The sequence below is a fragment of the Streptomyces sp. NPDC046759 genome (genome assembly GCF_040645475.1).
Lineage (GTDB): Bacteria > Actinomycetota > Actinomycetes > Streptomycetales > Streptomycetaceae > Streptomyces.
Window position 1 is genome coordinate 1 of record NZ_JBEYYJ010000027.1, and the last position, 56632, is coordinate 56632.

Below are 56632 nucleotides of genomic sequence, written 5' to 3' on the forward strand. Positions count from 1 at the left end.
CTTCCTCACCACCCAGTACCTGGAGGAGGCCGACGAGCTCGCCGACCGCATCGCCGTGCTCAACGACGGCCGGATCGCCGCCGAGGGCACCGCCGAGGAGCTCAAACGGCTCATCCCCGGCGGACACGTCCGGCTCCGCTTCACCGACCCGGCCGCGTACCAGAACGCCGCCTCGGCCCTGAGCGAGGCCTCCCGGGACGACGAGGCCCTCGCACTGCAGCTCCCCAGCGACGGAAGCCAGCGCGAGCTGCGCTCCATCCTCGACTGGCTTGACTCGGTCGGCATCGAGGCCGACGAGCTGACCGTGCACACCCCCGACCTGGACGACGTGTTCTTCGCCCTGACCGGCGGCGCCGGCGTCCCCCACCAGCCCGGCCCGCCCAAGGAGACCGTCCGATGAGCTCCCTCTCCCTCGCTGTACGCGACTCGTCGACGATGCTGCGCCGCAATCTGCTGCACGCCCGGCGCTACCCGTCGCTCACGCTGAACCTGCTGCTCACCCCGATCATGCTGCTGCTGCTGTTCGTCTACGTCTTCGGCGACACCATGAGCGCGGGCATCGGCGGCGGCCACGCCGACCGCGCCAAGTACATCGCCTACATCGTGCCGGGCCTGCTGCTGATGACCATCGGCAGCACGGTGGTCGGCACCGCGGTCTCCGTCTCCAACGACATGACCGAGGGCATCATCGCCCGCTTCCGCACGATGGCGATCCACCGCGGCTCGGTGATCGTCGGGCACGTCATCAGCAGCGTGCTGCAGTCGGTCATCAGCGTGGTCCTCGTCGGCGCCGTCGGCGTGGCCATCGGCTTCCGCACCACCGACGCCACCCCCCTCGAGTGGCTCGCGGCCTTCGGACTGCTCGTGCTCTTCGCCACGGCGTTCACCTGGATCGCGGTCGGCATGGGCCTGGTCAGCCCCAACGCCGAGGCCGCCAGCAACAACGCGATGCCCCTGATCCTGCTGCCGCTCCTGTCCAGCGCCTTCGTACCCCTCCACTCGATGCCGGGCTGGTTCCAGCCGATCGCCAGGTACCAGCCGTTCACGCCCGCCATCGAGACCCTGCGCGGCCTGCTGCTCGGCACCGGGATCGGCAACAACGGATGGCTCGCCGTCGGCTGGTGCGTGGGCCTCGCGGTGCTCGGGTACTTCTGGTCGGCCTCGAAGTTCAACGCCGACCCGAAATAACCGCCGTGACAGCGGGCCGCCTCCCGCGACTCCTGCCACCCGAGGGCGGCGTACACCGGCATCCCGTCGGTGTACGCCGCCCGTTCGTGTGCGGGGAGGACGGAGCCGGTGCGGGCCTCAGCCCCCGAACCGCCACACCGTGAAGTCCGCCACCGGCCGGTATCCGATCCGCCGGTAGAGCCCGTTGCTCGTCGGGTTGGCGAGGTCGGTGAAGAGAAGGATCTCGGACACCCCGCTCTCGCGCGCGGCCCGGCTCACCTCCACCGTGGCCGCTCCCGCAAAGCCGCGTCCGCGCAGCTCCGCAGGGGTGTAGACCGGGGCGACGCGGACCTGGCCGGCGGTCTGCGGGGTGACTCCGGCCATGGCGAGCGGGGTGCCGTCGCCGGATTCCCACAGGGTGATGCCGCCGTAGGAGATACGGGCGTCGGCCCACCTTCCCGCCTCCTGCGCGACGCCCCCGGTGACCTCCTCGAACTCCTCGAACCAGCGGATCAGCAGATCCCGGTCCGCCGGGCCGGCGATCCGCGCCCGCCCCTGCGGCCGGGGCGCCGGCTCGGTCAACTCACTCAGCCGGTAGAGCCGTTGCCGCTGGTCCACGGCGACCGCCGCGCCGGTGCGCCGCTGCCAGGCCACCGCGAAGGCCTCCGTCGCCTCCTGCGCCCCAAAGACCCCGGACACCGTGCGGCCCAGCTCCGCGAACCGGACCGTCAGGGCGTCGGCCTCCTGGGAGGTGAGCGGGGTGACGTTGACGGGGAAGGGAGGGGTGTGGACCAGGGCGGCCCGTATCGTGCCGTCGTCCGCTTCCAGCAGGCCGAAGAGGGGAGCCTCGTCGCCGTACAGGTGCAGCCCGCGGCGGCGCAGCGCGTCCGTCACCGTCAGCGGCACGGTGTGCAGGGCCGGCCGGGAGCGCAGGAAGTCACCCCCTCGGGAGAGCAACTCGTCCAGGTCGTCGGTGAGATACCAGTTGTCAGGGCGCATACGCCCATGATCGGCACGTGACTCGGGGAGGAACACCGGTTTTCCCCGGGCTCAGCTGCGCGGGCGGAACACCGGCTTCCCCTCCTCGAACATCACCCGAAGTGGCATCCCGGCCCGCAGGTCCGCCGCCGCGCACTCCACCACCTGCGTCATCATCCGCGGGCCCTCCGCCAGGTCGACCACCGCGGCCACGTACGGCGTGCGCTCGCCGAAGGGCGGCAGGTCGTTGCGGTGGACCGTGGACCAGGTGTAGAGCACGGCCCGGCCGCTCGCCTCCTCCCAGGTCACCTCCTCGCTCCAGCAGTGCGGGCAGAACTCGCGGGGATAGTGGTGGGCCCGGCCGCACGCCCCGCAGCGGCGGATCAGCAGCCGGCCCTCTGCGGCGGCCTCCCAGTAGGGACGGGTGAAGGCGTCGGGCTCCGGAAGGTCGTGACGCACCCCGCCCATCAGGACCACCCGCCCAAAAGGGCCGCCGCCCTCATCCGAACCACCCCAGCCACGCGTCGATCGACCAGCTCTGCCAGGCCATCCCGAAGAAGGCGACGCACGAGACCAGCGCCATCATCGAGTTCTGGCCCTGCTCGGCCCAGTCGTGGATCATCAGGACGAAGTAGATCGCGTTCAGCAGCAGTCCGCCGAGCAGCGCGATCGGGGTCAGGAAGCCGAGGACCAGGCCGAGGCCGAGGGAGAGTTCGGCGTAGGCGACGACGTACGCCATCACCTTCGGACGGGGTTCGACCAGCGTCTCGAATCCGGTCCGCACCGGTGTCCAGCGGTGTTTCGCCGCGATGTCCGCCGCCCACGCGATGCCGCTGCCCCGCTCGAACCAGGCCTTCTTGTCCTTGTGCCGCCAGCTCTCCAGCCACCACAGCCCGAGGCCGATCCGCAGCACCGCCAGCCACTGAGCGCCGTCCAGCCATATGGAGTCCATGGATCTGACGGTACGTCAGATCACGGGGGAAGCCCACCGGTGCCGCCCTGGCTTTTCTTCACCGGCCGTTCCCCGTTTCCGTACACCCGTGATCAATCCGCAACCAATTCCGGTCTTGACCGAGACCCATCAACCGGGCGCGTGATTACGCTCGCGGACATGGCCGACTCCCGTTCCGCTTCCGCGCCGCTCTCCGCGACCCCCGCCGACCGCCCGGTGTACGTCATCGGCGCCGGTCCGGGCGGCCTGGCCGCCGCGTACGCACTGCGGGCGAGGGGCATCCGGGCGGTGGTGCTGGAGAAGGCGGACCGGGTGGGCGCCTCCTGGCACGGCCACTACGACCGCCTGCACCTGCACACCACCCGGCGGCTGTCCGCCCTGCCGGGCCTGAAGATCCCCCGGAAGTTCGGGCGCTGGGTGTCCCGGGACAACGTGGTGCGCTACCTGGAGAAGTACGCCGAGCACCACGAGCTGGAGATCGTCACCGGCGTGGAGGTCTTCCGCGTCGAGCAGGCCGGGGACGGCACCGGCTGGGTGCTGCACGCCTCCGGCGGACGCGAGCTGACCGGCAGCGCGGTGGTCGTCGCCACCGGCTACAACCACACTCCGCGCGTCCCCGACTGGCCGGGCCGCAAGGAGTACGGCGGGGAGTTCCTGCACGCCGGCTCCTACCGCAACGCCGAACCGTACGCCGGCCGGGACGTCCTGGTCGTCGGCGCCGGCAACACCGGCGCCGAGATCGCCGTGGACCTGGTGGAGGGCGGGGCCGCACGGGTGCGGCTGGCCGTCCGCACCGTCCCGCACATCGTGCGCCGCTCCACCCTCGGCTGGCCCGCCCAGTACTCGGGCGTGCTGGTACGACGGCTGCCGGTACCGCTCGTGGACCGGCTGTGCCGGGTGCAGGCGAGGATCGGCCTGCCGGATCTGTCCGCCCATGGCCTGCCCCGCCCGGACACGGGGCTGTACACCAGGGTCGGGCAGGGCGCCATCCCGGTCCAGGACGTCGGCCTGATCGACGCCGTGCGCCGGGGGAAGCTGGAGATCGTGGCCGCCGTCGAGTCCTTCGAGGACGGGAACCCCGGGAAGGTCGTCCTCGCCGACGGCAGCCGGATCTCGCCGGACGCCGTGATCGCGGCGACCGGGTACACGCGGGCGCTGGAGGATCTGGTCGGGCACCTCGGGGTGCTGGACGGGCGCGGCAGACCGGTCGTGCGCGGCGGCCGCGCGCCCGCCCAGGCGCCGGGTCTGTACTTCACCGGGTACACCAACCCGATCAGCGGGATGTTCCGGGAGATGGCGCTCGACGCCAAGAAGATCGCGAAGGCGGTGACCGGGCACCTGCGCACCCGGCGGTAACTTTGCGGCTCCGACCCGTTCCTGACAAAGCGTCAGTTCAGTAATCTGACAGCACGTCAGTTTACTTGTGCTGTCTCACAGGAGCGGGCGGACCGATGCTTGGATCAACCCACGGTACCCTCACCACCGACTCCCGCCGGGCCCGGATCATCGCCTGCGGCGAGCAGCGGCCCGGACCCGTCGTCCACGACCGGATCGACGACCTGGACGTCAGCGGCCGGCCGCTGTACGCGGACGTACCGGACCTGACCCGCTTCTTCCGGCCCGAGTCGGTCGCCGTGATCGGCGCTTCGGACGCGGAAGGGCGGCCGAACACCGGGATCACCCGGCAGCTGCTGGCGTGGGCCGACCGGGTGGGGGCCCAGGTGTATCCGGTGCATCCGACCCGCCCCTCCGTCTTCGGCGTGCCCTGCGCCGCCTCGGTCGCCGCACTTCCCGAACAGGTCGACCTGGCGGTGCTGCTGGTGGCCGATCCACTGCCGGTGATCGAGGAACTGGCCGAGGCCAAGGTGAAGTTCGCGGTCGCCTTCGCCTCCGGGTTCGCCGAGACCGGCGAGGCGGGCGCCGAGGCCCAGCGGCGGCTCACGGACGCCGTACGCCGCTCGGGCCTGCGCCTGCTCGGCCCGAACACCAACCTCAACGCCTTCGAGCAGTTCCGGGAGGACCTGACCGGACCCGCGATCGCCCTGATCACCCAGTCCGGCCACCAGGGCCGCCCCGTGTTCTCGCTCCAGGAACTGGGCATCCGGCTCTCCCACTGGGCGCCCACCGGCAACGAGGCCGACCTGGAGACCGCCGACTTCCTCTCCTGGTTCGCCGAGCGGCCCGAGGTCGGCGCCATCGCCTGTTACCTGGAGGGCCTGAAGGACGGCCGCGCCTTCCTGCTGGCCGCCGACCGGGCCGCCCGTCGCAAGGTGCCGGTGGTCGCGGTGAAGGTGGGCCGCACCGAGACCGGCGCGCGCACCGCCGCCTCGCACACCGGCAAGCTCACGGGCGCCGACGACGTGGTCGACGCGGCGATGCGCCAGTTCGGGGTGGTTCGCGTCGACGGCCTCGACGAACTCCAGGACACCGCGGCGCTGCTCGCGCGGGCGCGGGCGCCGCTGGCCGACGGGGTCGCGGTGTACTCGATCTCCGGCGGCACCGGCGCGCACGCCGCCGACCTGGCCACGGCGGCCGGACTCCGCCTCCCGCGCCTGTCCGAGGCCAAGCAGGCCGAGCTGCACCAGTGGATACCCGAGTACTTGAGCGTGGCCAACCCGGTGGACAACGGCGGCCACCCGGTGGGCGACCGGCGCGGCCGGAAGATCATCGACGCGATCCTGGCCGACCCGTCGATCGGCGTCCTGATCTGTCCGGTCACCGGCCCCTTCCCGCCCCTCAGCGACAAGCTCGTACGGGACCTGGCCGATGCGGCCGAGGAGACGGACAAGCTGGTGTGCGTGGTGTGGGGCTCGCCGGTCGGCACGGAGGCGGCGTACCGCGAGGTCCTGCTCGGCTCCTCGCGCGTGGCCACCTTCCGCACGGTGGGCAACTGCCTCAGGGCCGTCCGCGCCTGGCTGGACCACCACGCCTTCGTGAGCGAGTACCGCTCACCCTTCGACGACGCCCCGCGCACCCCCTCGCCCTCCTTCCGCAAGGCCGAGGCCCTGATGCACCCCGGCCGGCAGCTCAGCGAGCACGCCGCCAAGCAGCTGCTGCGCGCCTACGGCATCCGGGTGCCGCGCGAGCAGCTGGTGACCAGCGCGGCAGCGGCCGTACGCGCCGCCGCGCAGGTCGGCTACCCGGTGGTGATGAAGGCCTCCGGCGCCCGGATCGCCCACAAGACCGAACTCGGCCTGGTGAAGGTCGGTCTGACCTCGGCGAGCCAGGTCCGGGACGCCTACCGCGAGCTGACCGACATCGCCCGCTACGAGGGTGTCGCGCTGGACGGGATCCTGGTGTGCCAGATGGTCGAGCAGGGCGTGGAGACGGTCGTCGGGATGACGCACGACGACCTGTTCGGACCGACGGTGACGGTGGGCCTCGGCGGCATCCTGGTGGAGGTGCTGCGCGACACCGCCGTACGGGTCCCCCCGTTCGGCGAGGACCAGGCCCGCGCGATGCTCGACGAACTCCGCGGCCGGGCCCTGCTGGACGGCGTACGCGGCCGCCCGCCGGCCGACCGGGACGCGCTGGTGGAGGTGGTCCTGCGGGTCCAGCGCATGGCGCTCGAACTGGGCGAGTTCGTCTCCGAGCTGGACATCAACCCGCTGCTGGTGCTCCCGCGCGGACAGGGCGCGGTCGCGCTGGACGCGCTGGTGGTGTGCCGATGAGCGAGCTGGAGACCGAGCGGAGCGACCAGGTCGCCCACTTCACCCTCAACCGCCCCGAATCCCTCAACGCCCTCACTCCGGCCCTGAGGGACCGGCTGATCGGCCTGCTCACCGAGGCCTCGGCCGACCCGGACGTCCGGGCGGTGGTGCTGACCGGCACGGGGCGGGGCTTCTGCGCGGGAGCGGACCTGCGGGGCGGAGCGGCCTCCGGCGCCCGGCTCCCCGGCGACGTGGCCCGGATGCTGCGCCAGGGCGCCCAACGCCTGATCGCGGCCGTCCTGGACTGCGAGAAGCCGGTGATCGCCGCCGTGAACGGCACGGCGGCCGGGCTGGGCGCGCATCTGGCCCTGGCCTGCGACCTGGTCCTGGCCGCCGAGTCGGCCCGTTTCGTCGAGGTCTTCGTACGGCGGGGGCTGGTCCCGGACGGCGGCGGCGCCTACCTGCTCCCCCGGCTGCTCGGCCCGCACCGGGCGAAGGAGCTGATGTTCCTCGGCGACGCCCTCCCGGCACCGGACGCGGAACGCCTGGGCCTGGTCAACAGGGTCGTCCCCGACGCGGACCTGCCGAAGACGGCACGCGCGTGGGCGATCCGCCTGGCGTCCGGCCCCACCCGTGCCCTGGCCCTCACCAAGCACCTGGTGAACGCCTCCCTGGAGTCGGACAGACCCACCGCCTTCGCGGCGGAGGCCTGGGCCCAGGAGCTGAACATGACGACGGAGGACGCTCAGGAGGGCCTGCGGGCGTTCACGGAGCGGCGGGGGGCGCAGTTCCGGGGGCGGTGAGGGGCGGCCCCCGGCACGGTCCTGGGTGCGCAGGGCGCCCGCGTGCAGGACGCTGCCGGAGCGTACGGCGACGGACTTCAGGCACGGCCCGGGGGGGGCTCGCACCAGAGGAGCAGGCCGGTCGCGGAGACTGCGAACCCCACGCCGAAGGCCAGGGCGAAGAGACCGGCGCAGGCGAGTACCGAGCGCCACCACAGGCCCCACCGCGACCAGGAACGCGTGCGGACGCAGGCGATGCCGAGCACGGGCAGCAGGCCGAGGACCGTGAGGACCGAGGCCGTGCCGACGAACGGCCGGTGCAGGAACGCCGCCGTCACCGCGGCCCAGCAGGACGGCCGTGGCCGCCGCCGCGACCGTGCGGCAGGCCCACTCCGGCGCGCCGGACCGCCGGAGCACCGGGCGGGCCGGCAGGATCGCGGGCAGCGTCAGCGCGGCGCAGACGAGCAGGCCCAGCAACGGCAGCGGCAGCGGCAGCGCCGGCGGCGCGAGGACCGGCAGACAGGCGATCCCGGGGGCGCCGGTGCAGCCGGTCCCGTACCGGGCCTGGCCGGTCGTCCGGATCCACCACAGCAGCCAGGCCGCCGGCAGCTGCGCCGCGTCGACGGGGAGCGCCCGGGCCTTCCCCCGGGACTTCCCATCTGACGAACCGTCAGCTTCAATGGACGGTGTGATGGGACACGCAGGGGCGGCGGCCGCCGCCGTCCGGTATCTGGGGCCGGGGCCCGTGGAGCCTTTGCCACGCCCTGAGTTGCGGTGCGTGCGCGCGGACGAGCGGGCGCCGGTGGAGCCGCAGGAGTTCCGGCGGGTGCTGGGAAGCTTCGCCAGCGGCGTGACGGTGATCACGGCACCGGCCACCGCCGGCGAGCAGGGCCCGGCCGGCTTCGCCTGCCAGTCCTTCGCCTCCCTCTCCCTCGAACCACCGCTGGTCTGCTTCATGGTGGGCCGTACGTCGACCACCTGGCCGCGCATCGCCCGCGCGGGCGTCTTCTGCGTCAATGTGCTCAGCGCCGGTCAGGGCGAACTGTGCCGGGCCTTCGCGGTCAGCGGCGCGGACAAGTTCGCCGGGGTGGCCCACGACCCGGCTCCCGTGTCCGCCTCCCCCCGCCTGACCGGCGCCGCCGCCTGGATCGACTGCACCGTCCACGCCGTGCACACCGGGGGCGACCACCTCATCGTCGTCGGCCGGGTGGACGCCCTCGGCACCGCGGAGGAGCCGGGCGATCCGCTGCTCTTCCACCGGGGGCGGTTCGGGCGGCTCGCCTAGTGCTGTGACCGGAAAGGTCTGCCGGAAGGCTCGCGGCGTCCGGTGCTGGGGGCACCTCCCACGCCCTTCAGGCAGTGGGGGAGCATCGCAAGGCGGAGCATCGCCCGCGTACGGGATGTACTCGGGTGATGCGACAACGCGGCGAGGTGCCGTGCCGGGCGTCGCGAGCCGGTGAACCCTTCCGGTCGCAGCACTAGGCCGGCAGGCCCGCGGGCGCCGGGGCGCGGCGGATCACCAGCGCCATCAGCGCGGCCGCCGCGCACAGCGTGCCGGAGGCGTACCAGACGAGGTCGTAGGAGCCGAAGACGTCGCGGACGACGCCGCCGAGGTAGGCGACGAGGGCCGCGCCGACCTGGTGGGAGGCGAGCACCCAGCCGAAGACGATGGCGCTGTCCTCGCCGAACCGCTCCCGGCACAGGGCCAGGGTCGGCGGGACGGTGGCCACCCAGTCGAGGCCGTAGAAGACGATGAAGAAGAGCATCGGGGGGTGCACGGCGGGCCCCAGCAGCATGGGCAGGAAGACGAGGGAGATGCCGCGCAGGGCGTAGTACACCGCCAGCAGGCGACGCGGCTCGAAGCGGTCGGTGAACCAGCCGGAGGCGATCGTGCCGGCCACGTCGAACACACCGATGACCGCGAGCAGTGAGGCCGCCGTCGTGACGGGCATGCCGTGGTCGTGCTCGGCGGGCACGAAGTGGGTCTGGACCAGGCCGTTGGTGGAGGCACCGCAGATCGCGAAGGTCCCGGCGAGCAGCCAGAAGGTGCCCGAGCGGACGGAGGCCGACAGGACGTTCACCGTGCGGCGGGCGGCCCCCGTCACCGGCGGCGGCTTGGGCACGAACTCCCGGGCGCCGTACGGCTTCTGGCCGACGTCCGCGGGGTGGTCGCGCAGCAGGACCCAGACGAGGGGGACCACGGCCAGGGCGGCCAGGGCGACCGTCACGGCGGCCGGGCGCCAGCCGTGGTGCTCGGCCAGCCAGGACAGCACCGGCAGGAAGATCAGCTGGCCGGAGGCGGAGGCGGCGGTGAGGATGCCGCTGACCAGTCCGCGCCGCTCGGTGAACCACCGGTTGGTGACCGTCGCGGCGAAGGCCAGGGCCATGGAGCCGGTGCCCAGGCCGACCAGCAGGCCCCAGCACAGCCACAGTTGCCAGGCCGCCGTCATCCACACGGTCAACCCGGAGCCCAGCGCGATCACCGTCAGCGCGACGGCGACCACCCGGCGGATGCCGAAGCGGTCCATCAGCGCGGCGGCGAAGGGGGCGGTGAGGCCGTAGAGCGCGAGGTTGAGGGAGACGGCCGCGCCGATCGTGCCGCGCGACCAGCCGAACTCCGCGTGCAGCGGGTCGATGAGCAGGCCGGGCAGGGAACGGAAGGCGGCCGCGCCGATGATCGTGACGAAGGTGACGGCTGCGACGGACCAGGCCCGGTGCACTCGGCGGTGCCGGGCGGGCGGGGCCTGGACGGGGGCGGCGGCTGGGCTTGTCTGAGTCACGTCATCGAGGGTCCTCTTTTCTTTCCCGCGCATCGAGTGGCCCGGTGGACAGCATTCGATAGGATCGGGCCATGAGTGGTTCCGAGGAGTTCCGTCCGCACCGGGTCGTCGTCCTCGCCCTCGACGGCCTGCTCCCCTTCGAACTGGGCATCCCGCACCGCATCTTCGGCCGCCCCACGGACGCACACGGCCGGCACCTGTACGAGGTCGTGACCTGCTCGGTACGGCCGCCCGGCCCGGTCGAGACCGACGCCGACTTCGCCGTGCACGTCCCGAACGGCCCGGAGGCCCTGGCCGGCGCCGACACCGTGATCGTCCCGGCGTCCTACGAGCTCGGCCCGGTCTTCGAGGAGGGCCGGCTGACCGGCGAACTGGCGGCCGCCCTCGCCCTGATCCGCCCCGGCACCCGGCTCGCCTCCATCTGCACCGGCGGTTACGTCCTCGCCGCCGCCGGATACCTCGACGGCCGCCCGGCGACCACGCACTGGGCCGACGCCCAGCACTTCCAGCAGCTGTTCCCCCAGGTCGAGGTGGACGCGGACGTGCTGTTCGTCGACGACGGCGACGTGCTGACCTCGGCCGGTGTGGCCGCCGGGATCGACCTGTGCCTGCACATGGTGCGCCGCGACTTCGGCACGGCGGTCGCCAACGACGTCGCCCGGCGCACGGTCGTACCGCCGCACCGCGACGGCGGCCAGGCCCAGTACATCCACCGCCCCGTCCCGGACCCGCAGCTGGCCACGACGACCGCCGCGCGCGCCTGGGCGCTGGGCCGCCTCCACGAACCGATCCAGCTGCGGGACATGGCCGAGCAGGAGGCCATGTCGGTCCGCACCTTCACCCGCCGGTTCCGTGAGGAGGTCGGCGTCAGCCCCGGGCAGTGGCTCGCCCAGCAGCGCGTCCAACGCGCCCGCCACCTGCTGGAGACCACCGACCTGTCCGTCGACCAGGTGGCCCGCGAGGCGGGCTTCGGCACGGCCCAGTCGATGCGCCAGCATCTGCAGCAGGCGCTCGGAGTGACTCCGACCGCCTATCGCCGGACCTTCCGGACCGCCGTCAGAACGTGAGCACCGCCCGCGCCACCCGGCCCGCCTCGGCGTCCGCGCGGGCCTTGGCGAAGTCCTCCACCGGGTACACCGCCGTCACCAGCTCGTCGAGCAACAGGCGGCCCCGGCGGTACAGGTCGGCGTACAGGGCGATGTCCCGCTGGGGGCGCGAGGAGCCGTAGCGGCAGCCCAGGACGGACTTGTCCAGGTAGAGGGAGGAGACGAGGAAGGAGGCCTCGGCGGCGGCAGGGGGCACGCCGAGCAGGACGGCCTGTCCATGGCGGTCGAGGAGGTCGATCGCCTGCCGGATCAGCTCCACCCGGCCGACGCACTCGAAGGCGTGGTCGGCGCCCGTGGGCAGGATGTCCCGCACGCCCTCCGTCGCGGTCAGGAAGTCGGTCGCGCCGAACCGCCGGGCCGCCTCCTCCTTGGCCGGGTTGGCGTCCACGGCGACGATCGTGAGCGCCCCCGCGAGCCGCGCCCCCTGCAGCACGTTCAGCCCGATCCCGCCGGTCCCGATGACGACGACGCTGTCCCCGCGGTCCACCCGGGCCCGGTTCAGCACGGCGCCCACGCCCGTGAGCACCCCGCACCCGATCAGCGCGGCCGACTCCAGGGGGATGTCCTTCGGGATCCGGACGGCCTGCACGGCCCTGACGACCGTGCGCTCCGCGAACGCCGAGTTGGAGGCGAACTGGTGGAGCAGTCCCGTGCCCCGGGTGAAGGGCTTTTCGGGGCGCCCGATCGCCTGCCGGCACATCGTCGGCCGGCCCCGGTCGCACTCCGCGCAGGTGCCGCAGCTGGCGAGCGTGGACAGCGCCACGTGGTCGCCGGGCGCGACATGGGTGACGCCCGCGCCGACCGCTTCCACGACCCCCGCGCCCTCGTGGCCCAGCACCACCGGCACCGGGAACGGAATGGTGCCGTCCACCACGGAGAGGTCGCTGTGGCACAGTCCCGCCGCCGCGACGGCGACCAGCACCTCGCCGGGGCCCGGCTCCCTGACCGCCAGGTCGTCCACGACCTCGACCCGCTTGCCGTCGAACACCACACCACGCATCACACGGCCCCCTTGGGCTCTCTGGGCAGACCGAGCACGCGCTCGGCGATGATCGTGCGCTGGACCTGGTCCGAGCCGCCGTAGATCGTGTCGGCCCGCGAGAAGAGGAACAGGTGCTGGTCCGCGCCGAGTTCGTACGGTGCCGAGGGTGACCAGTCCGCCGGCCCCGCGGTCGCCGCCGCGCCCCGGACCTCCATCGCCAGCTCGCCCAGGCGCTGGTGCCAGCCGGCCCAGAGCAGCTTGGCCACACTGGGCGCGCCGGGGTCCGCGGAGCCGCCGAGGGTCCGCAGGGCGTGCCGGCGCATGGTCCGCAGCTCGGCCCACTGCCGCACGAGCCGCTCCCGGACGACCGGATCCCGCACGGCCCCCGTCTCCACGGCGGCCCGCACGACCCCGGCCAGCTCCCCGGCGAACCCGATCTGCTGGGCGAGGGTCGACACCCCGCGCTCGAAGCCGAGCAGGCTCATCGCCACCCGCCACCCCTGCCCCTCGCCGCCCACGAGGTGCTCGGCCCGCGCGTACGCGCCGTCGAAGAAGACCTCGTTGAAGTCGCTGGTGCCGGTCATCTGCCGGATGGGGCGGACCTCGATGCGGCCGGGCTGGTCCATGGGGACGAGCAGGAAGCCGAGCCCGTGATGGCGGCGGGAGTCCGGGTCGGTGCGGGCGAGTACGAAGCACCAGTCGGCCTCGTGGGCGAGCGAGGTCCAGATCTTCTGCCCGCTGATCCGGTACCCGTCCCCTTCCCGGACCGCCGCCATCCGCACTCCCGCCAGGTCCGAACCCGCGCCGGGCTCGCTGTAGCCCTGGCACCACAGTTCCTCGCCGGCCGCGATCGGGGGCAGGAAACGGGACTTCTGCTCCTCGGTGCCGTGCGAGACGAGGGTGGGGGCGAGCAGGTTCTCACCGATGTGCCCCGAGCGCGGCGGTGCCGGTGAGCGGGCGTACTCCTCGGCCCAGGCGACCTGCTGGGTGAGCGTGGCCGTCCGGTTCCCGTACCCCGCCTCCGGCCACCCGAGCCCTATCCAGCCCGCCGCGCCGAGGGTTCGTTCCCAGGCGCGGCGGTCTGTCCCCGGCTTGGCGTTGGCGGCCAGCCAGGCGCGCACCTCGGTGCGGAAGTTCTCGTCCTCTTGACTGAACCCGAAATCCATGGAGCACCGCCTTACTCGACGCGCCCCGAAGGGACGCGGGCAACTGCGCCGTCAACCACGACAAGCCGGCAGCCGCCGGACCACAACGCAATCCGAGCGCTCAGGCGTTCGGCCGGGAGCCAGACCGTGCCGCGGACTCCATCGCCGAGAGCCGGGACAGCATCGGCATCGGATCCACCCCCACCGACCCCGGCAGAAGCTCCGCGATCCGCTCCGGCGTCCAGGCCCCCTCCCCGTACATGGAACGGAGTTCACGCGGCTGCGCCCACACCGCGATCTTCGGCCCCGCGACCGTGTAGACCTGTCCGGTGACGCCCAGTGCAGCGGCCCGGTCGGAGAGCAGGTACACCACCAGCGCGGCCACGTCCTCCGGCTCGCCGATCTCGGCCAGCTCCATGGGGACGTTCGCCGACATCCGCGTACGGGCCACCGGCGCCACCGCGTTGGCGGTCACCCCGTACTTGTGCAGGCCGAGAGCCGCGCTGCGGACGAGGGAGATGATCCCGCCCTTGGCCGCGCTGTAGTTGGCCTGGGACACCGACCCCTGGTGATTGCCGCTGGTGAAGCCGATCAGAGTGCCGGAGCGCTGTCCGCGCATCACCGCGGACGCCGCCCGGAACACGGTGAACGTGCCCTTGAGGTGGGTGGCGAGCACGGGATCCCACTCCTCCTCGGTCATGTTGAACAGCATCCGCTCGCGCAGGATCCCGGCCACGCACACGACCCCGTCGAGGCGGCCGTACGACGACAGGGCCGTGTCGACGACCCGTTGGCCGCCCGCCATGGTGGAGATGTCGTCGGCCACCGCGACCGCCTCGCCTCCGGCCGCCTCGATCTCCTTGACGACCGCCTCGGCGACCTCACTCGTGGGCGAGGCACCGTCCATGGAGACGCCGTAGTCGTTGACGACGACCTTCGCCCCCTCGGCGGCGGCCGCCCGCGCGACCGCCCGGCCGATGCCCCGCCCGGCGCCCGTCACGGCGACGGCCTTTCCTGCCAAGAAGCTCCCCACGCCCGGCCCCTTCCCGTAGTTTCTGACGATCCGTTAGATTCTATGGCGTGCCGGACGCACGGACACAAGCCCCGGGGAGGCACCGGATGGCACTGCCGGAGGAATTCCACGAGATCGCCAAGCGCGTGAACAACTGGGGCCGTTGGGGCGCAGCCGACGAGATCGGCACCCTGAACCTGATCACCGGCGAGGTCGTCCGCGGGGCCGCCGCCTGCGTCCGCACCGGCCGGCGCGTCCCCCTCGCGCTGCCGCTGCGGCAGGACGGCGTGCAGACCGGCGTGATCCCGGGGCGGGTCAATCCGCTGCACGCGATGGTGCAGATCAACCAGGAGCTGTTCGGGCCGGGCACGGTGGCGTGCAGCGACGACGCGGTGACCATGGGGCTGCAGGCGGGCACCCACTGGGACGCGCTCCCGCATGTCTCGCACTCCGGGAAGCTGTACAACGGGCGCCCGGCGGACACGGTCACCGCACACGGGGGTGCCGGGTTCGGCGGGATCGACAAGGCGCGCCACATCGTCTCGCGCGGGGTGCTGCTGGACGTGGCACGCGCGCGTGGCGTGGAGCGGCTGGCAGGGGGCCACGCGGTCACACCGGAGGATCTGGAGCGGGCCGAGGATTTCGGCTCGGTCAGGGTCCGGGCAGGTGACGTCGTGCTGGTCCGGACCGGGCAGGTGCAGGTGTATCTCGCCGGAGACAGGCACGGGTACGGCTATCCGTCGCCGGGGCTGTCCATCCGTACACCGGAGTGGTTCCACACGCGCGACGTGGCGGCGGTCGCCAACGACACGCTCACATTTGAGATATTTCCGCCCGAGTCGGAGAACCTCTGGCTGCCCGTGCACGCCCTCGACCTGGTGGAGATGGGGATGCTGCAGGGCCAGAACTGGAATCTCGAAGAGTTGTCCACAGCCTGTGGACAAGAGGGGCGGTACGCGTTCCTGCTGTCGGCGACGCCCGAGCCGTTCGTCGGCGCGACCGGGGCACCCGTGGCACCCGTGGCCGTTCTCTGAGGAGCTGCGCCGGACCGGCCGGCGGCGCGCCTCCCCCACCGTCGCGCGCACGCGCCGCCCACCGGGTGCGACCCACACTCGACGAGGGCCGCCGGCACCCGGGCCCTCGCCGTCCCCTCGCGGCGAATCGTCGCCCACAAGCGTGTTCAGGTGGTCACGGCTCGTCAACGCCGATACGGGGATTTGTTACGTACGCCCTGTTCGCGGCACCCGCGCACGGATGCACCCCCGGCGCACCACCGCGCCGGGCCCTACACCGCCTCGAAGGCGAGACCCTCGTACGCGGACAGTCCGCCCCCATGCGCCACCGCTGCGCTCTCCGCGGCCTGTGAACAGCGGTCCAGTTCGCACCAGATGCTCTTGCCGGCACCTTCCGGGCTCCAGCCCCAGCGATCGGCCAGGCAGTCCACGAGGGCCAGACCGCGGCCGCCGGTGGCGTCACCGCCGGCGCAACGCGGCACGGGGGCGCGGGAACTGCTGTCGGCCACCTCGACGCGCACCGTGGCCGCCACGGACGCCGTGGACGGCGTGGACGGCGTGGACGGTGTGGACGGTGTGGTCGTATCGGTCGACGCGGCCCGACCCGCATCGTCCGGCTCGACCGCCTCGGCCTCGGCCGGTCCGCCGGGCAGGGAGAGCCGGAGGACGGCCGCGTGGCCGGTGTGCACCACCGCGTTGGTCACCAGCTCGGAGACGAGCAGGATCAGGATCTCGGCCAGCGGCTCGTCGGCCGCTATCCCGAGCCCGGGGAGCCGCGAGCGGGCCCACCTCCTCGCCCGTCCCACCTCCGTGGGATCGGGCCGGATCTCCAGCTGCACTTGAAGCACCTGCACCGCTCACACCATCCGAACCGGCGGACACATGTCCCCACGCCATCCGGCCGCCACGGCCGCCAGAGCCGTGACGCCGAGCACGAGAGCCACGATCGTAGCCATTTTCTGCATGGCCAGAACAACGGCCAGAGCAAGGGTCACGGACTGTGATTCCCTTGGGAGCCAGCATGGTTGACGTACAGTCACCCCAACAAGCGCTTCAGGCATATTCCAGCGCGAAGGAGTACGCGTGGGGGATACTGTGCGACGCCCGTTCGGGCAAGTCGAACAGGCGGTGGCCGAAGCTCTGACCGCCCCGCGAACAGCGAAGCGCACCGCGTGACCCGGTGCCGCCCCAGAGGCGCCGCCGGCCCGGCTCGTGCTCGCAGCCACTCGCATCCCACACAAGGTACCGGAGGGGACCCCCGACTCCGGGTCGTGACGAGCCCCGCGAAGGACACAACCAGGTATCGACGCTCCGTGAAACCGGGATGCCACGATCCGCGACATCCTGGGCCAAGGCTTGGCCGCCGGTGCAGTCCAGGGCGGAGGCGACGCCTCAGGCCAGGAGTCGCGCGGCGAGCACCTCCTCACTCTCCGTACTCCCGCCGCGACGCCAGGACCGCACCCAGGCCCGCTTCAGGTGCAGGTGCACATCCGCCTCCCAGGTGAAACCCATGCCGCCGTGCACCTGGAGGCAGTCCCGGGCGCCGCGCACGGCGGCCTCGTCGGCCAGCAGCCGGGCGGCGGCGATGTCCGCCGGGTCGCCGGTGACGGCGGCCGCGTAGACGGCGACGCGGGCGGTCTCGGCGCGCACCAGCAGGTCCGCGCACAGGTGCTTGACGGCCTGGAAGGTGCCGATCGGCTGCCCGAACTGCTCCCGGGCCCGGGCGTGTTGCACGGCCAGTTCCTGCACGCGTACGGCGGTACCGAGCTGCTCGGCGGCGGTGAGGAGGCCGGCGACCGGGTCTGCCGCGCCGCCGGCGTCCGCGGCACGGGCCCGGCCGGCCGCCGCCGGGCAGACCCGGTGCAGGGGCGTCAGGGGGTCCACCGACCGCAGCGGTACGGCTCCGGTCACCTCGCCCCGTACCACGTCCGCAGAGTCCAGCCACTCCACCAGTTCGCCGTCCGCCGCCACCACCACCCTCTCCCCCGAGGCCGCGCCGGGCACGGTCCCGGCCGCGAGGTGGGTCGCCACGAGCGGGCCGGGCAGCAGCGCCCGCCCCGCCTCCTCGAAGACCAGCACCGCCTCCGGCAGTCCCAGCCCGACCCCGCCGTCGGCCTCCGGCAGCCGCAGGGCGAAGAACCCGGCGTCCCCGAGCGCCCGCCACAGCTTCCGGTCGAGCCGCCCCGGCGCGCCGACGGCCGCCCGGAGCGCCTCCCGCCCGAAGCACCGGTCCAGCAGCTCCCGCACCCCGGCCTTCAACGCGCGCTGGTCATCGGTCAGCTGGAAACGCACGCTCATCTCCCCTTCGGGCCGGGGGCCCTTTCGGCAGACCCAGGATCCGTTCGGCCACGATGTTGCGCTGGATCTGTGAGGTGCCGGCGGCGATCGTGTACGACAGGGAGGAGAGACGGTCGAGGACCCACGGGTGGTCCAGGTCGAGGCCGTCCGGTCCGAGGACGTCGGCCGCGGCGTCGTACAGCTCCTGCCGGGCGTGGGAGTAGCGGAGCTTGAAGACCGAGCCGCCGGCGCCCGGCACCCCGCCGGTCGCCTCCGCCTCGCTCACGTTCCACTGGGTCAGCCGCCACAGCGCCCGGAACTCCGCCTCCAGACGGCCCAGCCGCCGGCGCAGCACGGGATCGTCCCAGCGGCCGTTCCCCATGGCGGCGCGGGCCAGTTCGCCCAGCACCCGGCGGCAGGCCACCACCTCACCGACGAAGGCCGTGCCGCGTTCGAAGGACAGGGTCACCATGGTCACGCGCCAGCCGTCGTTCTCCGCCCCGACCCGGTTGGCGGCAGGCACCCGGACCTCGTCCAGGAACACCTCGGCGAACTCCGCCGACCCGGCGAGCGTGCGCAGCGGCCGTACGGTGATGCCGCCGGCGTCCATGGGCAGGGCGAGCCAGGTGATGCCCCGGTGCCTCGGCGCGTCCGGGTCGGTGCGGACGAGGAGTTCGCACCAGTCGGCGACCTCGGCGTGGGAGGTCCAGATCTTGGATCCGGTGACCACGTAGTCGTCGCCGTCACGCCACGCGCGCGTGCGCAGCGCGGCGAGGTCGGAGCCCGCGCCCGGTTCGCTGAACCCCTGGCACCACACCTCCTCGCCGCGCAGGATCGGCGGCAGCCAGCGCGCCCGCTGTCCGGCGGTGCCCTCGGCGGCGACGGTGGGGCCGGCGTGCAGCAGACCCACGAAGTTCGCCCCCACGTAGGGTGCCCCCGCGCGCTCGGTCTCCTCCAGGAAGATCAGCCGGGTGGTCGGCGAGGCGTCCCAGTGGACGTCGGCGTACCCGGCGTCGTACAGCATCCGCTGCCAGCCCAGGTCGTACGCCCTGCGCGCCGGCCAGTCGCCGGGGGACGGCTTCGGCGGCAGCGTGGGCAGCACCTCGGCGAGCCACTCCCGCAGCCGGGCCCGGAACTCCTCCTCCTCCGGCGAGTTGGACAGATCCACTACCGGTCCAGGTCCAGGCCGAGCATGCGGATGGCGTTGCCCCGCATCAGCTTGTACACGGTCGCGTCGTCCAGGCCCTTCACATGGTCGAGGGCGACCTCCTTGGTGTGCGGAAAGGTCGAGTCGACGTGCGGGTAGTCCGTCTCGAAGGTGGCGTTGTCGCGGCCCACGACGTCGATCGAGGCGACACCGTGCCTGTCGCGGAAGAAGCAGCAGAAGATCTGCCGGTAGTAGTACGTCGACGGCGGCTCCGGGACCAGGTCGCGGACGCCGCCCCAGGCACGGTGTTCCTCCCACACGTCGTCGGCACGCTCCAGGGCGTACGGAATCCACCCCATCTGGCCTTCCGAGTAGGCGAGTTGGAGCCGCGGGAACTTCACCAGGACCCCGCTGAAGAGGTAGTCCATCATCGAGGCCATCGCGTTGTTGAAGCTGAGCGAGGCCTGCACGGCGGGCGGGGCGTCCGGGGAGGCCGCGGGCATCTGGGAGCTGCTGCCGATGTGCATGTTGACGACCGTTCCGGTGTCCTGGCAGACGGCGAAGAACGGGTCCCAGTAGCCGGAGTGGATGGAGGGCAGCCCGAGGTGGGTGGGGATCTCGGAGAAGGTGACCGCCCGGACGCCCCGCTCCGCGTTGCGCCGGATCTCCGCGACGGCCAGCTCCACGTCCCACAGCGGGATCAGGCACAGCGGGATCAGCCTGCCCCCGCTGTCACCGCACCACTCCTCCACCATCCAGTCGTTGTAGGCCCGTACACAGGCCAGGGCGACCTCCTTGTCGTGCGCCTCGGCGAAGGTCTGCCCGCAGAAGCGGGGGAACGTCGGGAAGCAGAGAGAGGCCTCGACGTGGTTGAGGTCCATGTCCTTCAGGCGCTCGACGGGGTCCCAGCACCCCGGGCGCATCTGTTCCCTGGTGATCCCCTCCAGCGTCATCTCGTCCCGGTCGAAGCCGACGGCGGCGATGTTGCGCTTGTACGGGAACTTCAGGTCCTCGTAGATCCACCAGTCCGTCGGCTGGCCCGCCGGGTCCATGGTGATCCGGTACTTGCCGCCGACGTAGGCCAGTTCCCCGATGCCGGCGGTCAGCGGCTTGGGCCCACGGTCCCGGTACCTGGCCGGCAGCCAGGTCCGGAAGAGATGGGCGGGCTCGATCACGTGGTCGTCGACGCTGATGATGCGGGGCAGTTCGGTCATGGCTTCCCCTCCGCGTTCCCCTCCGCCGGACAGTACTTATCTGATGACCCGTCAGCTAGCATGACAGCTGACGGTTCGTCAGCCAAGCCGGTCAGGGGGCACACGTGAACGAGACCCCGCACTCCTCGAGTCCGCGGACGCCGCACTCCCTGGGCTCGTCCCGCACCCTGTGGGACCTGGTCGTCGGCCGCGCCGCCCTCACTCCCGGCCGCCCGGTCCTGCTCCAGGAGGACCGCACGCTCACCTTCGGCGAACTGCGCGCGCGGGCCGAGCGGGTGGCGGCGGGCCTGTACGGCATGGGCGTGCGCCCCGGCACCGTGGTCGCCTGGCAGCTGCCCACCCGCATCGAGACCGCCCTGCTGTCCTTCGCCCTGGCCCGGCTCGGCGCCGTACAGTCCCCGGTGATCCCCTTCTACCGGGACCGGGAGGTCGGCTTCGCGCTCAGGGAGTCGAGGGCGGAGTACTTCGCGGTCCCGGGCGTGTGGCGGGGCCACGACCACACGGAGATGGCCCGCCGGCTGGGCGCGAAGGGGATCTTCGAGGCGTACGGCACCCTTCCCGACGGCGACCCGTCCGTCCTGCCCGCCCCGCCCGCCGACGGCACCTCGGTCCGCTGGATCTACTGGACCTCCGGCACCACCTCCGACCCCAAGGGCGTGCTGCACACCGACCGCTCCCTGATCGCGGGCGGCTCCTGCCTCGCCCACGCCCTGCGCCTCACGCCGGACGACGTCGGCTCGATCGCCTTCCCGTACGCCCACATAGGCGGCCCCGACTACATGGTGATGCTGCTGCTGTACGGCTTCCCGGCGGTGATGTTCGAGCACTTCGCGCTGCCCGACGCGCTGGCGGAGTACCGGCGGCACCGGGTGACCGTGGCCGGCGGCTCCACGGCCTTCTACTCCATGTTCCTCGCCGAGCAGCGCAAGCGGCCCGGGACGCGGCCGATCCCCTCCCTTCGGCTGCTCGCTGGGGGCGGCGCGCCCAAGCCGCCGGAGGTACACCACGCGGTGGTCCGTGAGATGGGCGTCCAGCTCACCCACGGCTACGGCATGACCGAGGTGCCGATGATCACCATGGGTGACCCGCGGGACACCCCGGAGAACCTCGCCACGACCGAGGGGCGCCCGCCGGCCGACATGGAGATCCGCATCGTCGACGGCGAGGTGCGCCTGCGCGGCGAGGCCGTGTGCCAGGGCTACCTGGACCCCGCCCAGACCGCCGCCGCCTTCGACGCCGACGGCTTCCTGCGCACCGGCGACCTGGGCCGGGTGACGGACTCCGGCCATCTGGTCCTCACCGGCCGCCTGAAGGACGTCATCATCCGCAAGGGCGAGAACATCTCGGCCAAGGAGATCGAGGACCTGCTCGCCGCGCACCCCTCGGTGGGCGACGCGGCGGTGATCGGCCTGCCGGACGCCGAACGCGGGGAACTGGTCTGTGCAGTGGTCGAACAGGTCCCGGGTCCGGCGGAGCTGACCCTCGAGCAGCTCACGGCGTATCTGCGCTCCGCGGGCCTGGCCGTCCACAAACTGCCCGAGCGGCTGGAGGTGGTGGAGGCGCTGCCCCGCAACGACACCCTGCGCAAGGTGCTGAAGTACAAGCTGCGGGAGCGCTACTCCGGGACGGTGAAGTAGCCGGCGAAGGCGGGGATGACGTCCGCTTCCGTGACGGTGCCGTCGGCGTCGGCGTCCAGAGCCCCGGCGGTGGCGTCGGCGAGGTCGCCCGGAACGTGGAGGACGCGCAGGACGCGGGCGGTGTCGGCGACCGTCAGGCGGCCGTCGGCGTCGGTGTCCGCCACCGCGAGCGCCGCGTGCAGGAAGGGGCGGGCGATCTCGGCGAAGCGTTCGGGGTTGTCGCGCAGGCGCTTGACCGCGCCGGTGACGAACTCCTCGCGGGTGATGCGCTGGTCGCCGTCCCGGTCCGCGATCCCGGCCATGCCCTGCCAGAACGCCTCCGCACCGGCGTACAGCGCCTGTCCCTTGTCGGAGCGGGCGGGCACGGCGAACTCGGCGAGAAGCGCCTTGGCCGCCGCGTTGAAGTCCTCACGGTCGATCCAGCCGTTGCCGTCCTGGTCGAAGGTGGCGAACCGGGCGGCGATCCTGCGTTCGTACTCGGTGCTGACCATGTCTGTTCGGGCCGCCTTACGTGGGGGTCTCGTGCGTCTTGACGTCGTGCGGGCGCGCGCCCGACCTGGCAGGGAGCCTATGACGCGTTCGGCCGTCGGATGGCGGTATTCCGGCGGTTGTGCCAAGACCGGGGGAATTCTGCGACAACAGTGTGGCCTTGCCGCGGGCGGCGCGGGAGGTGTACTCAGGCCGAGAGCGGATCCGCCTCGTCGGTCGTCGCGGCGTCGAGGTCGGGACGGACGTCGAAGAGGCGGCGCACGCCGAGCGCGCCGAGGACCCGGTTGACGTGCGAGCCGTCGTCGGCGCCCCGGTCGGGCAGGATGAGCCGGAGCCGGCCCTGACAGGAGCGGATCAGCCGGCGGGCGGCGACGAGGACGCCGACCCCGCTGGAGTCGCAGAAGAACACGTCGGAGAGGTCGACGACGAGGCTGTGGTGCCCGTCGGCCACCACGTCGTGCACGCGCTGGCGCAATATCGGCGAGGTCATCAGGTCCAGTTCCCCGGACACCCGGAGGACGGCCCACTCGCCCTGTTCGACGCCGGTCACCTTGAATGCCACGTTCCTGCCCCTCCGCTCGCCGGAACTTCCGGAACCGCCCGGAAACGGAAGCAGTTCCTACGCTTGCTTCCGCGCGGCTGCCCACCGGCCGTTCCCCGAAACGTCGAGCGACAAACTGCACATGATCAACAAGAGACTTGTTTCGGTCACTGTCGATCCTGTTCGATCAAAGGCGTGCACAAGTCGTGTGAAGGTTACGTGAAGAGGGCACTATCACCTGCGACGCTTCGAGGGGCGCGCATTGGCACAAAGGGGCGTGCGTTGTCAGGCGTGCCGACTACATTCGAGAAGACGGTGCAGACACGCTGGACGGGCCGGACACGGGTGAGGGGAGGGGACCGCATGGCCGCGAAGGACGCACCACCCCGCTGGGACCGCAAGATGCAACAGCGCCTCGCCCGCGGCGAGGCGGCCGCCCTGGGCGAGCTGTACGACCGGTTCGCCTCGCTCGTGCACGGGCTCGCCCACCGGGTCCTCGGTGACGAGGGGGCCGCCGACACCCTCACCCGCGAGGTCTTCGCCCACCTGTGGGAACACCCGGAGACCTACGACCCGAAGAGGGGCCCCCTGCGCACCTGGGTCGCCGCAGTCACCCACCGGCTCGCCGTGGAGCGGCTGCGCGCCAGCGAGACCGCCGCACTGCCGCCGGGCGGCGGCTCCCTGGCCGAACTGGAGCGCAAGGTGCGCCGCGCGTCGGTCGCCGCCCGCGCCGACTACATCGTCCACTCCATGCCCGCCCCGCTGCGCGCCGCCCTCGACCTCGCCTACTTCCAGCGCCGCGACTACCGCCAGACCGCCGCCGACCTGGGCGTCACCGAGGACGAGGCCCGCCGCCGGCTCCGTCTCGGTCTGCAGCTGCTCTCCACCGCCCACGACGCCGGGACACCACCGGGGCACGGAGGTGCGGCGTGAGCGGAGCGGGGGACTGCGGGGCCCGCGACGACCGCGGACCGGAGGAGGACGAGCCGCGCGAGGGCTGCGGCACCGGCGGCCGGGGCGACGACGGCCGCACCGGCGACGGCCGCACCGGCGACGGCGACGGCGGCCCGGGCCAGCATCCGGACGGCACCGGCGGACCCGACGCGGACCGGCCCGCCCGCATACCGACGCCCCGCGCCTCCCTCGAGGACGACGGCCGTCCGCTGCCCGGCCTCGCCGAGCCGGCGGACCTCCCTCCCGGGCCGCTCGTCCTCCCGCACGACGTCCTGAAATCGCTCCTCGGCGCCTGGGCGCTGGCCGCCTGCTCGGCGGCGGAGACCGCGGCCGTCGAGGACCACCTGGGCTCCTGCGGAAGCTGCGCCGACGAGGCCCGCCGGTTGCGCGAGGCGGTCGGCCTGCTGCACCAGCCGGAGACCCTCGACCTCGACCCGGGGCTGCGCACCCGCGTCCTGGCGAACTGCCTGGAACGCCGGCCGCCGCGCATCCCGGTGCCCGAGTGGGCCGCGCCGTACGACGCCGAGACCGCGCGCCTGGACGCCCTCCTCCAGGACTTCGGGAAAGCCGAGTGGCATGCGCCGGTGCGGCTGCGGTGGTACGAGGCCGACACGGCGCAGAGCCGTCGTACGACCGTGGCCGGGGTGATCGCGCACCTGCTGTCCGTGGACGGCCTGATCGCGGTCGCGGTCGGCCTGGACGACCCGCTGGCCGAGGTCGCCGGGGCCAGGGCCGGGGCCGCCGGGGCGGCGCAGCAGCGGATGCCGGGCCCGGCCGCCCGCACCGAGGCGTTCTGGCGGACCTCGCATTTCCCGCCGACCCGCTCGGTGCGGGTGCCCTGGCGCGAGCAGAGCCACGGCCTGGTGCGGACGGTGTCCTTCACCGGCGGCCACGCGGGCGGACTCACGGTGTCGTACGGCGACTTCGAGCTGCCGCTGCACGACGCGATGCTGGACCGGGCCTTCGAGTGCTGGGTGCACGCCGAGGACATCGCGGAGGCGGTGGACTACCCGTACCAGCCGCCGGCGCCGCGCCACCTGAACAAGATGATCGACCTCGCGGCCCGCATGCTTCCCGCCGCGCTGGCCAGACGCCGGCAGACCGGCTTGGCGGCACCGCCGCGTGGCCGCCACCTCGGCGTCGCCGGCGAGCCGGGCCGCAGCGTGCGGCTGGAGATCGAGGGATCGGCCGGTGGTGAGTGGCTGATCCCGCTGGACTCTCCGGCGGCGCTGGGCTCCGCGGACTTCGAGGTGGCCCATGTGGCGCTGGACGGCGTGGAGTTCTGCCATCTGGCCGCGGGCCGGATTCCTCCGCAGGAGGCGGCGGTGGGCCAGGTGGGCGACCGGGAGGCGATCAGGGACGTTCTGTTCGCCACCGCGGGGCTGAGCAGACTCTAGGGGCTGGTTCCGCGTCGGCGGGCGACCGAAGCTCCCCCAACTGCTAGGCGAACACCACCGTACGGCGGCCGTTGAGCAGAATCCTCCGCTCCGCGTGCCACTTCACCGCCCGCGCCAGCGCCTGGCACTCCACGTCCCGTCCGACCGCGACCAGCTGGTCCGGCGTGACGTCATGCCCGACCCGCTCGACCTCCTGTTCGATGATCGGCCCCTCGTCCAGGTCGGCGGTCACATAGTGCGCGGTCGCCCCGATGAGCTTGACCCCCCGGGCGTGCGCCTGGTGGTACGGCTTCGCGCCCTTGAAGCTCGGCAGGAAGGAGTGGTGGATGTTGATGATCCGGCCGCTGAGCTGCTTGCACAGGTCGTCGGAGAGGACCTGCATGTAGCGGGCGAGGACGACCAGCTCGACGCCCTGCTCGCGCACGACCTCCAGCAGCTTCGCCTCGCTCTCCGCCTTGGTCTCCTTCGTCACCGGAATGTGGTGGAAGGGGATGTTGTAGGAGCCCACCAGCTGCTCGAAGTCGGTGTGGTTCGAGACCACGCCGACGATCTCCACCGGCAGCGCGCCGATCCGGGCCCGGAACAGCAGGTCGTTCAGGCAGTGCCCGAACTTGCTGACCATCAGCAGGATCCGCATCCTCTCGTCGGCCCGGTTGATCTGCCAGTCCATGTGGAAGGAGTCACCGATCGCCGCGAAGCTCGCCCGCAGCTTGTCCACCGTCACCGGCGCTTCGGCCGAGAAGTGGACGCGCATGAAGAACAGACCCGTGTCGTGGTCGCCGAACTGCTGGCTGTCCTCGATGTTGCAGCCGGTCATGAAGAGGTAGCTCGACACGGCGTGCACGATGCCCTGCTTGTCCGGGCAGGAGAGGGTGAGGACGTACTGGTCGGCCGGTGCGGCGGGCGCAGACTGCTCGTTCATGCACCAAAGGTTCTCACGTCGGGCGCGCGTCGTGGGCGGTCGTTCCGCAGGACGGGACGGTCGGGCGCGGCCCGCGGCGCCGGGCGCGGCCCGGAAGAGCCCCGCCGCCGGCCAGTGCGGCGACCGGAAAGGTTCACGCAAACCTTTCCGGTCACAGCACTAGGCGGACCTCGTCATGATCCGCAGCACTTCCAGGCTCCGCGGGGGTGCGTCGGGGTCGTCGCCGTCACTCGCCGCGAGGCGCAGGTGCGCGTCCCGCGCCGCCCGCACCGCCTCCGGCCATCCCTGGTGGTCGAGGTAGGCGGCGACCGGCGCGTCCGGCCCGACCTGGTGCACGATCCGCAGCACCCGCAGCACGGCGGTGTCCACGAGCGCCGCCTCCTGCGAGTCCCGGAAGATCGTGCCGACGTACTTCTCCGCGGACCAGTTGTCCAGCCAGGTGTCCTCCACCAGCCGGTAGACGGCGTCGGTGACGTCGCCGTACCCGTCCACGCCGGCCAGCCAGACGTCCCGCTGGAACACCGGGTCGGAGAGCATGTGCAGCGCCGAGCGCACATTGCTGCGCCAGCGCCACCACGGCATGTCGCTTAGGGGCATGCCGCCCATGGTGGAGGAGCGACGGCCGCGACGGGAAGAGTTCTCCGAACCTTGCACGGTCATCGATCGTACGTTCCTCGACACACCAGCCTCACCGACCCCTGTAATTCACCTCAGCGTCACTCTTCGTTGACTCCGGGTCACTCGCCGGTTAGTCGTGTGAGGGAATCGTGCATGCACATGACCGGCAGGCGACGCTCTATCAGCACTTTCCTCCCTTCCTCCTCCCGCCCCGGCAGAGCCACCGCCCTGACCGCGGGCGCCGTGGCTCTCTGTGCGTCGCTCACCGCAGGATGCGGGGTCATCCCTGGTGCCACGGGGGGCGCCGGGGATGACCCGGTCAAGGTGATGACCTGGGCCCCGCAGGACACCAGCGCGACCAACAAGCCCGGCATGCCCGCGATGGCCCTCGCCTACGCCAAGTGGATCAACGCCCACGGCGGCATCGACGGCCACAAGCTCCAGGTCCTGACCTGCAACGACCACAACGACAGCGTGGACGCCGCGAAGTGCGCCCGGCGCGCGGCCGACGAGAACGTCGTCGCGGTCGTCGGCTCCTACAGCCAGTTCACCGACTCCTACTCCGCCCCGCTGGAGGGCGCCGGGATCCCCTACATAGGCGGATACGGCGTCACCAACGACGAGTTCACCGGCCAGATGTCGTACCCGGTCAACGGGGGGCAGCCCGCCCTGCTCGCCGGCCTCGGCAAGGCCCTCGCCGCCACCTGCGGAAACATCTCCCTGGTCCGCCCCGACAGCATCGCCGGCGACGAGCTGCCCCCGCTGCTCGACTCCGGGCTGAAGGCGGGCGGGCACGCGACGGCGGGCGACCAGCTCGCCGAGGAGGACGCCACCGAGTACAGCGGCCAGGCCGACACGGCGCTGCGGTACGCCACCAAGGACCTCGTGAAGAAGGGCTGCGTGGTCCCCGCGCTCGGGGACCGCACGGACACCTTCATGGACTCCTTCCGGCGCGCCCGCGCGAGCTTCCCCGCGGTGCGGCTCGGAACCGTGCTCGGCAGCGTCGACCAGACGGTGATCAACGCCACGGGCGGGGCGGCCGGGCCGTACGAGGGGGCGTACATCACCGGCTGGTACCCGCCCGCGTCCGACTCGCGGTGGGACCCGATGAAGAAGGTGATCGACGAGGAGGCCTTCGGCGACAACCGCATCGACCCCGCGGACGCCGGAGTGCAGACCACCTGGATCGCCTACACCGTGCTGAAGGCGGTCCTGGAGAAGATCGGCGACGGACCGGTCACCGCCGACTCCGTGCGGCAGACCCTCGACGACGGCCTGCGGGTCTCCACCGGCGGTCTCACCCCGCCCCTGCAGTGGACCTACTCGAGCAAGCTCGCCGCGGTCGGCTTCCCGCGGATGGTCAACGCGGACGTCAGCCTGCAGGTGGTCCAGGACGGCAAGCTGGTCGCGGCGCGCAGGGCCGCCGGTGGCCTCGGCGGCACCGCCGACATGACGCAGACGCTGGAGAACGCCGACGTGCAGTGATGCCCGCCGGCGCGTCCCCGAAGCGTCCACGGAGCGTCCGCCGGACGTCCGCGAGCGCCCTCACAGCTGGGTGGGCTGGCGCTGGGTGAGGCCGTACTTCCCCGCGATCGCGTTCCACAGCGCCGCCGCCTTCGCCTTCTGCGCGCTGGCGGTGCCGCTCTCCCGGTTGCCCGCCTGGGTCTCGCCGGTGACACGGGCGTGGCCCTTGCGGCAGACCCGGTGGTTCTTGGCCTGGCCGGCCCAGGCCGCGTAGTGGTTGTCGGCGGCGGCGGACGCCTGCCAGGCCTTGGTCAGCGCGGCGGTGAGTTCGCCGTGGTCGGGCAGCTTGTCGACGGACAGCTTGCCGAGCCGGGTGACCAGCTCGTTGCGCTGCTCGGCCGCGGCGTGCAGGTTGGAGACGGCCCCGTCGAGGTTGTCGCAGTTCTTCACGTCGGCCACGGACTTGATCACCGAGGCGCGGCTGCTGCCGCTGTCCGCGAGCAGCTTGTCCAGTTCGACCGCCTGCTGCCGGGCCGGGTCGGCGGCCGACGAGGCCGAGCTCTGTCCGGGAGCCGGGGACGCGGCCGCGACCGGCTTGCCGTCGTCCCCCTGCTTCTGGCCGCCCCCGCCGCTGAGCAGCGCGCCTGCACCCACCCCGACGACGACGAGGCCGACGCCGATCGCGGCGATCATCGGCACCCTGGAACGGGTGCGGGGCCGGTCGTCGTCGTGCGCCGGGGTGTACGACGGCTGCGACGCACCGTACGAGGGCTGCGACGCGCCGTAGGGGGGCTGCGCGGGGCCGGGGTAGGCGTCCTGCTGCTGGACGCGCGGCAACTGCTGGGTGGACCCGGCCGGGCCGTCACCGCCCGCCGCGCCGCCGCGGAAGAGGTTGTCGAACTCGGCCGGCGGCTGCCGGTCCGCGCCCTGCGCCTGGGCGGCGTACGGCGGTATGTACTGGGTGGCCTCGGCGTCGGACGGCGCGGCCGCCTGCTGCCGGGGCGCGTGGCCGAGGTAGCGCGTCTCCTCGCCGCTCGACTCGGGCGGCAGGGTGCCGGCCGCCACGGGCGGGATGTACTGCGTGGCGCCGTCCGCGGGCGCCGCCTGCACCGGCGGGATGTACTGCGTCGCGCCCTCGGCGGGCGCCGCCTGCACCGGCGGGATGTACTGGGTGGCGCCCTCGGCGGCCGGGTACGCGTCCGGCGCGGCCGGCGGAAGCGGCGCGGCGGTGACCGGCGACTGCGGATACGGCTGCGGGTGCGGCTGCGTGAGGGACTGCTGCGGCTGGTGCTGCGCATACCGCTGCTCCGCCTGCTGCTGCGCGTGCTGCTGGTACGGCTCCGGCGCCGTGCCGTAGCCCGGCTGCTGACCGGCGTCGTAGCCCCCGCCCTGACCGCCGTACGACGCCGCCGACGCGCCCTCCGGGGGCAGCGGGCCGGGGCCCGCGGCGGACGGCTGGTGGTGCGGGGCGTCCGGGGCGGGCCACTGCTGGCCCGCCGCCGGCGGCCAGCCCTGGCCCTGCTGGGGTGGCTGCTGCTCGGGCCCCCAGGAACCGCCCCAGGCCTGCCCGCCCGCCGGGGCGGCGGGTGCGGGCGCGGGCGCGCCGGTCATGCCCGGCAGCAAGGGCTCCCCTCCGTCGGAGGGCAGCACGATGCCTTCGCGCGCGGGCCGCGCCGAGGGCTCCTCGCCCTGTCCACTCTGCGTCACCGGGACTCCTACTAATGGGGGACCTTGTGAATCGGGCTCACGCTACCGGGTCCCCCGAGCCGGGTGCCACGCAGCTCAGGGCGCGATCTTGTTTCCTGTGACAGCGGTAACAGAACCGCCCCGCGGTGCGCTGTCGGATGGCACCGACAGGGCACCCTCACCCCTCCGGGTGCCGTTCGCCGCGCGTTCACGCGCACGCGGGGCCGGTGTTCACGCTGCTTGCTGGAGATCGAGGCGCGCCCCGAACTCCCGTACCACCGCTTCCTCCCGGAACGGCTCCAGGCGCTGCTGCAGATCGTCCAGGTACTCGGCGCCCCGGTTGGAACGGAGCGTCTCCAGCAGCTCCACCGCCTTCAGGCCGGTGCTGCAGGCCTGTTCGACCTCCCGCTGCTGCACCTGGGCCGTGGCGAGCAGCACATAACCGATGGCGCGCCGGCGGGCCCGCGACTCGGGATGCCCGGCCAGCGACTGCTCGGCGTACCGGGCCGCCTGCTCGGGCTGGCCGAGGTCGCGGGCGCAGTGTGCCAACTCGTCGGCCAGATAGGCCTCGTCGAAGTGCCGGATCCACACCGGGTCGTCACCGGAGGAGTCGTCCGCCTGCCCCATCGCCGTCACCGCCCGCCCGGTGGACGCCTGCGCCGCCCGCGCATCGCCGAGCAGCGCGTGCCCGCGCGCCTCGGCCGCGTGGAACATCGCCTCCACGCGCGGGGTCACATGCCCGCGCGCCCCCTCCTGCGCCGCCCGCGCCAACTGGGCGATCTCCCGCGGGTTCCCGAGCTGTGCGGCGAGGTGGCTCATGGACGCGGCGAGGACGTAACCGCCGTACCCGCGGTCCCCGGCGGCCTGCGCCAGCCGCAGCGCCTGGATGTAGTACCGCTGGGCCAGCCCGGGTTGGCCGGTGTCCACGGCCATGTACCCGGCCAGCTCGGTCAACCGGGCCACGGCGGCGAAGAGTTCCCGCCCGACCGTCTCCCGGTAGGAGCCCGCGAGCAGTCCGGAGACGACACTGTTGAGGTAGTGCACGACGACCGGGCGCACATGCCCGCTGCCGAACTGGTGGTCCAGGTCGGTCAGCGCCTGCGTCATGGACCGTACGGCCACCACGTCGGCCTGCCCCACCCGCGGGCCCGCCTGCCGGGCCACCTGGGCGTCCGGCGCGGAGATCAGCCAGTCGCGGCTGGGCTCGACGAGGGCCGAGGCGGCGACGGAGGAGCCGGACAGGAAGTCGCGCCGGCCCACGTCGCTGCGCCACAGCTCGCAGACCTGCTCGATGGCCCCCAGTACCGTCGGCGAGAACTGGAGACCGACCCCCGAGGCGAGGTTCTTGCCGTTGGCCATGCCGATCTCGTCGATCGTGACCGTACGGCCGAGCTTGCGCCCGAGCGCCTCCGCGATGATCGCCGGGGCGCGGCCCCGTGGCTGCTGGCCGCGCAGCCAGCGGGCCACGGACGTCTTGTCGTAGCGCAGGTCGAGGCCGTGCTCGGCGCCGCACATGTTGACCCGCCGGGCCAGCCCGGCGTTCGAGCACCCCGCTTCCTGGATGAGTGCCTGCAGCCGTTCGTTCGGCTGCCTCGCCACGAGAGGCCTTGCGGCCATGTGCTACCCCCTGCGTTGCGATCCCCTGGTTGCGATCCCCTGGAGCGGACGATCAGGTCAGAAAGATCACTGCCCAGCTGACATACCGTCAATGCGCGACATGTGCTGTTTGCCGGGGTAAAGGCGGATGCCGACCCCATCTCTGGCTACCCAGCTCACGCCCTGCTTCCTCCCGCGCGCCCCCACCCGTGCACCCATGCGCCCCGGCTGCCGCATCGATGCTCCGCCCCCGCGCGCACTCCGGCCGTAACTCCAGGTGGGTGCGGGAGTTGAGAGATGCGTGGAAGAGACGATCGCGGGCGCCGAAAACACTCAGATTGCCGGTCGGGTTCCGCAGCAGCGCGGGGAATCACTGCTGGAGACCGCCGTACGCTACGCCGAGGAACGGCACTGGGACGTGTTCCCGGGCACCTGGCTGGAAGCGGTCGGCGGAATGCAGCACTGCTCGTGCGGCGACGCCTCCTGCCCTGCGCCGGGTGCGCACCCCGCGCGCCCCGACTGGGCGACGCAGGCGACCGGCAGCGCGACCGTCGCACGCAGGATGTGGCAGAGGCAGCCCACGGCCTCGATCCTGCTGCCGACGGGACGGACGTTCGACGCGTTGTCCGTCCCGGAGAGCGCGGGGTTCCTCGCGTTGGCCCGCATGGAGCGCATGGAACTGACGCTCGGTCCGGTGACACTGGCTCCCGACCGGCGTATGCAGTTCTTCGTGCTGCCCGGCGGGGCCGTGAAGGTGCCGGACCTGGTGCGCAAGATCGGGTGGTCGCTGTCCTCCCTCGACCTGGTGGCGCTGGGGGAAGGGGCGTATGTGGCCGCCCCTCCCACGCGTTTCGGGTCTCGTGGCGCCGTGCAGTGGGCTTGCCGCCCCACCGCGGCGAACCGCTGGCTGCCGGACGCGGAGGAGCTGATCTCGCCACTTGCCTATGCGTGCGGTCGGGACAGGTAACTACTGTGCACGCATGACCGAAGTCGCGGTACGCGTGCGAGGACTCTGGAAGCAGTACGGACAGCAAGTCGCCGTCGGCGGGATCGATCTGGATCTGCCCGCCGGGAAGTTCATCGGGCTGGTCGGGCCGAACGGGGCCGGGAAGACCACGACCCTCTCCATGGTGACCGGGCTGCTGCGGCCGGACGGCGGGACCGTCGAGGTCGTCGGTCACGACGTGTGGCGGGATCCCGTGGCCGTCAAGGCGAGGATCGGCGTCCTTCCCGAAGGCCTGCGGCTGTTCGAGCGGCTGTCGGGGCGCGAGCTGCTCGGCTACTCGGGGCGGCTGCGCGGGCTGCCGGGGGCGGAGGCCGACAAGCGGGCCACCCAGCTGCTGGACGTCCTCGACCTGGCCGGGGCCCAGCACAAGCTCGTCGTCGACTACTCGACCGGCATGCGCAAGAAGATCGGACTCGCGGCCGCGCTCCTGCACAATCCCGAGGTGCTCTTCCTGGACGAGCCGTTCGAGGGCGTCGACCCGGTGTCCGCACAGTCCATCCGGGGCGTCCTGGAGCGGTACACGGCCTCCGGTGCCACCGTCGTCTTCTCCTCCCACGTGATGGAGCTGGTCGAGTCGCTGTGCGACTGGGTGGCGGTGCTGGCGGCGGGCCGCATCCGGGCGACGGGAACGCTGGCCGAGGTACGCGGGGAACACCCGACCCTGCAGGCGGCCTTCCTGGAGCTGGTCGGCGCGAGCGGCCGGGACGCCGGGTCGGATCTGGACTGGCTGGGCGGCGGGGCCGCCCGATGACGAGCCTCACCTCCACCGTCGTACGGCTGAAACTGTCGCTGGTGCGGAACGGGCTGCGGCAGTCCGGTGGCCGGCGCGCCGCGTTCGTCGTCTCGGCGGTCCTCGCGGTCCTGTTCGCGCTGTCCCAGCTCCTCGGTCTGCTGCTGCTGCGCGGGCACGCGCACGCCGACGCCGTCGCCGTGCCGGGTACGGCCGTACTGGCACTCGGCTGGGCCGTGCTGCCGCTGTTCTTCCCGACCGGTGACGAGACGCTGGACCCGACCCGGCTGGTGATGCTCCCGCTGCGCCCCCGCCCGCTGGTCCGGGCACTGCTCGCGGCCTCCCTGGTCGGCATCGGCCCCCTGTTCACGCTGCTGGTGCTGGTGGGCTGCGCGCTGTCCGTCGCGCACGGGGCCGCGGGCTGGGCCGTGGCGGTGCCGGCGGTCGCCCTCGCCCTGCTCGTCTGCGTGGCGCTGGCGCGGGCCGTCGCCACGGCCAACGTGCGGTTGCTGACCAGCAGGAAGGGCCGCGATCTGGCCGTACTGAGCGGGCTGGTGATCGCGATCGGGACGCAGCTGGTCAACTTCGGTGCGCGAGAGCTGGGTTCGGCCGGGCTGGGACGGTTGCAGCCGGTCGCGGACGTGCTGTCCTGGGTGCCGCCCGCGTCGGCGGTGGCGGCGGTGCGCACGGTGAGCGCGGGGTCGTACGGCCTCGCGGTCGCCCAACTCGCCGTCACGCTCGTGGGCTTGGCGGGGCTGATCATCGTGTGGGCGCGCAGTCTGACCCGGCTGATGACCGCGCCCGACGCCTCCACGCTGCAGCCGGTCGACGCCGGGGACCGCGGCCGCTCGGCCGGCGGGCTCGGCCGGCTGCTGCCACGGGACCGCACCGGTACGGTCATGGAACGCAGCCTGCGCTACATCTGGCGGGACCCGAAGACCAAGGCCGCCTGGGTGACCTCGCTGGCGATCGGGCTGATCGTGCCGGTGTTCAACGCGGTGCAGGGCACCGGCTCGGTCTACTTCGCGTGCTTCGCCGCAGGAATGCTCGGCATCCAGATGTACAACCAGTTCGGGCAGGACACCTCCGCCTTCTGGATGGTGGCCATAGCCATCTCCTCGCCTCGGGACGCCTACGCCGAACTGCGCGGCCGCGCTCTGGCACTGCTGCTGATCACCTTGCCGTACGCGGCACTGGTCACCGTCGTGACCACGGCCCTGCTGGGCTCCTGGACACGGCTGCCGGAGGTGCTGGGCCTGTCCTTCGCCCTGCTCGGCGCGATGCTCGCGACCGGCGCCTGGACCTCGGCCCGCTTCCCGTACTCCATCCCCCAGGAGGGCCACAAGAACGTCGTCCCCGGCCAGGCGGGCCTGGCGTGGATCTCCATCTTCGGCGGCATGGTGGCGGCGGCCCTGCTCTGCTCCCCCGTCATCGCCCTCACCATCTGGCTGCACCTCGGCTCGGGCGGGGAGGACTGGAGGTGGCTGCTCCTGCCGGTGGGGGCGGCGTACGGCACCGGTCTGACCTTCCTGGGCCTGCGCCTGGCGGCTCCGCGGACGGCAGCACGGCTGCCGGAGATCCTCACGGCTGTCAGCAAGGGGTAGCTCAGGCTCTGGCGGACGCCCACGCGCTCAATCGCCGAGCACCCGGTCGACGAACGGCGCGACAGCCGACCGCCAGGCCTCCGGCAGGTCGTAGTGCGCAAGGTGCCCGGCATCCGGAACCTCCGCGTACTCCCCCCGCGGGAGCACCCGGACCATCTCCTGCGCCTCCGCCCGCCCCAGCTCCCCGTCCACCCCGCGCACCACCAGCGCCGGGCACCGCACATGGGCCAGCTCCTCCCAGTGCGCGTCGTACACCCACGTCTCCCGGGAGCTGAGCATCTGCTCCGGCTCGAACACGGGCCGCCAGCCGTCGGCGCCCTCGTGCATCACCTCGGCGTAGAACTCCCCGCGCGCCGGATGCGGCCGCTCCACCCAGGGATCGTCCTCACCGAACCACTTCCGCACGTCGGCCAGCGTGGCGAAGGGGACGGGCCAGGCCCTGAACCACTCCGCCCACTCCCGCTGCGAGGCGGCCCCCAGCGCGGAGGCGCGCATGTCGCAGATGACCAGCCCGCGCACCAGGTCGGGGCGCTTCGCGGCGAGCTGCCAGGCGGTCAGCGCGCCCATGGCGTGGCCGATGAGGAGCGCGGGGGCGAGACCGAGCTGCTCGAGGGCGGCCTCGGCGTCCTCGACGTAGGCCTCGCGGGTGTAGGCGGCCCGCGGGGGCTTCTCGCTCTGGCCGTGTCCGCGCTGGTCGAGGGCGACGGCACGGTGGCGTGCGGCGAGCCAGCGGGCGGTCGACGCCCAGTGGGAGGCGCGGCCCATCAGGCCGTGGAGTAACAGCACGCCGGGAACGCCGGGCTCCCGCTCCGGCCGGCCGTCCGCCCGGCCGGCTCCGTGGTCGAGCCCCGTCTTGGGAGGGTCGGCGAATTCCCATGCGGCCAGGCGCACCCCGCCCGCTCCCGTCACGTCGATACGCCGTGCCATGGGCCTGGTACCCCCCAGCTCCGCCTGCCTCGTACCGGTGTACTGCCGTACTCGTACTCGCCGCTGTCGCCGTCAATGGCGCCGCCGCAGACTATCGAATACCCATTCGAAAAATCCGTCTCCGCGGACAACACCCCTCATTCGAGTGACACCCCCCGAGGAATGATCGCCGCCGCCGAGGGGATCTTTCTGGCGGGAGGCGGACCGCTCGGGGACAAACGGTCCGAGGGGGATGACCCTGAGAGCTCGGGGCTCCGGGTCAGCACAGGGGAGGACAGGCCCCGGCGCCGCAAGGCGCCGGGGCTTCCCCCTGCTCAGCGCTTGGCGACGAACACATGGGAGGCGACGTCCGCCGCCAGCTCGGCCGCCTCGCCACCGCTGCCCACCAGCACCCCGCCGGCCGCCTCGGTCACGCTCACCACGGAGCCGGGCTGCACACCCGCACGCCGCAGCGTGTACATCAACTGCGCGTCGGTCTGGATCGGCTCACCGATACGGCGGACGACGACCGTCTTGCCGTCCGCGCCCGCGTCCAGGTCCGCCAGCGAGACCATGCTCTCGTCCAGGAACGGGTCGGCACCGTCCTTCTCGCCGAGCTCCTCCAGACCCGGGATCGGGTTGCCGTACGGCGACTCGGTCGGGTGCCGCAGCAGCTCGAGCACGCGGCGCTCCACGGCCTCGCTCATCACGTGCTCCCAGCGGCAGGCCTCCGCGTGCACCTGCTCCCACTCCAGGCCGATCACGTCGACGAGGAGACACTCGGCCAGCCGGTGCTTGCGCATCACGCGCGTGGCCAGCCGGCGCCCCTCGTCCGTCAGCTCCAGATGGCGGTCGCTGGCCACGGAGACCAGGCCGTCGCGCTCCATGCGCGCCACCGTCTGGCTCACCGTCGGCCCGCTCTGGTCCAGCCGCTCCGCGATGCGGGCGCGCATGGGCACGACGCCTTCCTCCTCGAGCTCGAGGATGGTGCGGAGATACATCTCCGTGGTGTCGATCAGTCCGGACATTCGTGCCCCTCGATTACCTCTGCCGGCAGCCCGGCGCGTGCGCTGGCCCTGATGACAATTCTGCCGGATCCCACTGACAAGCGTGGGCCTCCGGCGGAACGGGCCGGTACGGGTGCCGGGCACTCGGCAGCGGCCGTATTGACACCACACTGGTCCAGACCGCACCGTGATCCGCGACACGGACGCTGCGAAGGGGCACCGCATGAGCGACGGCACGCCTGCCGACCTGTTCTTCGACGCCGCCATCGGCCTGCTGCAACGGGTTCGCGAGGAGGAGGCCGCGTCGATCAACGCGGCCGGCACCCTGCTCGCCGACACCGTCGCCGCCGGCGGCCGCCTGTTCGCCTTCGGCGCCGGGCACTCCTCGCTCGCCGCCCAGGACGTCGTCTACCGGGCCGGCGGACTCGCCCTGATGAACCTGCTCGCCGTCCCCGGTGTCGTCGGCGTCGACGTCACCCCGGCCACCCTCGGCTCCGCCCTGGAGCGCGTCGACGGCCTGGCGAGCGCCGTCCTGGAAACCTCACCGGCCCGGGCCGGCGACGCCCTGGTGATCATCTCCCTGTCCGGCCGCAACGCCCTGCCCGTGGAGATGGCCCTCAACGCCCGCGCCCTCGGCATGAGGGTCGTCGGCGTCACCTCCGTCGCCTACGCCGCGCAGACCACGTCCCGGCACGCCTCCGGCACCTTCCTGAAGGACCACTGCGACATCGTCCTGGACTCCAAGATCGCCGTCGGCGACGCGGAACTCACCCTCGACACCATCCCGGCGCCCTTCGCCCCCGCCTCGACGGTCGTCACCACCGCGCTGATGCAGGCCGTCATGGCGACCGCCGCCGCCGCCCTCGCCGACCGGGGCATCGAACCGCCGCTGCTGCGCTCCGGCAACGTCGACGGCGGCCACGAATGGAACGGGCGGGTGATGCGGGAGTACGGCGACCGGATCTTCTACCGGCGCTGAGCCCGCTCCCGCGCTACCGAGGCCCCTGCCGCTCCCGCACCGCGTCCGCGAGGTCCAGGGCCGCCGCGACGCGGACCGCCACGTCCTCCGCGTAGGCCGTGTCGAACCGCTCGAAGCGGCTGCGGCCACAGCCGCGCAGGAAGGTGACCACGCCGAGGGTCCGCCCCCGGCTGCGCAGCACCGCGCACAGGGCGTGCACCGCGTCGCCGGGCCACTGCCGGGCCAGCGCCCACTCCCGGGCCCGCTGCGCCGGAACCGGCCCGGCGTCCGCGCGCACCGTCCCGGCCCGCTCCACGCAGCTGAGCGCCGGATGCCCCGCCTCGTAGCGCACGGGCAGACCCGCCGCCCCGGTGAGCAGACTCGGCCCCGGCGCGCCGGCGGGCGTCGCGGCGAGCCGTACCAGCCGTACGGCCGCGTCCTGCCCGCTCTCCCGCCCCTCCTCGCTCCGCTCCTCACCCGGGGAGCGGAGCACCCGGTCCAGCAGCGCGTGGTCGGCGAAGCCGGCGAGGGCGAAGTCCAGATGGACGGTGGCCGCCTCGGCCGGGTCCTCGCACTCGGCGGCGGCACGCGCGGCGCGGTGCAGCTGGTTGGTGCGGAACCGCAGCAGGGCGGCCTCCTGTTCGCTCTGCTTGGCCTCGGTGATGTCCTGGAACAGCCAGCCGACGCCCAGCGGCACCGGTTCCTCCGCGAGCGGCGAGGCCAGCCGCACGAACCCGCTGCGCCAGCAGCGCCGCTTCTCGCCCTTCGGGGCGCGCACGGTCACCCACATCTCGGCGGGCGCGGGCGGCGCTCCCTCGGCCAGCACATGGGTGAACGCGGCCTCCAGCTCCTCCACGCCCTGCGCGAGCAGCTCGCCGAGCGGCCTGCCCAGCGCCGACGCCCGCCCGATGCCGAGGGCGCGGGCGGCGTGCGCGTTGACGACGGCGGGCCGCAGATCGGCGTCGATCAGCACGACCCCCCAGGCCGCGTCCTCGAACAGTGCCTCGCTCAGCGCGATCGACCGCTCCAGATCGATCTGCGCGTGCACCTCGCTGAACGCGCAGTACACACCGGCGGGCTTGCCCTCGGGGCCGCGCACGGCGGCGGACTGCGTCCGCACGAGGACCCGTCCGCCGTCCTTTGTGACCAGCGCGAACTCGTGCACCTGCCGCCCGGGCGCGTGCATCGCCGACATCAGCCGGGACTGCACCTCCTCGGCGTCGGCGCTGCGCACCGCCCATCCGGCGAACCCGTGCCGCCCGACCGCCTCGACGGCCGTCCAGCCGAGGATCCGCTCGGCCTCCCGGTTCCAGTGCGTGACGACCCCGTCGGCGTCGAAGGCGCACAGGGCCGCGTCCATGCCGTCGAGGAGCGCGGCGAGCAGATCGGATCCCCCGGACTCACCGGGCTCGTCCGGCCCCAGCTCGTCCGTGGTCCCACTCCGCCGGGAAGCACTCACCTGGACCCCCTGGAGGCTGCGTCTGCGCGCCCACCGCGCGCGGTCCGCTCACTGGCCTGCATGCAGGTCTTCATTCAACTGGAACGTGACCCAGCCCACATCATGTTCCCGAGAAAAAAGAGCTTGAGGACCTTCCGCCGACTTCTTAGGGTGGCGAGTACACGAGAAGGGAGGTGGTTCGGCAGATGTATGAGAACCGGACGCGTGAGGTGGCTGCGGGCTAGCGGTCCGCCACCACATCCAGTGCGGTGCCGGACCAGCACGTGACAGAAGCGTGCAGCCGGCCCAATCCCAAGCAGTCACCCGACCCGCGGGCTGCCGGTACGTCCGGCCGGCTCCTCCTGGAGGAACCCAGCCCGCGGGTCGTCTGCGTTCACGCCCTGTGCTCTCAGGGGGCGAGGCGCTCGACCCGCCAGCCGCCCTCCGGCCGGCTCACGTACCGCAGGCGGTCGTGCAGGCGGTTCTCGCGGCCCTGCCAGAACTCGATGGTCTGCGGGAAGACGCGGTAGCCGCCCCAGTGCGGCGGGACCGGGACCTGTTCGCCCTCGGGATAGCGGGCCTCCAGTTCGGCGTAGGAGGCGTCCAGTTCGGTGCGGGAGGCGATCACCGAGGACTGGGCGCTGGCCCAGGCGCCCAGCTGGGAGCCGTGCGGGCGGGTGCGGAAGTAGGCGGCGGTCTCGTCGCGGCCGGTGCGGCGGGCGGGGCCGGTGACGATGACCTGGCGGGCCAGCGGGTGCCATGGAAAGAGCAGGGAGACGTGCGGGTTCTCCGCGAGGTCGCGGGCCTTGCGGGAGTCGTAGTTGGTGTAGAAGACGAAGCCCTCGGTGTCGAACTGCTTCATCAGGACCGTGCGCGTGCTGGGGCGGCCCGCCGCGTCCGCCGTGCAGACGACCATCGCGTTGGGTTCGTAGATCGTGCCGTGCAGGGCCGCGCGGGCGGCGTCCTCGAACCAGCGGGCGAACTGGTCCATGGGGTGTGCGGCGAGGTCCTGTTCGGCGAGGCCCTCCGCCCGGTACTGCTTGCGCATGGCGGCGGGATCGAGGACGGGATCCAGGAGCGGGTCGCGGTCGGTCACCCGGTCATCCTGCCGTATCGAACGCCGTTGGCACTCAGTGTCGTACGGACTCCCCAAGTGTGACACTGGGGGTTATCGTGCTGGTTCCCTTGCGGTTTGGGTGACCACCGGCCGATCGGGGCATCACCGGGGTGACCACCGCCGACCACATCACGAGGAGCCGCCTGATGTCCGACTTCGTACCCGGGCTCGAGGGAGTCGTCGCGTTCGAGACGGAGATCGCCGAACCGGACAAGGAGGGCGGCGCCCTGCGCTACCGGGGCGTCGACATCGAGGACCTGGTCGGTCACGTCTCGTTCGGGAACGTGTGGGGGCTGCTGGTCGACGGTGCCTTCAACCCCGGTCTGCCGCCCGCCGAACCGTTCCCGATCCCGGTGCACTCCGGGGACATCCGCGTCGACGTGCAGTCGGCGCTGGCCATGCTGGCCCCGGTGTGGGGACTGAAGCCGCTGCTCGACATCGACGAGCGCCAGGCGCGGGACGATCTCGCGCGGGCCGCCGTGATGGCGCTGTCCTACGTCGCCCAGTCCGCGCGCGGGCAGGGGCTGCCGATGGTGCCGCAGCGCGAGATCGACAAGGCGAACTCGGTCGTGGAGCGGTTCATGATCCGCTGGCGGGGCGAGCCGGACCCCAGGCACGTCGCGGCCGTGGACGCGTACTGGACGTCCGCCGCGGAGCACGGCATGAACGCCTCCACCTTCACGGCGCGGGTGATCGCGTCGACGGGTGCCGACGTCGCCGCCGCGCTGTCGGGCGCGGTCGGCGCCATGTCCGGGCCGCTGCACGGAGGTGCGCCGTCGCGGGTGCTCGGGATGATCGAGGAGATCGAGCGGACCGGGGACGCGGAGGCGTACGTCCGCCAGACCCTGGACCGGGGCGAGCGGTTGATGGGGTTCGGGCACCGGGTGTACCGGGCCGAGGACCCGCGGGCGCGGGTGCTGCGGCGTACGGCACGAGAGCTGGGTGCTCCGCGGTTCGAGGTCGCAGAGGCGCTGGAGAAGGCCGCGCTGGCGGAGCTGCACAGCCGTAGGCCGGACCGGGTGCTGGCCACCAACGTGGAGTTCTGGGCGGCGATCGTGCTGGACTTCGCGCAGGTGCCGGCGCACATGTTCACGTCGATGTTCACCTGCGCGAGGACCGCCGGGTGGTCGGCGCACATCCTGGAGCAGAAGCGCACCGGACGGCTGGTGCGGCCTTCTGCCCGGTATGTGGGGCCGGGGACTCGGCGGCCCGAGGACATCACCGGGTATGCGGACATCGCCCACTGAGGGGTGGTCCGGGAGCACGGACGACCGCGGGTGCCGTGCGGCTGGCCGCGCCCGCGGCGGAGCCGTATGCCGCATACGGCCCCGCGCCCCTTCAGGGCGTTGATCACGCCGGCGTCAGAAGGCTCCCGTGGTACTTCTCCGCCACCAACGGGTGTGCCCTCAGCTTGCCCTTCAGCTCGTTGTAGCCGTACTCGGCGTACAGGGGGTTCGAGGGGTCCGTGGTGATGCCGGGGGCCTCGGCCGCGTGCGGGAAGGGCAGCGGCTCGACCCTGGCGTCCAGGCGGGGGTTGTAGAAGAACGGCACCGAGAAGCGTTCCGTGGCTCCCGGCGGGCTCACCACGCGGTGGTTGGTGGCGAGGAGGTAGCCGTTGGTGGCGACCTCGAGGAGTTCTCCGAGGTTGACGACGAAGGCGCCCTCGATCGGCGGGACGTCGTGGAAGAGTCCGTCCTCGCGCTGGACCTGGAGGCCGCCGACCCTGTCCTGCAGGAGCAGGGTCAGGAAGCCGTAGTCCTTGTGGGCGCCCACGCCCTGGTCGGTGCCGTCGCCCGCGCTGCCGGGGTACCGGACGAGCTTGAGGTGCGGGTGGGCGTGGTTGCCGAAGACCGGGTCGTAGAAGTCTGCGGGGGCGCCGATCGCGGTCAGGAGCTCGTGCAGGAGGCGGTCCGCCACCGCGCTGAGCCTGTCGACCCAGGCGAGGGCGGCGGTGCGCAGCTCGGGGAGGGCGGTGGGCCACTGGTTGGGTCCCTGGAGCCACCAGTACGGGGGTTCGCCGGGGGCGGGGACGCGGGCCGGGCGTTCGGCGCCGATGTCGAGCTGGTCGCGCCAGTCGCGGGCGCCGGCGGTGCGCTCGTCGCCGGTGCGGGTGTAGCCGCGGAAGTGCGGGGAGTTGACGTTGTCGAGGGCCAGCCGGTCGGCCTCGGGGAGGGCGAAGAAGGCGCGCATGGCGGTGAGCAGCGCGTCGGTCTCGGCCGGGGTCACGCCGTGCCCGACGAGCTGGAAGAAGCCGACGTCGTGGGCGGCGCTGTGCAGCTGGGCGTGGAGGAGGGCGCGGGCCTGGGGGCCGCGGTCGGCGGCCGACAGGTCGATGATGGGGAGCTGGTCGTACGACGGGGTCGTCGCGGTGTGCGTCGTCATGGATGCGTCCACAAGGGTGTGTGGGCCACGGGCGGGCCGCCGAGGGTGGGGCGGGGCGCCCAGCATGCCGCAAGAAGGGGGAGGAAAAGGGGGCTGAATCAGGCCGAAGGCCGACAGCCCATGCTCGTGACGCGCACGTAGTCCACGTGGCGGCGGCGGACGAGCATCGGAAGCATGCGGAAAGGGTACTGCCTGCGGGCGGATACGGGTGTGGCCCGCTTCACTGGCTCACCGCGTGCCGGTTCCAGACCCCGAAGCCGGGTCCCCCGTGTCCGGGAACCGTGGTCCCGCCACCGACAGCGGCTCAGCCGAGAGCTGCGGCCAGCAGTTCGGCCCACTGGGCGACGACCCGTTCGCGGCGGGTGGTGTCGTCGGTGAGGAGGTTGGCGAGACCGAGGCCGCGCGCCATGTCGAGCAGGCCCTGGACGGTCTCGCGGGCGCCGGGGCGGGACTCGTCGGCGCCGAGGAGTTCCACGGCGATGCGGTGGGTCTCGCGCCCGACGCGGGCCTCCAGCTCGGTCACCCGGACGCGCAGCTGGTCCTCGTTGGAGGCGGCGACCCACAGGTGCAGGGCGGCGCGGAAGAGGGGGCCGGTGTAGAGGTCGACGAGGGCTTCGACAACGGCACGGCGGTCGGCGGGGCCGCCCGGGAAGAGTTCCCTCAGCGCGGTGGAGCGCTCTTCGGCGACGTACTCGACCGCGGCCGTGAACAGGTCCTCGCGGGTCGGGAAGTGGTGCTGGGCGGCGCCGCGGGAGACTCCGGCGCGTTCGGCGACGACGGCGACGGTGGAGCCCGCCCAGCCGTGTTCGGCCAGGCAGGCCACGGCGGCCTCCAGCAGCCGCTGCCGGGTGGCCCGGCTGCGGTCCTGCTTGGGCGCGCGGTCGCGTTCCGCCGTCGTGCTCATGTGGTCACACCACCCATGCCGCGTCGCGTCTTTCCAGGAAGGCCGTCATCCCCTCCCTGGCCTGGCCGGAGGAGAACAGCCGCGCCGAGAGGGCGGTGAGGTCCGCCGCGTCCCGGTCGAATGTCTCCAGCACCCTAACCGTGAGCAGCCGTTTCGTCTCGGCCAGGGCCTGGGGGGAGGAGCGGCGCAGGCCGTCCAGGAGGGGAGCCAGCGCCTCGTCGACGTCGTCGCCGGTCACCGTCAGCAGGCCCAGCCGCAGGGCCTCGGCCGGGTCGAATCGTTCGCCGGTGAGGTAGTAGCGGGCCAGGGCGCGCGGATCGGCGCGCGGGATCACCGGGAGGGAGATCACCGCGGGCGCCACTCCGATGCGGACCTCGGTGAAGGCGAAGGTGGCCGCGGGGCCGGCGGCGGCGATGTCGCAGGCGGCCAGGAGGCCGAGGCCGCCCGCGCGGACGTGGCCGGTGATCCGGGCGACGACCGGTCGGGGCAGTTCGACGATCTGCCGGAGCAGGCCGACCAGGGCGCCGGGGTCGGGCGGGTCGCGCAGGTCGGCTCCCGCGCAGAAGGTGGTGCCGGTGTGGGTGAGGACGACGGCGCGTACGCCGGGGTCCTCGCCGCAGTCGGTGAGCGCGCTCGCGAGGTCGTGGACGAGGGCGGCCGAGAGCGCGTTGCGGGTGTCGGTGGAGTCGAGGCTGAGGGTCTCGACGGCACGCTCGCGTGTGCGGCTGATCAGGGTCACGGCAGCTCCCTCAGTTCGCGGCGCAGGATCTTGCCGGAGGCGGCGCGCGGGACGGTGCCGATGAAGGTGACCCGGCGGACCCGTTTGTAGGGCGCGACCCGTTCGGCGACGTACAGCATGGTCTCGTTCTCCGTCAGTTCCCCGCCGGTGTCGGCCCGGCGGACGACGAAGGCGTGCGGGATCTCGTTGCCGTCGTCGTCGCGGGAGCCGATGACGGCGGCGTCGGCTATGCCGGGATGGGTGAGCAGCAGGGCCTCCAGTTCGGCGGGGGCCACCTGGAAGCCCTTGTACTTGATGAGTTCCTTCACCCGGTCGACGACGAACAGCCAGCCGCCCTCGTCGACGTGCCCCACGTCGCCGGTGTGCACCCAGCCGTCGGCGTCGATCATCGCGGCGGTGGCGTCCGGGCGGCCGAGGTAGCCCTTCATCACCTGGGGGCCCCGGATCAGGATCTCGCCTGACTCCCCGGTGCCGAGGTCCTTGTCGGGGTCGTCCAGGGACACGATCCGCATCTCGGTGCCGGCGACGAGCCTGCCGACGGTGCCGGCGGGGGCGTCGTGGAGGCGGTCGAGCGGGACGACGTGGGTACCGGGGGACAGTTCCGTCATGCCGTAGGCCTGGCCGATCGGGGGCAGCCCGAGCCGTTCGGAGCAGGCGCGGGCGAGAGCCGCGTCCAGCGGGGCGGCGGCGCTGATGACGTACTTCAGCGAGGAGAGGTCGTAGCGGGCGACCGCCGGGTGCTTGGCGAGGGCGAGGACGATCGGCGGGGCGACGTACAGGCCGGTGATGCGGTGGTTCTCGATGGCGGCGAGGAAGGTCTCCAGGTCGAAGCGGGGCAGCACGACCACCGTGGCGCCCTTGCGCAGCGGCGCGTTCATCAGGGCGGTGAGGCCGTAGATGTGGAAGAACGGCAGGACGGCGAGGATGCGCTCGTCCGTTCCGGTCGGGACGGCGGGCTCCAGCTGGGCCAGGTTGGTGGCGATCTGCCGGTGGGTGAGCATCACACCCTTGGGGATGCCGGTGGTGCCGGAGGAGTACGGCAGCGCGGCGATGTCCTCGGCCGGGTCGATGGCGAGCCGTGGCTCGGGCGCGGCGGTGGCGAGCATGTCGGTCAGGGACCGGTGCCCGGGCGCGCTGTCGCACACGAAGATCTCCCGTATGCCGCCGACCAGTTCGGCGGCGCGCCGGGCCGTCTCCAGCAGCGGTGAGACCGTGACGATCCAGTGGGCGCCGCTGTCGCCGAGCTGCCCCGCGAACTCCTCGGCGGTGGCGAGCGGGTGCGCCGTGGTGACGGAGGCACCCGCGCGCGTGGCCGCGTAGAAGGCGGCCGGGAAGGCGATGGTGTTGGGGCTGTGCAGGGCGAGGACGTCGCCCTTGCGGACGCCCGCGTCGGCGAGTCCGGCGGCGATCCGCCGGTGGAACCGGTCCACCTGCTGGTACGTGAGCGTGGTGCCGTCCGTGCCGTCGATCAGTGCGGGGCGCTCGCCGAAGCCGGCGGCGTGGCCCAGGACGGCCTCGTGGATGGGGAGTTCCACGGGCGGAACGTCTGCGTACTCGCTGCGGAACACGGTTCCTCCAGTGCGGTCGCGGTCGCCTAGTAGGACTTCGGCAGGCCCAGGGTCTGGTGGGAGACGTAGTTGAGAATCATCTCCCGGCTCACCGGAGCAATACGAGCCACGCGCGCGGCCGTTATCAACGAGGCGAGCCCGAACTCGCGGGTGAGCCCGTTGCCGCCGAGGGTGTGCACGGCCTGGTCGACGGCCTTCACGCAGGCCTCCCCGGCCGCGTACTTGGCCATGTTGGCGGCCTCGCCCGCGCCGATGTCGTCGCCGGCGTCGTAGAGGTGGGCCGCCTTCTGCATCATCAGCCGGGCCAGCTCCAGGTCGATGTGCGCCTGCGCCAGCGGGTGGGCGATGGCCTGGTGGGCGCCGATGGGGGTCTTCCAGACGGTGCGGTCGCGGGCGTACTCGATCGCCTTGGCGAGCGCGTACCGGCCCATCCCGATGGCGAAGGCGGCGGTCATGATGCGCTCGGGATTGAGTCCGGCGAACAGCTGCAGCAGGCCGGCGTCCTCTCCCCCACTGCCGAAAGCGTGGGAGGTGCCCCCGCCGACGAGCGCGTCGGCGGGCAGCCGTACGTCGTCCAGGACCAGCTCGAACTGCTTCTCGGCGGCGTTGAGCTCCATGTCGATCGGCCGCTTCTGGAAGCCCTCGGCGTCCGTCGGGACGATGAACAGGCAGGGCTTGAGGCGTCCGGTGCGGGCGTCCTCGGTGCGGCCGACGATCAGGACGGCGTCCGCGATGTCGACACCCGAGATGAACACCTTGCGGCCGGTGAGCAGCCAGTCGGTGCCGTCACGGCGGGCGGTGGTGGTGATGCGGTGGCTGTTGGAGCCGGCGTCGGGTTCGGTGATGCCGAAGGCCATGAGGCGGGTCCCGTCGGCGATCCCGGGGAGCCAGGCCTGCTTCTGGGCCTCGGTGCCGAAGCGGGAGATCACGGTTCCGCAGATGGCGGGGGAGACGACGAGCATGAGGAGGGGGGAGCCTGTCGCGCCCAGCTCCTCCAGGACTATGGACAGTTCGGCGATGCCGCCGCCTCCGCCGCCGTACGCCTCCGGCAGGCTGACGCCGAGGTAGCCGAGCTTGCCGGCTTCGGACCAGAGTTCGGCGGGGGGCTTGCCTTCGGCGACGGCCTGGACGAGATAGTCGCGGCCGTAGCGCCTGCCGAGGGCGGCCACCGCCGAGCGGAGGGCTTGGTGCTCTTCGGTTTCGATGACGGGAGACATGGGGCTCCTAAGAAGAGGTTTCCTGCACTACGGCGAGCAACATCCCCGGTTCCACCTGCTGGCCGGTCCTGGCGTGCAGCGCGGTCAGCGTTCCCGCGACCGGCGCCGAGATCTGGTGCTGCATCTTCATCGCCTCCAGCCAGATCAGCGGCCGGCCCGCCTCGACGGTCGCCCCTTCCGTGAGGCCGTCGGCGACCCGTACGACCGTTCCCGGCATCGGAGCCACCAGGGAACCCGGTGCGAGCTGGGCGGTGGGGTCGGGGAAGCGGGGCAGGGCGGTGAGGTGGGTGGAGTTGACGTACACCTCGTCGCCGTACCGCGCGACCTCGAACGTCCGCCGCACGCCGTCCACTTCGAGGACGACCCTGCGCGCGTCGGCGTGCACGACCCGCACCCCGTCCGCCGCCGGCCCGACCCGGGTGTGCCGGTAGCGGACCTCGTGCTCCTCGCCCGCCAGCTCGTACCGCTTGACCTGCGGCTGCGAGGGCAGGTTGCGCCAGCCGCCGAAGCGGGAGCGGCCGTGGGCGTCGGCGAGGGCGGCGGCCAGCGGGGCGTACGGGTCCGAAGCGGACTCGGTGAGGCCGGCGAGGTGGCGGTCGTAGAAGCCGGTGTCCATGCGGCCGCTCGTGAACTCCGGATGCCGCAGCGAGCGCACCAGCAGGTCCCGGTTGGTGACCGGGCCGTGGAGCTCCGCCCGCTCCAGCGCGCCCGCGAGCCTGCGGATCGCCTCCGCGCGGGTGGGCGCGTGGGCGACGACCTTGGCGAGCATGGGGTCGTAGTGGACGCCGATGGTGTCGCCCCCGCCGTATCCGGTGTCGAGGCGGACGCCGGAGGGTACGGCGAGGCGGTGCAGGGCGCCGGTCTGCGGGGCCCAGTCGCGGGCGGGGTCCTCGGCGTACAGGCGGGCCTCGATCGCGTGGCCACGCGCGCGTGGCGGGTCCTTCGCCAGGGCGTGGCCCTCCGCGACGCGGATCTGCTCGGCGACCAGGTCGACGCCGAACACCTCCTCCGTCACGGGGTGTTCGACCTGGAGGCGGGTGTTCATCTCCAGGAAGTGCGCGCGGCCGTCGGCGACCAGGAACTCGACGGTGCCGGCGCCGACGTAGGAGACGGCGCGCGCGGCGCGTACGGCCAGCGCGTACAGCTCCCCCGTGAGCCGCTCGGAGAGCCCGGGCGCCGGGGCCTCCTCGACGACCTTCTGGTGGCGGCGCTGGAGGGAGCAGTCCCGGGTGCCGAGCGGCCAGACCGTGCCGTGGGTGTCGGCGAGGACCTGCACCTCGACGTGCCGGCCGTGCTCCAGGTACGGCTCGACGAAGACCTCGCCGTCGCCGAAGGCGCTCGCGGCCTCGGCGCGTGCGGCCTGCAGTGCGGCGCTCAGCTCCTCCAGGCGGCGCACGATCCGCATTCCGCGGCCGCCGCCGCCGGCGGCCGCCTTCACCAGCACCGGCAGGTCTGCCTCCGTGACCTCGGCCGCGGCGAGGGGCGCGATCCCCATCAGTTCCTTGGCGCGTGTCTTGGACGCCATCGCCTCGATGGCCTCGGGGGACGGGCCGATCCAGGTCAGGCCGGCGTCGAGGACGGCACGGGCGAAGCCGGGGTTCTCGGAGAGGAAGCCGTAGCCGGGGTGCACGGCGTCCGCGCCGGCGGACAGGGCCGCCTTCACGATCAGTTCGCCGCGCAGATACGTCTCGGCGGGTGCCGCCCCCGGCAGTCGTACCGCCGTGTCGGCCACGCGCGCGTGGAGCACGTTCTCGTCGGCGTCCGAGTGCACGGCGACCGTGCGGATCCCCAACTCACCGCAGGTGCGGAAGATCCGGCAGGCGATCTCGCCCCGGTTGGCGACCAACAGAGTCTGGATCATGGACCTCACATCCGGAAGACGCCGAAGCCGCCACGCGCGCCCTCGTAGGGCGCGGTGTGCAGGGCGGACAGGCACAGGCCGAGGACGGTGCGGGTGTCGCGCGGGTCGATGACGCCGTCGTCGTACAGCCGCCCGGACAGGAACATCGGCAGCGATTCGGACTCGATCTGCTGCTCCACCATCGCGCGCAGGGCGGCGTCGGCGTCCTCGTCGTACGGCTGCCCCTTCGCCGCCGCCGACTGCCGGGCGACGATCGACAGCACACCGGCGAGCTGTTGCGGGCCCATGACGGCCGACTTGGCACTGGGCCAGGCGAAGAGGAAGCGCGGGTCGTACGCCCGCCCGCACATGCCGTAGTGCCCGGCGCCGTACGACGCGCCCATGAGAACGGACAGGTGCGGGACGCGGCTGTTGCTGACCGCGTTGATCATCATCGCGCCGTGCTTGATGATCCCGCCCTGCTCGTACTCCTTGCCGACCATGTAGCCGGTGGTGTTGTGCAGGAACAGCAGCGGGATGTCGCGCTGGTTGGCGAGCTGGATGAACTGGGCGGCCTTCTGCGACTCCGCGCTGAACAGGACGCCCTGGGCGTTGGCGAGGATCCCCACCGGGTATCCGTGCAGGGCGGCCCAGCCGGTCACGAGGCTGGTGCCGTACAGCGGCTTGAACTCGTCGAAGTCGGAGGCGTCGACGATCCGGGCGACGACCTCGCGCGGGTCGAAGGGGGTCTTCAGGTCGCCGGGAACGATTCCCAGCAGCTCCTCCGGGTCGTACTTCGGCGGCTCGGCGGGGCCGGGGTCCGGGTACGCCTTGCGGTGGTTGAGCCGGGCCACCACCCTGCGCGCCTGCCGCAGCGCGTCCGGCTCGTCGACGGCGAAGTAGTCGGCGAGGCCCGACACGCGCGCGTGCATCTCCGCGCCGCCCAGGGACTCGTCGTCGCTCTCCTCGCCGGTGGCCATCTTCACCAGCGGCGGACCGCCGAGGAAGACCTTCGCCCGCTCCTTGACCATGATCACGTGGTCGGACATGCCCGGGACGTAGGCGCCGCCGGCGGTGGAGTTGCCGAAGACGACCGCGACGGTCGGGATGCCGGCGGCGGACAACCGGGTCAGGTCCCGGAAGATGGCGCCGCCCGGGATGAAGATCTCCTTCTGGGAGGGCAGATCGGCCCCGCCCGACTCCACCAGGCTGATGCAGGGCAGCCGGTTGGCGAGGGCGATGTCGTTGGCGCGCAGGGCCTTCTTCAGGCTCCACGGGTTGCTCGCACCACCACGCACGGTCGGGTCGTTGGCGGTGATCAGGCACTCCACGCCCGCGACGACCCCGATGCCGGTGACGAGCGAGGCGCCGACGGTGTGGTCGCTGCCCCAAGCGGCGAGCGGGGACAGCTCCAGGAAGGGCGTGTCCGGGTCGAGCAGCAGCTCGATGCGCTCACGGGCGAGCAGTTTGCCCCGCTCGCGGTGCCGCTGGACGTACTTCTCGCCCCCGCCCGCGAGCGCCTTGGCGTGCTCGGCCTCGAGAGCGGCTAGCTTGGCGAGCATGGCCTCGCGGTTGGCCCGGTGGTCGGGGCCGCCGGGGTCCACGGCCGAGGTCAGGGTGGTCACAGCAGGGCCTCCGGGATGTCCAGGTGGCGGGAGCGCAGCCATTCGCCGAGGGCCTTGGCCTGCGGGTCGAAGCGGGCCTGCGCGGCGACGCCCGCGCCGAGGATGCCCTCGACCACGAAGTTGACCGCGCGGAGGTTCGGCAGCACATGCCGGGTGACGGGCAGGTCCCCGCTCTCCGGGATCAGCTGCCGGAACCTTTCGGCGGTCAGCTCGTGCGCGAGCCACCGCCAGGCCTCGTCGGTGCGGACCCAGACGCCGACGTTGGCGCTGCCGCCCTTGTCCCCGCTGCGCGCCCCGGCGATCAGGCCGAGGGGGGCGCGCCGGGTCGGGCCGGCGGGCAGGGGCTCGGGCAGGGGCGGCGGCGGTACGTCGTCCAGGGGCCGGGTGTCCTGGGGCGGGGGCACAGGGACGCGGCGTCCGTCGTCGAGTACGGCCATGTGGTCGACGGCACCATGGGGTACGGCCACAGCCTCGAAGACCCCGTAGGGAGCGCCCTTCCCCGGTGGGGACAGCACATGGAAGCCCGGGTAACTGGCCAGCGCCAGCTCCACGGCGGCCCCGGTCAGCGCCCGTCCGACGAGCCGCTCGTCCGGATCCCGTACGACGAGCCGCAGCAGGGCGCTCGCCGTCTCCTCGGTGTCGGCGTCCGCCCGGTCGGTGCGCACGAGCTCCCAACGGATCTCGGCCGGAGCCGGCTCGGCGAGCGCGTCGGAGAGCTGCTCGCGCACCAGGCCGGCCTTGGCCTCGATGTCGAGCCCGGTGAGGACGAAGACGACCTCGTTGCGGAAGCCGCCGAGCCGGTTGAGCCCGGCCTTCAGCGTCGGCGGCGGCGCCTCCCCGCGCACCCCCTCGATCCGCACCCGGTCCGGCCCGTCCTGGCTCAGCCGTACGGTGTCCAGCCGGGCGGTGACATCGGGCCCGGCGTACCGGCCGCCACCGGTCTCGTACAGCAGCTGGGCGGTGACCGTGCCGACGTCGACCAGGCCGCCGGTGCCGGGGTGCTTGGTGACGACGCTGCTGCCGTCGGCGTGGATCTCGGCGAGCGGGAAGCCGGGCCGGCGTACGTCCCCCTCCCGGAAGAACGCGTAGTTCCCGCCGGTGGCCTGCGTCCCGCACTCCAGCACATGGCCGGCGACGACGGCCCCCGCGAGCCGGTCGTGGTCCTCGGGGCCCCAGCCGAAGTGGGCGGCGGCCGGCCCGGTGACCAGGGCGGCGTCGGTCACCCGCCCGGTGACGACGATGTCCGCGCCGGCCCGCAGGCACGCGGCGATGCCGAAGCCGCCGAGGTAGGCGTGGGCGGCGAGGGCGCCGGGGTGCGCGGCGGTGAGGTCGTCGCCCTCGACGTGGGCGACGCGGACGGGGACACCGAGCCGTTCCGCCACCCGCCGTACGGCACCGGCGAGTCCGGCCGGGTTGAGGCCGCCCGCGTTGGTGACGATCTTGACCCCGCGTTCGTGGGCGGTGGCGAGGCAGTCCTCCAGCTGGCGCAGGAAGGTACGGGCGTAACCGGCGCCGGGGTCCTTCAGCCGGTCGCGGGCGAGGATCAGCATGGTGAGTTCGGCCAGGTAGTCGCCGGTGAGGACGTCGACCTCGCCGCCGGTGAGCATCTCGCGCAGGGCGTCGAACCGGTCGCCGTAGAAGCCGGAGAAGTTGCCGATGCGCAGCGGGTTCACCGCTCGGCCCCCTTCGGCGGGCGGCCGCTGCCGGGCGGGCCCGCGAAGGCCTGCGCGATGTCCAGCCAGCGGTCGGCGTCCGGGCCGACGGCGGTCAGGGCGAGGTCGGCCCGGTGGGCGCGCTGGGTGACGAGGAGGCAGAAGTCCAGGGCGGGTCCGGTGACCCGCTGGGGGGCGTCTTCGGGGCCGTACACCCACAACGCGCCCGAAGGAGCCGTCAGTTCCACCCGGAACTCCTCGCCGGGCGGCGTGAGGCCGTGGACGGTGCAGGCGAAGTCGCGCGTCCGCACCCCGAGTCGCGCCACGTGCCGGATCCGGTCGGTGGGCGGGCGCACCACGCCCAGGGCGTCGGCGATGTCCAGGCCGTGCGCCCAGGTCTCCATGAGGCGGGCGGTGGCCATGGAGGCGGCCGACATGGGCGGCCCGTACCAGGGGAAACGGGCGCCCGGTGGCGCGCTGCGCAATGCCCGGCCGAGGGCTTCGCGCCCCGTGCGCCAGCTCCGCAGCAGCTCGGCGGGCGCGAGCCGGGCGCCGTCGTCGGCGCCCTCGTCGACGAACGAGCCGGGGGCGGCGAGCGCCTTCTCGACCAGCGCGGCGAAGGCGTCGGCATCGGTGACGGCCAGCAGGGCCGAGCGGTCGGTCCAGGCGAGGTGGGCGATCTGGTGGGCGAGGGTCCAGCCGGGCGCGGGTGTGGCGAGCGTCCACTGCGCGGGGCTCAAGTCGGCGACCAGCTGGTCGAGTTCGTCGCTCTCGGCGCGCAGGTCGTCGATGACGGGCGTCGGGTCGGCCATGGGGCGAGCATGGCAGCGGCCCAAGAAACAATCAAGCATGCTTGCATGATTTGTTGCCGGCCGGGCCGGCGACGTTCGACGGGGGACGGTCCGGCCCCTGTCCCGTGGCTCGTTCCGGCCGGTCAGACCGCTTCCACCGGTGGGTACACCGGCTCCCAGCGCGCCGCCCGGACCGCCGCTCCGGCATCACCGACGTCGGACCGGGCGACGCCCTCCTCCACCGCCGTACGGACGACCGCCACGGCGACCGCTTCGGAGGTGCCGCGCAGGTCGCGGACGGGCGGGAGGACCGGGGCGTTCAGACGGGACACGTCCGAGTCGTCCGTCCGGCGCGCCACCGCGTCGGCCGCCGCGCGGAGCATGCGGTCGGTGATCCGGGAGGCCCGGGCGACGATCGCGCCGAGGCCGAGACCCGGGAAGACCAGGGCGTTGTTGGCCTGGCCGATCTCGTACGTCGCCCCGTCCCGCTCGACCGGGCCGAAAGGGCTGCCGGTGGCGACCAGCGCCTTGCCGTCGGTCCAGTCGAGCAGGTCGGCGGGGGTGGCCTCGGCGAGGTCGGTGGGGTTGGACATCGGCAGGATGATCGGCCGCTCGGTGTGGGCGGCGAGCTCGCGGACGATCTCCTCGGTGAAGGCGCCGCTCTGGCCGGAGGTGCCGATGAGGACGGTCGGCCGGACCCGCCGGACCACCTCGTCGAGCGGAACTCCGGGCAGGCTGTCGTCGCGCCGCCAGTCGCCGGCCTCGTCCGCCGGGCGGGCGTAGGGCCGCTGGAAGTCGCGGAGGCTGTCGCCCTGGTCGTCGGTGAGGAGCCCGTAGCGGTCGACGCACCAGAACCGTGCGGTGGCCTCGGCCGCGGACAGGCCGTCGGCGACCAGGGCGTCCCGCAACTGGTCGGCGACGCCGATGCCGGCCGTACCGGCGCCGAAGACGACGATCCGGTGTTCGGGCAGCGGCACGCCGGCGGCGCGCGCACCCGACAGCACTGCGGCGAGGTTGACGGCGCCGGTGCCCTGGATGTCGTCGTTGAACGTGCACACCTGGTCGCGGTAACGGTCCAGGATCCGGCGGGCGTTGGCGGTGCCGAAGTCCTCCCAGTGCAGCAGGGCGTGGGGGAAGAGCCTGCTCGCGGTGGTGACGTAGGCGTCGATGAAGGCGTCGTAGGTGTCGCGGTCGACGCGGGGGTGCCGGTTGCCGAGGTAGAGGGGGTTGTCGAGGAGTTCCTGGCGATTGGTGCCGACGTCGAGCATGACCGGCAGGGTGCGGCGCGGGTCGATGCCGGCGGCGGCCGTGTAGACGGCGAGCTTGCCGACGGCGATGTCGATGCCGCCCACGCCCCAGTCGCCGATGCCGAGGATGCCCTCGCCGTCCGTGGCCACGATCAGGTCGACGTCGTCGGCGCCGAGACCGCCGGCGCGCAGGGAGCACTCGATGTCGCCGGGGGCGTCCACGGAGAGATAGACGCCGCGCGGGCGGCGGTACTCGTTGCTGTAACGGCGGATGGCCGTACCCACGGTCGGGGTGTAGACGATGGGCAGCATCTCCTCGAGGTGGTCGCCGACGAGCCGGTAGAAGAGCGCCTCGTTGCGGTCGTGCAGGCCGGCCAGATTGACGTTCTTGGCCAGGTCGCTGGGCTGTCCCCGGTACTGGCTGTACGCGCGCTCCACCTGCTCGTCCTGGGTGAGGACGTGCGGCGGGATCAGGCCGACCAGGTCCAGCGCCCGGCGCTCGGCCTCCGTGAACGCCGTGCCGCGGTTGATCCGGGGGTCGGCGAGGACGGCCCGGCCGCGGGCGGAGATCTTCAGCGTGCTGGGGGTGGTGGCGCGCGCGTCGGTCATGAGGTCCGCCTTTCCCGCCGGCAATGGCCCATTCAGGAGTCTGGCGGAGAACCGGGGCATCCGCAGGCGGAGACGCCGGGCGAGGGCCGGGAGCGCCATGGGGCCCCTCGGGTGACCGGACGCAGCGGGTGCTCGCGAGCGCACGGCCACCCGGCGACGACCAGCCGCGGCCGCGCCCCGGGGACACGCCCGTCGGACAGTACGGCCGGGGGGCGTGGGCGTCGCACCGGTCCGCGGCCGGGATCCAGCCGAGCCGTCCCCCGGCGCGGGTGCCCGTCGGCCGGGGGACGCAGCCGCGTGGCGGGCCGTTGGCCGGCGCCCGGGCGCCGCGGACCGCTGTGGGGGTACGGCCGCGCCGCGGGAGCCGGAGCCGCACGTACGGGCCCGGGGGCCGAGGCAGGCAAGCCGGAGCCGCCGACCGGGCGTGCGGGGATCCCCTCGGCCCTGCCGGGCACGTCCCGCCGTCGGCGACGGCCTCCCTTGCGGATCACCGCTGTGCCGCGATCGGTGCGTCAGGCCTCCGGGGCCCTCTCCACGCGGGCGCTGCCCCGGCCCACCTGGGTGCGGACCGCGCCGATGCTCGCCGCGATGACCAGGGCGATGGCGCCTGCCTCCGGGAGGGACAGGGACTGGCCGAGGATCAGGAAGCCGGCCGTGGCCGCGATCGCCGGTTCCAGGCTCATCAGGATCGCGAACGTGGAGGCGGGCAGCCGGCGCAGGGCCAGGAGTTCAAGGGTGTAGGGCAGGACGGAGGAGAGCAAGGCCACCGCCGAGCCGAGGGCGATGGTCATGGGGTCCAGGAGGCGGGATCCGGCCGCGACCATGCCGATGGGGAGGAAGAGCAGGGCCGCCACCGCCATGGCCAGGGCCAGGCCGTCGGCCTGGGGAAAGCGGCGGCCCGTACGGGCGCTGAAGAGAATGTAGACCGCCCACATGGCGCCGGCGCCCAGGGCGAAAGCGACACCTGTGGGGTCCAGATTGCTGAAGCCTCCGCCGCCCAGCAGGAAGACGCCCAGCAGGGCCAGGCCCGCCCACAGCGCGTTGATCGCGCGGCGGGAGGTCAGGACGGACAGGGCCAGGGGACCGAGGACTTCGAGGGTGACGGCCGGGCCGAGCGGGATGCGGGCCACCGCCTCGTAGAAGAGGCCGTTCATCGCGCCCATGGCGATGCCGAAGGCGGTCACCGTGCCCCAGTCGGCGCGCGAGTGGCCGCGCAGCCGGGGGCGGCAGACCACGAGGAGGACCACCGCCGCCGCGAGCAGCCGCAAGGTCACGACGCCCGGCGCGCCGGCCCGGGGCATCAGGGTCACCGCGAGGGCGCCGCCGAACTGGACCGAGATGCCGCCGGACAGGACCAGTCCGACCGGGCCGAGGGAGCCGAAGCGGCGCGGGCCTCGGGCGGGGGTGACCGGGGCATGCGTGGCAGTGCTGGAGGTGGCGGTCACGGGCGGTCCTGTGGCTTGATCGGGTTCGTTCATCGCGATGTACTACCAGGTCCAGAGTAATGGACTCCGACAGGGGCGTGAACCCTTTACGCAACTGTCCCACATGCTGACACCGGCCGCCGCCCGGTATCGGCTCATATGCCCGGCCAGGCCTCCTCATCACGGAAGAGGGGACGGCCGTCGGGCAGGTACGAGGACTCATGGCCGTAGGCCTCGTACCCGTGGCCGTAGCCATAGCCGTAGCCATCTCCGTATCCCGTTCCGTATCCCGTTCCGTGCGCCGGAGCCCCTGTCCGCTGTACCGGCGCCGGCGTCCGCCGGTCCTCCCACGGCGGCAT

The 56632-nt window shown here is 72.9% G+C and carries 49 protein-coding genes and 2 pseudogenes (1 of these 51 cut by a window edge); 17 read left to right on the forward strand and 34 right to left on the reverse strand.

Annotated elements, in window-relative coordinates:
* Together ABZ919_RS30515 and ABZ919_RS30520 are read left to right on the forward strand one after the other, a co-directional pair.
* A pseudogene (locus tag ABZ919_RS30515) lies at positions 1-400 on the forward strand (ABC transporter); the annotation flags it as partial.
* Positions 397-1188 carry an ABC transporter permease gene (locus ABZ919_RS30520; protein WP_361253895.1) on the forward strand — a complete coding sequence of 264 codons (792 nt, stop codon included), beginning with the start codon at positions 397-399 and terminating at the stop codon, positions 1186-1188. The pseudogene ABZ919_RS30515 and the gene ABZ919_RS30520, both read left to right, overlap by 4 nt.
* Before the next feature lie 117 nt (positions 1189-1305).
* Here ABZ919_RS30520 and ABZ919_RS30525 read toward each other — a convergent pair whose 3' ends face one another.
* Genes ABZ919_RS30525 through ABZ919_RS30535 form a run of 3 tightly spaced genes read right to left on the reverse strand, consistent with a single transcriptional unit; the run spans position 1306 to position 3097 of the window.
* The gene (locus ABZ919_RS30525; RefSeq protein ID WP_361253897.1) at positions 1306-2166 is read right to left on the reverse strand and encodes a GNAT family N-acetyltransferase; all 861 of its coding nucleotides are present in this window, start codon (positions 2164-2166) and stop codon (positions 1306-1308) included.
* Positions 2167-2217: 51 nt separating this feature from the next.
* A complete protein-coding gene (locus ABZ919_RS30530) occupies positions 2218-2613 on the reverse strand; it encodes a Zn-ribbon domain-containing OB-fold protein (protein ID WP_361253899.1) in 396 nt (131 codons plus the stop codon).
* Positions 2614-2644: 31 nt separating this feature from the next.
* The gene (locus ABZ919_RS30535; RefSeq protein WP_361253901.1) at positions 2645-3097 is read right to left on the reverse strand and encodes a DoxX family membrane protein; all 453 of its coding nucleotides are present in this window, start codon (positions 3095-3097) and stop codon (positions 2645-2647) included.
* A gap of 159 nt (positions 3098-3256) precedes the next feature.
* Between ABZ919_RS30535 and ABZ919_RS30540 the strand changes: the two genes are divergently transcribed.
* The 3 genes from ABZ919_RS30540 to ABZ919_RS30550 all read left to right on the forward strand — a co-directional run bounded on the left by ABZ919_RS30540 (position 3257) and on the right by ABZ919_RS30550 (position 7550).
* Entirely contained in the window at positions 3257-4453 is a 1197-nt protein-coding gene (locus ABZ919_RS30540) for an NAD(P)/FAD-dependent oxidoreductase (RefSeq protein ID WP_361253903.1), read from the forward strand.
* Positions 4454-4548: 95 nt separating this feature from the next.
* Complete coding sequence (locus tag ABZ919_RS30545; protein ID WP_361253905.1) at positions 4549-6768, forward strand: acetate--CoA ligase family protein; 2220 nt, start codon at positions 4549-4551, stop codon at positions 6766-6768.
* Positions 6765-7550, forward strand: coding sequence for an enoyl-CoA hydratase-related protein (locus ABZ919_RS30550; protein ID WP_361253907.1), 786 nt, complete (start codon positions 6765-6767; stop codon positions 7548-7550). The genes ABZ919_RS30545 and ABZ919_RS30550 overlap by 4 nt, the downstream gene beginning before the upstream one ends.
* Positions 7551-7627: 77 nt before the next feature.
* Here ABZ919_RS30550 and ABZ919_RS30555 read toward each other — a convergent pair whose 3' ends face one another.
* Positions 7628-7867: a hypothetical protein gene (locus ABZ919_RS30555; RefSeq protein ID WP_361253909.1), complete on the reverse strand. Its 240-nt coding sequence runs from the start codon at positions 7865-7867 to the stop codon at positions 7628-7630.
* Positions 7868-8220: 353 nt separating this feature from the next.
* Here ABZ919_RS30555 and ABZ919_RS30560 point away from each other — a divergent pair, with 353 nt between their 5' ends.
* Positions 8221-8814: a flavin reductase family protein gene (locus ABZ919_RS30560; protein WP_361253911.1), complete on the forward strand. Its 594-nt coding sequence runs from the start codon at positions 8221-8223 to the stop codon at positions 8812-8814.
* 193 nt (positions 8815-9007) lie between these two features.
* Here the strand turns inward: ABZ919_RS30560 and ABZ919_RS30565 are convergent, their stop codons facing one another.
* Positions 9008-10309, reverse strand: coding sequence for an MFS transporter (locus ABZ919_RS30565; RefSeq protein ID WP_361253913.1), 1302 nt, complete (start codon positions 10307-10309; stop codon positions 9008-9010).
* A 71-nt stretch (positions 10310-10380) separates the two neighbouring features.
* Between ABZ919_RS30565 and ABZ919_RS30570 the strand changes: the two genes are divergently transcribed.
* The gene (locus ABZ919_RS30570; protein ID WP_361253915.1) at positions 10381-11376 is read left to right on the forward strand and encodes a helix-turn-helix domain-containing protein; all 996 of its coding nucleotides are present in this window, start codon (positions 10381-10383) and stop codon (positions 11374-11376) included.
* On the opposite strand, the gene ABZ919_RS30575 is transcribed toward ABZ919_RS30570, so the two are convergent.
* The 3 genes from ABZ919_RS30575 to ABZ919_RS30585 all read right to left on the reverse strand — a co-directional run bounded on the left by ABZ919_RS30575 (position 11366) and on the right by ABZ919_RS30585 (position 14575).
* The gene (locus tag ABZ919_RS30575) at positions 11366-12415 is read right to left on the reverse strand and encodes a Zn-dependent alcohol dehydrogenase (RefSeq protein ID WP_361253917.1); all 1050 of its coding nucleotides are present in this window, start codon (positions 12413-12415) and stop codon (positions 11366-11368) included. The genes ABZ919_RS30570 and ABZ919_RS30575 overlap by 11 nt on opposite strands.
* Positions 12415-13563, reverse strand: coding sequence for an acyl-CoA dehydrogenase family protein (locus tag ABZ919_RS30580; RefSeq protein ID WP_361253919.1), 1149 nt, complete (start codon positions 13561-13563; stop codon positions 12415-12417). The genes ABZ919_RS30575 and ABZ919_RS30580 overlap by 1 nt, the downstream gene beginning before the upstream one ends.
* A 100-nt stretch (positions 13564-13663) precedes the next feature.
* Positions 13664-14575 carry an SDR family NAD(P)-dependent oxidoreductase gene (locus ABZ919_RS30585; protein WP_361253921.1) on the reverse strand — a complete coding sequence of 304 codons (912 nt, stop codon included), beginning with the start codon at positions 14573-14575 and terminating at the stop codon, positions 13664-13666.
* An 86-nt stretch (positions 14576-14661) separates the two neighbouring features.
* On the opposite strand from ABZ919_RS30585, the gene ABZ919_RS30590 reads away from it, so the two are divergent.
* Positions 14662-15588 (forward strand): cyclase family protein, encoded by a 927-nt coding sequence (locus ABZ919_RS30590; RefSeq protein ID WP_361253923.1) that lies wholly within the window; start codon positions 14662-14664, stop codon positions 15586-15588.
* Between the two features lie 251 nt (positions 15589-15839).
* Here the strand turns inward: ABZ919_RS30590 and ABZ919_RS30595 are convergent, their stop codons facing one another.
* The 4 genes from ABZ919_RS30595 to ABZ919_RS30610 form a co-directional block, all read right to left on the reverse strand.
* Positions 15840-16406 carry an ATP-binding protein gene (locus tag ABZ919_RS30595; RefSeq protein ID WP_361254142.1) on the reverse strand — a complete coding sequence of 189 codons (567 nt, stop codon included), beginning with the start codon at positions 16404-16406 and terminating at the stop codon, positions 15840-15842.
* A 553-nt stretch (positions 16407-16959) separates the two neighbouring features.
* Positions 16960-17859 carry an acyl-CoA dehydrogenase family protein gene (locus ABZ919_RS30600; protein WP_361254144.1) on the reverse strand — a complete coding sequence of 300 codons (900 nt, stop codon included), beginning with the start codon at positions 17857-17859 and terminating at the stop codon, positions 16960-16962.
* Positions 17837-19012, reverse strand: coding sequence for an acyl-CoA dehydrogenase (locus ABZ919_RS30605; RefSeq protein ID WP_361253925.1), 1176 nt, complete (start codon positions 19010-19012; stop codon positions 17837-17839). Before ABZ919_RS30605 ends, ABZ919_RS30600 begins: the two co-directional genes overlap by 23 nt.
* Entirely contained in the window at positions 19012-20205 is a 1194-nt protein-coding gene (locus tag ABZ919_RS30610; protein ID WP_361253927.1) for an amidohydrolase family protein, read from the reverse strand. Before ABZ919_RS30610 ends, ABZ919_RS30605 begins: the two co-directional genes overlap by 1 nt.
* 104 nt (positions 20206-20309) lie before the next feature.
* Here ABZ919_RS30610 and ABZ919_RS30615 point away from each other — a divergent pair, with 104 nt between their 5' ends.
* Entirely contained in the window at positions 20310-21842 is a 1533-nt protein-coding gene (locus ABZ919_RS30615; RefSeq protein ID WP_361253929.1) for an AMP-binding protein, read from the forward strand.
* Here the strand turns inward: ABZ919_RS30615 and ABZ919_RS30620 are convergent.
* Together ABZ919_RS30620 and ABZ919_RS30625 are read right to left on the reverse strand one after the other, a co-directional pair.
* The gene (locus ABZ919_RS30620) at positions 21821-22333 is read right to left on the reverse strand and encodes an EF-hand domain-containing protein (protein ID WP_361253931.1); all 513 of its coding nucleotides are present in this window, start codon (positions 22331-22333) and stop codon (positions 21821-21823) included. The genes ABZ919_RS30615 and ABZ919_RS30620 overlap by 22 nt on opposite strands.
* 185 nt (positions 22334-22518) lie before the next feature.
* Positions 22519-22893, reverse strand: coding sequence for an STAS domain-containing protein (locus tag ABZ919_RS30625; protein WP_361253933.1), 375 nt, complete (start codon positions 22891-22893; stop codon positions 22519-22521).
* A 342-nt stretch (positions 22894-23235) separates the two neighbouring features.
* On the opposite strand from ABZ919_RS30625, the gene ABZ919_RS30630 reads away from it, so the two are divergent.
* Together ABZ919_RS30630 and ABZ919_RS30635 are read left to right on the forward strand one after the other, a co-directional pair.
* Entirely contained in the window at positions 23236-23805 is a 570-nt protein-coding gene (locus ABZ919_RS30630) for a sigma-70 family RNA polymerase sigma factor (RefSeq protein WP_361253935.1), read from the forward strand.
* On the forward strand, positions 23802-25223 hold the full coding sequence (locus ABZ919_RS30635) for a zf-HC2 domain-containing protein (RefSeq protein ID WP_361253937.1): 1422 nt from the start codon (positions 23802-23804) through the stop codon (positions 25221-25223). Before ABZ919_RS30630 ends, ABZ919_RS30635 begins: the two co-directional genes overlap by 4 nt.
* Before the next feature lie 43 nt (positions 25224-25266).
* Here the strand turns inward: ABZ919_RS30635 and purU are convergent, their stop codons facing one another.
* Positions 25267-26145 (reverse strand): formyltetrahydrofolate deformylase, encoded by an 879-nt coding sequence (gene purU, locus ABZ919_RS30640; RefSeq protein ID WP_361253939.1) that lies wholly within the window; start codon positions 26143-26145, stop codon positions 25267-25269.
* Positions 26146-26304: 159 nt separating this feature from the next.
* Positions 26305-26805 (reverse strand): hypothetical protein, encoded by a 501-nt coding sequence (locus tag ABZ919_RS30645; RefSeq protein ID WP_361253941.1) that lies wholly within the window; start codon positions 26803-26805, stop codon positions 26305-26307.
* Between the two features lie 117 nt (positions 26806-26922).
* Between ABZ919_RS30645 and ABZ919_RS30650 the strand changes: the two genes are divergently transcribed.
* A complete protein-coding gene (locus ABZ919_RS30650; RefSeq protein WP_361253943.1) occupies positions 26923-28248 on the forward strand; it encodes an ABC transporter substrate-binding protein in 1326 nt (441 codons plus the stop codon).
* A 60-nt stretch (positions 28249-28308) separates the two neighbouring features.
* On the opposite strand, the gene ABZ919_RS30655 is transcribed toward ABZ919_RS30650, so the two are convergent.
* Together ABZ919_RS30655 and ABZ919_RS30660 are read right to left on the reverse strand one after the other, a co-directional pair.
* Positions 28309-29934, reverse strand: a complete 1626-nt coding sequence (locus ABZ919_RS30655) for a hypothetical protein (protein WP_361253945.1) — start codon at positions 29932-29934, stop codon at positions 28309-28311.
* A gap of 210 nt (positions 29935-30144) precedes the next feature.
* On the reverse strand, positions 30145-31530 hold the full coding sequence (locus ABZ919_RS30660) for a transcriptional regulator (RefSeq protein WP_361253947.1): 1386 nt from the start codon (positions 31528-31530) through the stop codon (positions 30145-30147).
* 280 nt (positions 31531-31810) lie between these two features.
* On the opposite strand from ABZ919_RS30660, the gene ABZ919_RS30665 reads away from it, so the two are divergent.
* From ABZ919_RS30665 to ABZ919_RS30675, 3 genes are read left to right on the forward strand one after another with little or no spacing between them, the layout of a single operon-like run.
* Positions 31811-32476 carry a bifunctional DNA primase/polymerase gene (locus ABZ919_RS30665; RefSeq protein ID WP_361253949.1) on the forward strand — a complete coding sequence of 222 codons (666 nt, stop codon included), beginning with the start codon at positions 31811-31813 and terminating at the stop codon, positions 32474-32476.
* Positions 32477-32489: 13 nt separating this feature from the next.
* Entirely contained in the window at positions 32490-33266 is a 777-nt protein-coding gene (locus tag ABZ919_RS30670; RefSeq protein WP_361253951.1) for an ABC transporter ATP-binding protein, read from the forward strand.
* Positions 33263-34849, forward strand: coding sequence for a transporter (locus tag ABZ919_RS30675; RefSeq protein ID WP_361253953.1), 1587 nt, complete (start codon positions 33263-33265; stop codon positions 34847-34849). Before ABZ919_RS30670 ends, ABZ919_RS30675 begins: the two co-directional genes overlap by 4 nt.
* A 27-nt stretch (positions 34850-34876) precedes the next feature.
* Here the strand turns inward: ABZ919_RS30675 and ABZ919_RS30680 are convergent, their stop codons facing one another.
* Complete coding sequence (locus ABZ919_RS30680; RefSeq protein ID WP_361253955.1) at positions 34877-35776, reverse strand: alpha/beta hydrolase; 900 nt, start codon at positions 35774-35776, stop codon at positions 34877-34879.
* Positions 35777-36090: 314 nt separating this feature from the next.
* On the reverse strand, positions 36091-36783 hold the full coding sequence (locus tag ABZ919_RS30685; RefSeq protein WP_361253957.1) for a metal-dependent transcriptional regulator: 693 nt from the start codon (positions 36781-36783) through the stop codon (positions 36091-36093).
* 202 nt (positions 36784-36985) lie between these two features.
* Between ABZ919_RS30685 and ABZ919_RS30690 the strand changes: the two genes are divergently transcribed.
* Positions 36986-37741, forward strand: a complete 756-nt coding sequence (locus ABZ919_RS30690; protein ID WP_361253959.1) for an SIS domain-containing protein — start codon at positions 36986-36988, stop codon at positions 37739-37741.
* Between the two features lie 13 nt (positions 37742-37754).
* Here the strand turns inward: ABZ919_RS30690 and ABZ919_RS30695 are convergent, their stop codons facing one another.
* Positions 37755-39179 carry a PAS domain-containing protein gene (locus tag ABZ919_RS30695; protein WP_361253961.1) on the reverse strand — a complete coding sequence of 475 codons (1425 nt, stop codon included), beginning with the start codon at positions 39177-39179 and terminating at the stop codon, positions 37755-37757.
* 388 nt (positions 39180-39567) lie between these two features.
* Complete coding sequence (gene pdxH, locus ABZ919_RS30700) at positions 39568-40254, reverse strand: pyridoxamine 5'-phosphate oxidase (protein WP_361253963.1); 687 nt, start codon at positions 40252-40254, stop codon at positions 39568-39570.
* Positions 40255-40421: 167 nt separating this feature from the next.
* On the opposite strand from pdxH, the gene ABZ919_RS30705 reads away from it, so the two are divergent.
* The gene (locus ABZ919_RS30705) at positions 40422-41522 is read left to right on the forward strand and encodes a citrate synthase 2 (protein WP_361253965.1); all 1101 of its coding nucleotides are present in this window, start codon (positions 40422-40424) and stop codon (positions 41520-41522) included.
* A gap of 103 nt (positions 41523-41625) precedes the next feature.
* Here the strand turns inward: ABZ919_RS30705 and ABZ919_RS30710 are convergent, their stop codons facing one another.
* The 12 genes and pseudogenes from ABZ919_RS30710 to ABZ919_RS30765 all read right to left on the reverse strand — a co-directional run.
* Entirely contained in the window at positions 41626-42657 is a 1032-nt protein-coding gene (locus tag ABZ919_RS30710; RefSeq protein WP_361253966.1) for a 2-oxoglutarate and iron-dependent oxygenase domain-containing protein, read from the reverse strand.
* A gap of 304 nt (positions 42658-42961) precedes the next feature.
* Complete coding sequence (locus tag ABZ919_RS30715) at positions 42962-43561, reverse strand: TetR/AcrR family transcriptional regulator (RefSeq protein ID WP_361253968.1); 600 nt, start codon at positions 43559-43561, stop codon at positions 42962-42964.
* 4 nt (positions 43562-43565) lie between these two features.
* On the reverse strand, positions 43566-44300 hold the full coding sequence (locus tag ABZ919_RS30720) for an enoyl-CoA hydratase family protein (protein ID WP_361253970.1): 735 nt from the start codon (positions 44298-44300) through the stop codon (positions 43566-43568).
* Positions 44297-45868 carry a 4-coumarate--CoA ligase family protein gene (locus ABZ919_RS30725; RefSeq protein ID WP_361253972.1) on the reverse strand — a complete coding sequence of 524 codons (1572 nt, stop codon included), beginning with the start codon at positions 45866-45868 and terminating at the stop codon, positions 44297-44299. The genes ABZ919_RS30720 and ABZ919_RS30725 overlap by 4 nt, the downstream gene beginning before the upstream one ends.
* A gap of 26 nt (positions 45869-45894) precedes the next feature.
* Positions 45895-47085, reverse strand: coding sequence for an acyl-CoA dehydrogenase (locus tag ABZ919_RS30730; protein WP_361253974.1), 1191 nt, complete (start codon positions 47083-47085; stop codon positions 45895-45897).
* Between the two features lie 7 nt (positions 47086-47092).
* Positions 47093-48946 carry a biotin carboxylase N-terminal domain-containing protein gene (locus ABZ919_RS30735; RefSeq protein ID WP_361253976.1) on the reverse strand — a complete coding sequence of 618 codons (1854 nt, stop codon included), beginning with the start codon at positions 48944-48946 and terminating at the stop codon, positions 47093-47095.
* A gap of 5 nt (positions 48947-48951) precedes the next feature.
* Positions 48952-50550 carry a carboxyl transferase domain-containing protein gene (locus ABZ919_RS30740; protein ID WP_361253978.1) on the reverse strand — a complete coding sequence of 533 codons (1599 nt, stop codon included), beginning with the start codon at positions 50548-50550 and terminating at the stop codon, positions 48952-48954.
* Complete coding sequence (locus ABZ919_RS30745; RefSeq protein ID WP_361253980.1) at positions 50547-52223, reverse strand: acyclic terpene utilization AtuA family protein; 1677 nt, start codon at positions 52221-52223, stop codon at positions 50547-50549. Before ABZ919_RS30745 ends, ABZ919_RS30740 begins: the two co-directional genes overlap by 4 nt.
* Positions 52220-53014 (reverse strand): TIGR03084 family metal-binding protein, encoded by a 795-nt coding sequence (locus ABZ919_RS30750; protein WP_361253982.1) that lies wholly within the window; start codon positions 53012-53014, stop codon positions 52220-52222. Before ABZ919_RS30750 ends, ABZ919_RS30745 begins: the two co-directional genes overlap by 4 nt.
* 122 nt (positions 53015-53136) lie before the next feature.
* A complete protein-coding gene (locus ABZ919_RS30755; RefSeq protein WP_361253984.1) occupies positions 53137-54849 on the reverse strand; it encodes an NAD-dependent malic enzyme in 1713 nt (570 codons plus the stop codon).
* Positions 54850-55361: 512 nt separating this feature from the next.
* Positions 55362-56294 carry an EamA family transporter gene (locus ABZ919_RS30760; protein ID WP_361253986.1) on the reverse strand — a complete coding sequence of 311 codons (933 nt, stop codon included), beginning with the start codon at positions 56292-56294 and terminating at the stop codon, positions 55362-55364.
* A 134-nt stretch (positions 56295-56428) separates the two neighbouring features.
* Positions 56429-56632 (reverse strand): annotated as a pseudogene (locus tag ABZ919_RS30765) (ABC transporter ATP-binding protein); its annotated part runs 147 nt beyond the window's last position; the annotation flags it as partial.

Coding starts and splice junctions, on each gene's coding strand:
- ABZ919_RS30520 (WP_361253895.1), top strand. CDS start 397: ATGAGCTCCCTCTCCCTCGCTGTACGCGACTCGTCGACGATGCTGCGC.
- ABZ919_RS30525 (WP_361253897.1), bottom strand. CDS start 2,166: ATGCGCCCTGACAACTGGTATCTCACCGACGACCTGGACGAGTTGCTC.
- ABZ919_RS30530 (WP_361253899.1), bottom strand. CDS start 2,613: ATGGGCGGGGTGCGTCACGACCTTCCGGAGCCCGACGCCTTCACCCGT.
- ABZ919_RS30535 (WP_361253901.1), bottom strand. CDS start 3,097: ATGGACTCCATATGGCTGGACGGCGCTCAGTGGCTGGCGGTGCTGCGG.
- ABZ919_RS30540 (WP_361253903.1), top strand. CDS start 3,257: ATGGCCGACTCCCGTTCCGCTTCCGCGCCGCTCTCCGCGACCCCCGCC.
- ABZ919_RS30545 (WP_361253905.1), top strand. CDS start 4,549: ATGCTTGGATCAACCCACGGTACCCTCACCACCGACTCCCGCCGGGCC.
- ABZ919_RS30550 (WP_361253907.1), top strand. CDS start 6,765: ATGAGCGAGCTGGAGACCGAGCGGAGCGACCAGGTCGCCCACTTCACC.
- ABZ919_RS30560 (WP_361253911.1), top strand. CDS start 8,221: ATGGGACACGCAGGGGCGGCGGCCGCCGCCGTCCGGTATCTGGGGCCG.
- ABZ919_RS30570 (WP_361253915.1), top strand. CDS start 10,381: ATGAGTGGTTCCGAGGAGTTCCGTCCGCACCGGGTCGTCGTCCTCGCC.
- ABZ919_RS30575 (WP_361253917.1), bottom strand. CDS start 12,415: ATGCGTGGTGTGGTGTTCGACGGCAAGCGGGTCGAGGTCGTGGACGAC.
- ABZ919_RS30580 (WP_361253919.1), bottom strand. CDS start 13,563: ATGGATTTCGGGTTCAGTCAAGAGGACGAGAACTTCCGCACCGAGGTG.
- ABZ919_RS30590 (WP_361253923.1), top strand. CDS start 14,662: ATGGCACTGCCGGAGGAATTCCACGAGATCGCCAAGCGCGTGAACAAC.
- ABZ919_RS30610 (WP_361253927.1), bottom strand. CDS start 20,205: ATGACCGAACTGCCCCGCATCATCAGCGTCGACGACCACGTGATCGAG.
- ABZ919_RS30620 (WP_361253931.1), bottom strand. CDS start 22,333: ATGGTCAGCACCGAGTACGAACGCAGGATCGCCGCCCGGTTCGCCACC.
- ABZ919_RS30630 (WP_361253935.1), top strand. CDS start 23,236: ATGGCCGCGAAGGACGCACCACCCCGCTGGGACCGCAAGATGCAACAG.
- purU (WP_361253939.1), bottom strand. CDS start 26,145: ATGAACGAGCAGTCTGCGCCCGCCGCACCGGCCGACCAGTACGTCCTC.
- ABZ919_RS30645 (WP_361253941.1), bottom strand. CDS start 26,805: ATGACCGTGCAAGGTTCGGAGAACTCTTCCCGTCGCGGCCGTCGCTCC.
- ABZ919_RS30650 (WP_361253943.1), top strand. CDS start 26,923: ATGACCGGCAGGCGACGCTCTATCAGCACTTTCCTCCCTTCCTCCTCC.
- ABZ919_RS30660 (WP_361253947.1), bottom strand. CDS start 31,530: ATGGCCGCAAGGCCTCTCGTGGCGAGGCAGCCGAACGAACGGCTGCAG.
- ABZ919_RS30670 (WP_361253951.1), top strand. CDS start 32,490: ATGACCGAAGTCGCGGTACGCGTGCGAGGACTCTGGAAGCAGTACGGA.
- ABZ919_RS30675 (WP_361253953.1), top strand. CDS start 33,263: ATGACGAGCCTCACCTCCACCGTCGTACGGCTGAAACTGTCGCTGGTG.
- ABZ919_RS30680 (WP_361253955.1), bottom strand. CDS start 35,776: ATGGCACGGCGTATCGACGTGACGGGAGCGGGCGGGGTGCGCCTGGCC.
- ABZ919_RS30685 (WP_361253957.1), bottom strand. CDS start 36,783: ATGTCCGGACTGATCGACACCACGGAGATGTATCTCCGCACCATCCTC.
- ABZ919_RS30690 (WP_361253959.1), top strand. CDS start 36,986: ATGAGCGACGGCACGCCTGCCGACCTGTTCTTCGACGCCGCCATCGGC.
- ABZ919_RS30705 (WP_361253965.1), top strand. CDS start 40,422: ATGTCCGACTTCGTACCCGGGCTCGAGGGAGTCGTCGCGTTCGAGACG.
- ABZ919_RS30710 (WP_361253966.1), bottom strand. CDS start 42,657: ATGACGACGCACACCGCGACGACCCCGTCGTACGACCAGCTCCCCATC.
- ABZ919_RS30715 (WP_361253968.1), bottom strand. CDS start 43,561: ATGAGCACGACGGCGGAACGCGACCGCGCGCCCAAGCAGGACCGCAGC.
- ABZ919_RS30730 (WP_361253974.1), bottom strand. CDS start 47,085: ATGTCTCCCGTCATCGAAACCGAAGAGCACCAAGCCCTCCGCTCGGCG.
- ABZ919_RS30735 (WP_361253976.1), bottom strand. CDS start 48,946: ATGATCCAGACTCTGTTGGTCGCCAACCGGGGCGAGATCGCCTGCCGG.
- ABZ919_RS30750 (WP_361253982.1), bottom strand. CDS start 53,014: ATGGCCGACCCGACGCCCGTCATCGACGACCTGCGCGCCGAGAGCGAC.
- ABZ919_RS30755 (WP_361253984.1), bottom strand. CDS start 54,849: ATGACCGACGCGCGCGCCACCACCCCCAGCACGCTGAAGATCTCCGCC.